Genomic DNA, 57224 nt, shown 5'->3' on the forward strand with positions numbered 1-57224 from the left:
CGACCCGAGCGAGGTGACATGCCCGGCCGATACCAGCCCCTGCATGCCCGAGGCAATTGTGCGCCCGGCAATGTCGGCAATAGCCTTATGCTCGGGGTTATCCGAGAAATCGGCATGAAAATCGATCGGCTTCCCATGCTTTTCCGCCAGCCTGAAAACGAAATCCAAATGCTCGTGCAGGCTGCCGTCCTGATAGGTGATGCCGCCGACGACATCGCCTCCGAGCCGCATGGCTTCCTCCATGAGCTCGGCCGTTCCGGGGCTTTTATAGATCCCCTCCTGCGGGAAAACGACGATCTGCAAGTCCAGCCAGCGCTTCACCTTCTCCTTCAGCTCCAGCATCGCCTCGAAGGCCGACAGGCCCAGTATCGGATCAACCTCGGCATGACAGCGCATATGGGTCACTCCGCTGCGGACCGCTTCTCGAACGACGGCCAGCGAGCGGGCCGCCATATCCTCGCGGGTGAAGGAGCGCTTCATTTCCGCGGTCATCTTTATCGCATCCTGAAGGGAAGCGGCCTCCTGCTCCATTCTGGACAGCAAGTACGCCTTCTCCAGATGGATATGCGGCTCGATCAGCCCCGGCAGCAGCATGCCGCCTTTTGCGTCCAGCGCTTCGGCCGAGTCGGGCGCAGAGCTGCCGGACGAACGGGCGGCCAAATGAACGATTACGCCCTCTCTTACGCCGATATCGAACGGAGCCGCCTCTTCGTCCGGCAAACGGACATCTGTGATGAGCAAATCCAGCATCGCACTCAGCATCCTTTTATGTCATATTTTCTAACATCAATTCCGTTGAAATGAGCATAACTTTTTCACCGTACAAAGTCATTGGTCATTAAGTATAAAATAATAATAGTCGTTTGGATGAATTGTATAATCATGTCTTTACACGCGGTCAATTTGGTGTTAGTTTTTATGTCATATAGAATTAGGGAGAGGATCAAACATGCTGCTGGAGCAATTGCTTTCGAACGCTGTATTTGCCAAAGCCAAAGTAATAGCGGGGCACGGCGGCCTGCAGCGCACCGTACAAACCGTCAATATTATGGATGCGCCCGATATTATCCGTTTCCTGAGGCCCGAGGAGCTGCTGCTTACGAACGGATACTTTATGAAGGAGCAGGCCGGTATGCTGCTGGAGCTGATGCGGAGCATGGATGCCCTGAAATGCTCGGGACTTGCCGTCAAAACGCAGCGCTTCGGCCTGGAAATACCGGAGGAGGTACTGGCGGAAGCGGACCGGCTTCATTTTCCGATTATTGAAATTTCGTCCGTCGAGCTTTCGCTTGGGGAAATGCTTCAGCGGTCGACGAGCGTCATTCTCGATAACAAAAGTGACGAGCTGCAGTATGCGCTGACCATTCACAAGAGGTTTTCGTCGATGATCATGAAGGGGAACGGCATTCGCGAAATTATCGACGTGCTGGCCCAGCTGCTCCGATCCCCGGTCCTTCTGCTTAACGGCAAGCTTCAGGCGGCGGACCGTTCTCAGCATTTTAAGCAGCCGGGCATGCAGCCGCTGATCGCCGCCGCGGAAGCCGTACTCGAAGGCGTTCCGCCGAGAGCCGCAGCGGCCCAGCTCTGCCTGCTTGACCCGGCGCTCAGCGAATACCGCCATTTGGAGCTTTACCCGATCCATACCTACCGGCACGAGGGTTATCTGATCGCTTTCCAATCGGAGCAAACCGCCTCTAACCAGTATGGCCTGACCCTGGAGCAGGCCTCTAACGTCATCGGCATGGAGATGACGAAGCGTCAGGCGGTAAAAGAAAGATCCCAGCGTTACAAAAACGAGTTTTTCTCCGACCTCCTGGGCGGCCATATCGGATCCGAGCAGGAAGCGCTGCACCGCGGGCGCAAATACGGCTTGACGCCTCAAGGAACCTGGCTGCTCATCGCCGCCCGAAAGGACGAGCCCGGCGGAAGCGCGGCGGGCTCCGGCCCGAAGGCCGCCCTGCCGGAAGAAAGGTCGATCTCCGAGAGAGACGTGCAGTACGATTTGATCAAGAGGCATTTCTCCACGCTTAGTGCAGACTTTGTCATGTTCACCAAAAACGATTTATTCGGCATGCTGCTGTTTATAAAGGAGAAGGAATGGGACGAAACGGCGTTTCTGAAACGGCTCGGCGCGGTGGCGGAGCTGCTGCATGAGAAGTCCCGTCTCAGCCTATCGTTCGGGGTCGGAAACCCGGTGACCAACGTTCTGGATATCGGCTTGTCCTATACGGAGGCGGTCAAGGCGCTGCAAATCGGTTATCAGCTGAAGAAAACAAGGTTCGTTCAATCCTATCAGTCTAAAGACATCAATTTTTTGTTCCGGATGATTCCTAACGACGAGCTGAGGCAATTTTACGAGGAAACCTTCCGTTGCTTTGCGGGAATCGAGGAAGGGGAGAGAAAGGAGCTGCTGCGAACGCTGAGCGTGTATTATGAAACGCAGTGCCAGCTCGTGGAAACATCGAAACAGCTGTTCGTACACCGCAATACGGTTATTTACCGGCTCGACAAATGCGAGAAGCTGACGGGACTCAAGCTGAAGGAGCCGGCCGAGAGCCTTCGTTTTCGAGTCGCGTTCGCCGTCGAGCGCCTACTGCAGGCGAAAAACGATCCGGGGTCATTTTAACGCCGGACCGCGCTTAATAACCGAAAGCAAAAAAGACTGCCTCCGGGCAGCCTTTTTGCTTGCAAGGCCCAAAATCTCAGCCCGGCTATTCCAAATTGGCATGGTTGCCGTACATCGTTTGACCGTTCAGCTCCCGCTGCTCCATCAAACGCAAAATGACGGCGTCGCATGCAAGCAGCAGCATCTGCTCAAACAGCGAACCCATCGGCTGCACGGTAGCGCCCTCGCGGTACGTATGGTCCTTGGCGGCACCGGGCAGCCGCACAACGAGATCCGCAAGTCGCCCGATGGAAGAATCCGGCGACAGCGTCAGCGCCGCCACCTTCCCGCCAAGACCGCGGGCTTTCTCCGCGATCGGTACGATCGATCTCGTCTCCCCCGAGCCGGTCCCGACGATCAGCAGATCGCCCCGGTCCAAGCTGCGGGTAACGGTTTCGCCCACAACATAAACGTCCAGGCCCAGATGCATAAGCCTCATGGCAAAAGCCCGCATCATCAGCCCCGAGCGGCCCGCTCCGGCCACGAAGATGCGGCCCGCAGCGGAAATTTCCGCCGCCAGGCGCTCAAGCTCTTCGTTCGACAGCCGGCTCCCTGCGCCATGCAGCTCATCCAAAATCGCGCCTACGTACGAAGCGGTCTTCATCCCCCGCGATTACCTTTGCGCGATAAGCTGCTTCATTTCCGCTGCGGCAGCCTTCTTGTCCTCTTGGGAGGTAATGCCCCCGCCGACGATCACGAGATCCGGCGCGGCCGCGATAACCTCCGGCAGCGTGCTGAGCTTAATGCCGCCCGCTACGGCTGTTTTCGCGCTTTTCACGACACTTTTAATGGTGCGCAAATCGTCGAAGGAATTTTGTCCGGCCGCTTGAAGATCGTAGCCTGTATGCACGCAAATATAGTCCACACCGAGGGAGTCGACCTGCGCGGCGCGTTCCGCCAAATTTTTGACGGCAATCATGTCGACGAGAATTTGCTTGCCCTGCTTTCTTGCTTCCTCTACCGCTCCCTTGATGCTTGCATCCTCGGCCACGCCTAATATCGTTACGATGTCCGCACCGGCCTCGGAAGCTTTCATCACCTCGTAGCCGCCGGCATCCATAATTTTCAAATCCGCAAGCACCGTCATGCCCGGAAAAGCTTCTTTAATCGCTTTAACCGCATGCAGGCCTTCGTTAATGACAATCGGAGTTCCGATTTCCACAACGTCCACAAAAGACTCGACTTCCTTTACGACTTCGATCGCACCTTGAATATCTACCAGGTCCAGCGCTAATTGCAATTTCATGTATCGTTCGCTCCTCATCCGTTTTATTCGACTGACAACCCCCATTCTAGACAGATGCAGTCAAAAAAAACAGTACGCACTTTCATGTAACGTAGTTACCGTTTGGGTACTACGAGGAGCCTTGCCGGCTAATTTTCCGGTTTCTGCGCCGCCGTCGCCGTCCGCCGCTGATGCTGATCTCCCCAGGCGGACATGGCATTTAGCAGCTCCTTGACGGTTAAACCGTACTCCGTTAAGGAATACTCTACCTTAGGCGGAACCTGCGAATAGATTTTGCGGTGGATGATCGCATCCTCCTCCAGCTCTCTTAGCTGCTGCGTAAGCATTTTTTGCGTGATGGACGGCATTTCCCTTTTTAACTCGCCGAAGCGATGCGTCCCCTCGGTCAGATGGCAGAGAATGACGGGCTTCCACTTGCCGCCGATTACCTTTAAGGTCAGCTCTACCGTTTCTTTAAAATGCAGATCTCCCAGACGAAACCGACTCCTTCCAATAGCAGATAGTTAGAAAATGGCTGTTGCTTTCCTATTCATATTAACACGACAAATCCCTCTCCATCCGGGAGAAGGATTTATTTTATTCCCATTCCAGTTTTTGTAGGTTAATGTCACTTTTCCTCACATAAATTTAAGAAAAATGTCAGATTGGTTGAACTCGGCAATTGACTCCGGGCTCCTTTGCATGAAATAATAATTATAAACAGATACAAGCTTTATACCGGGAGGGAAACATTAATGTCCATAGTTCCAGGTTTGTTGGAGTTTAACAAGAAGTTTGTCGAAGAAAAGCAGTATGAAGCCTATTTGACCGATAAATTCCCCGAGAAGAAGATTGTCGTGCTTACTTGCATGGATACCCGTCTTGTCGAGCTGCTTCCTAAAGCCATGAATCTTAGAAACGGAGACGCCAAGTTTATTAAAAATGCCGGCGCCGTTCTGACGCAGCCTTTCGGCAGCGCAATGCGCAGCATTCTCGTTGCGATCTACGAGCTCAAAGCTCAAGAAGTGCTTGTCATCGGCCATCACGGCTGCGGCATGACAAATTTGGATACGCAAGGCCTGGTTGACAAATTCATCAATATCGGTGGCGTAGATCCGCTGGTGATCGAAACGCTGGAAAATTCGGGCATCCACATGGACAAGTTTTTGCGCGGCTTCTCGAACCCCGAAGAGGGCGTCATGCACAGCGTGAAAATGATCCGCAATCATCCGCTGTTCCCGAAAGCCACTCCGGTGCACGGCTTCATCATCTCTCCGGAAACGGGCGAATTGGAGCTGCTTGTTGAGGATTACCGCGAGGAAGAATAATCCCGCAACTAACTGAATCTGATCTCGGCCACGACGCCGCTTTCGATAAAGCCCAGCTTTTTGTAGACTTTATTGGAGGCGGCGTCACTTTTGTCGGCGTATAACATCGGCTCCAGGTTCTCCTCCTGCAGCAGCTGGCTCAGCTGTGCGACGAGCGCGCTCGCATACCCGTTGTTGCGCATCACCGCCGGCGTAAAGACCGCATTGATGCGGCCATGCCGCGGAGAACGGTGGGCGATGTTCGCCATAGCCGCGGGAAGCTCGTCCACAACCCAAAAGTATAATCCGCCTTTCATGATCATCCCCTCGGCGGTAGCAAGCTGACTGGCAGGCACGACCGCCGAGCCGTACGCGCTTTCGGAGAAGCCGGCCAGAAATTCCGCCGCAACCTCCCTATGCCGGGGATCCGCCTTCAGCAACTCCCCTTTCATTTTGACAGGCTTCAGCACCTTCGGGCAGACATACGCTTGCATGTTCATATACGCTTTATGCTTTAGCCTTTTGGAGCCGCAATACAGCTTGGCGAACGGCTCGGCTGCGCGGGACGCTCCGCAAATGCCCGATAAGTCCATATCCTTGCAATGCTCCACCAGCTCCAAAAGCAAAGCTTCCCTGCGCTCTTCGGTCAAATCCTCCGACAGCCACAGCCAGCCGTTATGGCCGGGCGTTGCTGCGAACAGCATTCTCCCGTCCGGCGTTTTCCAGGCTTCGGCCTGCTCCATTCCGGTAATCAGGTGCAGCAGGTTGTACGGCACCTCATCCTTTAGAAAAGGCATCTGGTGCAAGACATCGTCGCCCGCTCCCAGTTTCTCCAGCATAGCTGCCCACCTCCTCCTTTCGACGGACAGCGCACAACACCTCACACCGTCCGGTTCCGTAATAATCCATTACCCCGTTCATCCTCCTGTTTAACCCGCTTACTTGTAAAAATCGTCGTTCGTCAAGTCCGTATTGATCCCGATCGCCGCCTTGCTACCTTCTCCAGCCGCAATCACAAGCTGCGCCGGCGAAATGACCGACGCATCGCCCGCGGCATAGACGCCTCTCGCGGTCGTTCGCCCGAACGCATCCGTCACAATGCCGCCCTGCTGCGTCATGGCGCAGCCCAAGTCTGTGCCGAACGGGACTGCGTGATCCCAGAGCGGGGAGACAAAGCCGCCCGTACGGGCGATCTCCTCGCCATTGTCGAATACGATGCTTTTCAGCCTGCCGTTTGCGCCGGTCAAAGTCCGGATCCGCCGCCGGTTCACCTGAATGCCCTTGCGCGCCAATTGCCCCAGCTGTTCTGCGCTGAGGCTGTCGCGGCCGTTGGTGCAGACAAGCAGGTCACTGCTCCAGTTGGAGACGATTTGGGCCGTTTGGAACGCGTTAGCGCTTTCCGAGATGACGGCGATCGGCCGGTCCCGCAGCTCCCATCCGTCGCAGTAAGGGCAGCTGAACAGGCTGCAGCCGTAATAGGCATGTATGCCCGGTACCGGCGGCAATTGCTCCTTTAATCCCGCTGCGAGCAGAACCGTCCGGGCAAAGTAGCCCACCCCGTTGCTTGTATCGACCTGAAAGCCTCCTCCAGGCCGCGCTTGCACGGACACCGCCTTATCCGGCTTAACCGTCACGCTCGGATACCGCGCGAGATCCCGATGGGCAAGCTGGCGGAACCGTCTCGGATCGATGCCGTCCCTTGTAATAAAACCATGAGAGTGCCTTGTTACGGCGTTCCTCGGGCGGTTATGGTCCAGCAGCAGCACATGCCTTCTTGCCCTGCCGAGCACCAGCGCCGCGTTCAAGCCCGCCGGCCCCCCTCCAATAATGACGCAATCCAGCCACATGTCGATCACCCCCGTCCCTATAGAAAAAAGGGGTAGTGTATACCACATTATATCGTGTAAGCTGAGATCTCATGCTAAGCTGTATACCTTTTGGCGTATTGGACGTCCTATATGATGAGGAGGGCAGAGATGAAGCGCCATCGGTTGCATGCTTTTTTACAAGAAAAAAGAAATCAAATGATCGTTTACTTGCTCAGGCACGGGGCGAGCCGCGAAGATGCCGAGGACATCGTACAGGATTCGATGCTTAAGGGTTTTCTTTATCTTGATTCCATCGATCCGGATAAATTTTCGGCATGGCTGTTCAAGGTCGCGATAAACCGCTACTTCGATATGTGCAGGCGTAAGAACCGGCAGGTCCATCTGTCAATCGACTCGATCACGCTGCCCGCATCCGAATGCGGACCTGAATTGTCGTATATTAGACAGGAAACAAGAGAAGAGATCCAATCCACGCTCGGCGGACTATCCGATCTGTCGAAGCGGCTTCTTATTTTAAAGTACGATTTGCATTTGTCCTACAAAGAAATCGGCGTCATGCTTGAACTGAAGCCGGAAACCGTCAAAACCTACTTATACCGTGCAAGAAAGCAATTCGAAGCCCATTACAGGAGGGAAAATGATCATGATGGATAAAGAGAGGCCTTTTGATGAAAGGGAGACGAAAGCCGATGAAGCCGAAATGGAGTTCACGGGTCTGATCCGCAGCGCCCGTCGTAAAACACTGCTGCGCAATGCCATATTATCCATCTTGGCCGCCGCTGCTCTGCTTATATTCGTAACACTTGGTAATACATATGCGTTGAACAAAAGCTCAACGGGTGCAATGATGGACATACAAGCGATGAGCCGCATCCAAGGGGCAAACCTCAATCTTACGGATTACCATGAAATGCCCGGATTGTGGAGCGGAAGCATCACATACGGAACGTACAAAATTATTGAGGGCATTCCGATCCCTTCGAGCAGCCGGCAATTCAAATACAATGCGCTCGGCCATTTCTCCAACCCGGTCGGGGGAAAGTCCGAAATACTAAATCTTTCAACGCCAGCTGCCGGAAGCAGCGCGTTTCCGGGAGGAAGCAGGCCTTTTAATGACAAAACGGGTCAGCGGGAAATGGTGTTTTACCATCCTGGAATCGAATATAACCGCTATGTGAATGATCTCGAACAGCTTTCAAGTATGCGTCCCGAGCATCTGGTGGAGCTAGGCGTCTCCTTTGACCGTGATGACTATTCCGCGGACGAAATTACGGCTATGCTTCCCGAAGGCGTCCATGCAGCCTGGTACTGGGTGGATACGTTTGAATACGAAAGGATTGATAGCATGCAAACGAGTGAAATTGATAGTCCGATTGCCGCTGTCGATGCATATGGTTTTTCAGCTTATGAAGACCTGAATAACCAATCCCCGAACAATGAATCCGATTTCATAAAACTGGTTGAGCAGGGTCTTACGCTAAACGGGAAATACGAAGAGGAGTTCAACCGTATCTACACACTTCTAAAAGGCGGGAAAACCGTACCGGACGCAGCAAATGTCAAGATCATCGGAGCGGTATTGACGGGGTCTCCGGAAGCTTTGCATCAGCTGGAAGGAATGCCGTACGTGAGAGCGGCCGTGCTAGGTGCGGTGACGGAGCTTTATTAATTCAAACAGCCCGCGGACGCTCTGCCAAGCGTCTGCGGGCTGTTATGCTATGGCCCTATGGTTGAACCGATCAAGTCCCAAAAAACCGCAATACACCGTCCCACCGCCACTGCCCGTAGTAGGAGTCGGCCTGGTCAAGGCCGGTCAGCCAGGTTTTGGCCTTGGCGCCGTTCGGCCGAGCGACGATGACATTGGCGAGCTTAGCATCGCTTCTGACCCAGGACAGCCTGCCCGCCATCGCCAGCGGCTGAGGGTTGTAATCGCCGAACGCCGCCGCGGGCTTCGTGACGGCGGTCTGCATGCCGTCGGCCAGCTTCACGCTCAGCAGATGAGGATTGTGCCGCCCGTTTCCGGCCGCACCCGCACTCAGCTCCTTCGCCCGCGATACGACGATATGCTCCGCCCCCTGCCAGGCGAAGTCATTATCGACAAAGCCGCCCGGCGTGTACGTTCCGGACTTGCCCGTCACGACGTCCAGCACCTTCAGCCGCTTGTTGCTGCCCGCCTCCCGTCCCGGCCCTTCGATATAGGCAAGCATCGCGTCCTTCGGCCCCCATTCAAACCACTGCTCGTTGTTCACCATCTGGTCCAGCGTCCGGAAAACGACGCCGTCAGCCGACAATGCGCACAGCGTATTAGCGTCAGCCGATAACGAAGCCGTCGGCGTCGCCAGAAAGGCGATCCATCGCCCATCCGCCGACCACTTGAAGGAGCTTGTGCCGACGGCAAAAAAATCATCCGACTGTTTCGGAAGCACATGCACCTTCACATATTGAGACGGGTCACTCAGCTTCGTCAGAGGAATGCGGTACAGAATGATTGGCGTCCAGCCGTCCGGCAGCAGCTCGGACCGGGTCGAGACAAGGAAGCCGCTTCCGTCCGGCAGCCAGGCGAAATTACCGATGCCCTCCGCGCTCTCCAGCGGCCTATCCGGCTGCATCGCCTCGGCAACCTGCAGCCGGTCTCCGGTCAGATAGGCCAGCTTGTCCGCTCCCGGCGCCCACTGAAAGCTTCGCCCGCCCGCCGCAGCAACCCTCCTGCTTTGACCGCTGCGGGTATTGAGCACCCACAGCTCAGGCTCGGCCTCCCCCTTCGCATAAGCTAGCCATGCCCCGTCATACGACCATTTCGGGTTGCGGATATGCGGGCCGTCCGCGAGCTTGGTTTCCCGGCCGCCCGCCTTCACCCACAGATTCCCCCCTCGGACGAAGGCCGCCAGAAGCCCGGCGTCTTCTTTGGCGGCGGACACGGAACCGGCCGCACATACAACGGCAACGGCTATCGACAGCAGACATAATCCGATTTTTTTGCGCATCCCAATCTTCCTCCCTTTTCCCATACGTTTCCCTTATCGGAAGGAAAAATACAGAAGAGAATCGAATTCGGAGCGCAAAAAAACCAGCCGCCGTCTATTGAGGAGCAGAGCTGGTCTTCTTATTTCCGCCGCCAAGCACGGAGTCGATAATTTGATTAAGCTTAGCCGACGCAACGGGCTTGACGATAAAATTTTTGGCGCCCAGCCAGATCGATCTCATGACGGAGCCGCGCTCCGTATTTCCGCTGATCATCACGATCTTCGCATCGGTGAAATGGTATAGAATTTTCCGGAGCGCCCTGATGCCGTCCATTCTAGGCATTTCCACGTCCATCGTGACAAGATCCGGCTGAAGCCTCAAATACTGCAAATAAGCCTCCACGCCGTCCTCCGCTTCCCCGACTACCTGATGGCCCGCCTCTTCCAGCATCTTTCTAAGCGCATCTCGCTCGAATTTGGAATCATCCACAACCAGAATCGTTGCCATAACCCTCATCCTCCCGGCAATTCCCTTTTTTCCCATTATACCTCCAGGCTCTGAACCAGTTCTGAACAAAGGATTACGGTATCCGGAGATCGAATTAGTAAGGTACAATCGACATAAGGAGCTTTTGGAACAAAAAATGAGAGCGATACTAGTGGATGATGAAAAACCGGCGCTGCTGCATATGGAAAGATTGCTGAACATGGAAGGCCGCTTGACGGTTCTTGGCAAATTCACGACCGTAAGGGAAGCGCTGGATTATATCGCACGGGAAAAAACGGACGTCGTCTTTCTGGATATCGGAATGCCGGAAATGAACGGACTGGAGGCCGCCCGCTACTTCGAGCAAGCCGACAGCCGGATCCGCATCGTGTACGTCACCGCCTATTCCGAGTATGCCATCGAAGCCTTCGAGCTGAATGCCATCGATTATTTGCTTAAGCCCGTAAGCCCCATCCGGCTTGCCAAGACGATCAGCCGGCTTCTGAAATACGCCCGGCCTGAAGCGCCGGACGCCGCAGAGCCCGCCGCACCGCGCGGCGAGCCGATGATCTCCGTCTTTCAACGGATGGAATTCCGCGGGGGCGGGACGAAGCTCAAATGGCGCACCGCCAAAGCGCAGGAGCTGTTCGCTTATATGCTCCATCAGAAAGGGAAATGGATCGATAAGGATCAAATTCTGGAGCTGCTTTGGCCGGACATGCCTTCCGACAAATCCATGACCTACCTGCATACCTCCGTCTATCAAATCCGTAAGCTGCTGAAGGAGTGGGGCGCCGGCGCGTCCGTCGAATACGCCCAGGACTGCTACCGCCTGACGGCCGAGCATGTGCTGACGGATGCGGAGCTTCTCGAGCAGGAGCTGTCCGCCTGCACCGCAGCCGAAGCGGACAAGCACCGCTGCAGCCGGATTATGAGCCTTTATACCGGCCCTTACATGTACGAAAACGACTATGCCTGGGCCAAGGCCCGACGGGAGCAGCTGCATCAGAAATATATGGACTTTCTGCTGACCTACTCGCAAGCCGCCATGGAGGCGGGACGCCCGGCGGATGCGCTGCAGCCTTTATTGGACGCACAGGAGAAGGATCCTTATTCCGAGGCGCTTTGCCGGATGATTATGGCTGCCTACGCAGGCCTGGGGGAATTCAGGCAGCTGCAGAGCTATTACGCATCGTTCTGCGAGCTCATCGGCCGGGAGCTTGGCGTAGAGCCCGAGCCTCATACCGCAGAAGCATTCGGCCGGCTAATGAACGCGTCCGGAGGATGACGATTTCGGGATCTCAAAGCTGACCGTCGTACCGCCGGGCTGGCTGCTTTCGATTTGCAGCCCTTTGCCGTAGAGGGTAACTAGCCTTCTTTGGATGTTTTTGAGGCCTACCCGGCCGCCGCCCTCGTCGGAGAGCACTTCGGACAGCCTCTGCGGGGACATGCCCGCCCCGTCGTCGGCTACCGACACGCGTACCCCTTCGTTCGTTTCCCGGATCGAGAGGCGGACGGTTCCTCCGGCTTCCTTCTTCGTGACGCCGTGGTTCACCGCATTTTCAACGATCGGCTGGATGCATAGGAGGGGAATGAGCGCATGGCCGTCGCCAGGCGCGTCGATTTCCACCTTCAGCCGCTCATCGAACCGGGCCTGCTCCAGCGCCAGATAGGACTGAACGAGCTCCAGCTCCTTCTCGACGGTCGTCAGCCGGTCACGGTCCCGGAAGTCGAAGCTGCCGCGCAAAAACTGGCTCAGCTCGATCAGCAGCCCCATCGCCTTGTACGGATCGGCGGGGCAAACGGCGATAATCGTATTGAGCGCATTATACAAAAAATGAGGCTTGATCTGCGCCTGCAAAAACGCAAGCTCCGACTGAATGGCCTTCCGTACCGACTGCCGAAGCTCGAGCAGCGTGCGGACGCGGGTGCGCAGCTCTCCGGCATCGACCGGCTTGCCGAGAAAATCGTTGATGCCCGCCTCGAAGCCCGCCCTGATATCTCCCGGCCGGCCCCTGGCCGTCAGCAGCAGCACGGGCAGCTCGGAGAGCATGTACGTTTTGCGGATGATACGCGTCAGCTCAAGTCCTGACATGACCGGCATCATCCAATCGGTCACGACCAGATCAAATTCCTTCTCGCGCAGACGGTTCAGCGCCTCCGCCGCGCCGCTTACCGCCGTCACCGCGCAGCGCTCCAGCGACAGCAGATTGATGAGCACCTGCCGGTTAACCGGGTCGTCATCGACGACGAGAACGCGGAATTCGGAAGCGGGAAGCAGGGGCGCAGCGGACTCCAGCTCCTCCCGGACCGCTCCATCCGCCGTGTCAGCCTTGTCCTGCAGAAGCTGGGCTCCCGCCGCCGCTTCAGCCTCACCGCTGTCCTCCGCAACGGGAATGGTGAACGTGAAAGCAGAGCCGCGGCCCAGCTTCGACTCCACCTTGATGATTCCGCCGTGCAAATCGACAAGCTTTTTGGTGATGCTGAGTCCCAGCCCGTTCCCCTCATATGCCCTCGGGACCGACAGCTCCTCGGGGCCGGCAGGCTCGAACAACCGCTGAAACCGGTCGGAGGATATGCCGAGCCCCGTGTCTACCACTGTAACCTCGACAAAACCGCCCGCTCTGTGCGCGGAAAGCTGAATTTCCCCATGGCTCGTAAACTTGGCCGCATTGCCAAGCAAATTGTACAAAATTTGACGCAGCCGGTCCTCATCCGCGATTAGACGGGGCAGCCGCTCCGGCCAATTTTGCACCAGTCGGACATCCTTCTTGAGCAGCAGATGGGAGATGACCTCCACGACCGACTCGGCAACCGGCTGCAGCTGCACCGCTCTCCGCCGCAGGCGGATTCCCCCGTTCTGCAGCTGGGCGAAATCGACCAGATCGTTAATCAGCACGGACAATTGCTTTCCGGTCGTCACGATCATCGACAAATTCTCCGCCTGCTTCTTGTTCGCGAGCGAGCCTGCCGCACCTTCAAGCATCGATTCCGCGATATTGACCATGCCGTGGAGAGGGGTGCGGAGCTCGTGCGACGTATTGGCCATGAACTCGTCCTTCAGGCCGTCCAGCGTCTGCAGCCTCTTCGAGAGAGCTTCCACCTCGCGCAGGGACATCGAGAATTTTTTGCCTAGCAGCAGAGCTTGCGTAATGACGAATAACACGATTTCGTAAGGGATGATGACCTGCTCGTTCAGAATGCCCTGAACCTGCAGGATGCTCATCACGAACACCATCAGCAAACACTGCGCGCTTATCAAAATATAGGAAAATCCGTAATATCCCCGGCGCAAACCCTCGAGCATCAAATTTACCGCGTAGCATACGGAAATCAGTCCGTTAATGACGATAATGCTTTCGAACCGGACGAATTCATAGCCCGGCAGGAACAGAGCAAGCGCGACGAACACGATCGTCACCCATTTCGCATAGACGATCAACCACCTTGGCACAAGGCCCGGCAGCAGAGCGTCAACGGCCCGGACCAGAAAATAATAAATAAGATTGGAGCCTATGCTCTGCTGCTTCAGCACGATCGAGTACGGAATGGACGGAATAAAAGCGGCCATGAGCTTTTCTCCCTGCACCAGAAAATACACGATGGAAGCCAGGCAATACAGCCCCATGTAGAGCAGGGACTTCTGCTCCTTCCGCATCCGGTACAGCAGCAGGAAAAAAATTGCCGGCACAAGAATGCCCGCCAGGATGACCGCGTCCTTAAATACGGCCAGCTCTCTCGCTTTTAAGATCGAAGCCTGACTTCCGAACAGAACGGGATGAATGATACCGCCTGTGGAGTAGCTGTAATTGGTCACCTGGATAATTAAATCGACCGTACCGCCCTTAACGGACGCGAATCCGACATAGGGGATGTTCCCTTGCGTATTTTTGTCGGGGGACGCTTCCGGAGCGCCGCTTGACCCTATTTCCCTTCCATTCATGAAAATCCGGTTTGCCATGCGGATATTGGTCGTTCGGATGCCGTACACCGACTCCGATTCGTCGCCAAGTTTCATCCGAAGCCGGTAGGTCGCATATCCGACGGCCGTCTTTTTTCCGTCTTCGTCTTTTAATTTCTTGTTCCAATTGCCCGGCACCTGGATGGTTTCCGCCCGAACACCGCCTTCGGCATCCAGCCGCTCCATATCTGACGGAGTCAGCAGCTGTCCCGGATAAAACGTCCACTCCCCGTTCAGCTGAACCGTGCCGCCGTTCCTTGAATTCCAGCGGGACAAATCCAAATAGCCGTGCTCCGCCTGAACCTGGTTGTAGGCGGGAAGGACGACCTGGATCAAAAAATAAACCGGCAGCAAAATGGTGACGGTTAAAGAAGCGAATAACTGGATTCCGCGTTTGCTCATGGGCTCGACTCCTTGATTGTTGACGCTTCGACTGCGCGCCCGGGCGTGCGCCCGTCCGCCTCTCCAAGCCGCTAGTCATGGATCGGATCAGGCGCTCCGCTGCCAGGACTCCGAGTCCTCGACAAAGCTCTTCCTTATTCCTTCGCCGCCCCTGCCGAAAGTCCTGTTTGGCTGGACGGTCGGCAGTAGCTGGATTTGATGCATCTATTTCGATCCGCATGACCTCTGAACGCAAAATAACTGTATTCGTGGTATCTAATGCAGCTCAAATACCCGTATGGGGCTCATTTGCTGCAATTTAGATACACGGAATACAGTTATTTCTTACCAATGAAGCAATATGTCGAATTTATATGCACAAAATCCAATTACTCGGCAAACGTGGGGCAAATTCGAGCCAAAGGCCAACTATTGAGCGAACTAAATTTTATCGGCCGCTTCCAAACCGCCGGCTCAACCCGGCCCTTCAGCCCTCAGCGCGCAGCTCAAACAATCTCGCCGTCTTCGGCTCCGGCAGCCGGACGCGAAGCACGCCGTCCGCCTTCGACCACTCGGCATCCGTTCCGCGCGGATCGGCCGGGTAAGCGCAGCGTACGGCCAGATCCAGCCCCTGCCAGCTTCCAAGCGGAAGCTGCAGCTCATCACTGCCTCCGGCGATGCGCCATACCGCGAGGTACAGCTTGCCGCCATGGCGCAGCCCGAAGCTGACCCAGTCGTCCTGCTGCTTTGGCAGCCCGATCGGCCATACCGGCAGCGCCTGCGGAATATCCGCGCGAATCGACTTGTAATAGTCGAGCGCTTCCTTAACGAGCTCGCGGCGGCGCGGGCTCAGCTCGGCCAGATGGCCGCTCTGGTGGACGCGGAGCAGCAGAGCGTTGACCATGTTGAAGATGACCTCTTCGTCATCGCCCTCGCGGAGCGGATACGACCAGACGGCGGACTGCTCCGGAGTGAGCGCAGCCGGCGAGCCGGCCGCGATCGCCGCATAGTTCACGTAATCCTCCTGGTCGCTCGTCGACTGGATGCTGTGGCGGCTCAGCATCGCATAATCCATCCGCATGCCGCCGCTCGAGCAGTTCTCGATGACGAGCTCGGGGTAGCGGACGAAAATACGGTCCAGCCAAGCGAGATAAGCCCGGTTATGCTGAAGAAGGCCGTCCCCGAAGCTGTCCGCGGCCGTCTCTGTCCCAATTCCGGCATTAATGTTGTAGTCCATCTTGATATAGCCGACGCCGTAATCCTCGACCAGGCGGCGGATGACCTCATCGGCATGCTGAATCACCTTCGGATTGCGGTAATCCAGCTGATACCGGCTGCGGTCCTTGACCCGTTTGCCGTGGCGCATGAAAAACCAGCTGTCGTCCGTCTCCGCAAGCTTCGGACTGTTGATGCCCATCACCTCCAGCTCCAGCCACAGGCCCGGGATCATCCCCTTGCCGCGGATGTAATCCAGCACATACTTGATCCCCTCCGGAAACCGCTCCTCGGAAGGCATCCATTCGCCTACGCCGTCCCACCATTCGCCCGGCGCATACCAGCCCGCGTCGATGCAGAAATATTCGCAGCCCACCTCGGCCGCAGCGTCAATGAGCGGCAGCAGCTTTTCCGTCGTCGGCGCTCCCCACAGGCAGTTCATATAATCGTTAAAAATAACCCTTAGCAGCTCATTATCCTCGTTCGGGCGCCTGATGCCTCTGCGGTACGCCGTCAGCTCGCCAATCGCCTGCTCAAAGCCGCCCTCGGCCGCACCAATAGCAAGCGGCACGGAGACAAATTCCTCCCCCGGCTGCAGCTTCACCCACCAATGGTTATCGTGCTCGGTCGGGCCGCTGATCAGCAGCGTGAGCAGATCCGACTGCTCGATGATCTCCCAGTGCCACGAGCCGTTATGCTCGATCTGCCAGAACAGTACCGTGCCCGCTTCCTCGTTCTCCAGCACCGCCATCGGAATATGCTCGGCGGCCGACCAGGAGCCCGTATTGCTGCAGGATACCCGCTTCGAGCCGCGGTCGATCAGATGCGACATGCCGAGCTCGGGCAGCTTGTACGACCGCCACTGCAGCTCGCTTTGCCACCCGTTGTGGGCGAGGAACAGCCTCATTTTGTCGTCGCGGTCGCGCTCCCCTTCCTTGTCCAGTCCGGTCAATGCGAAGGAGGACACATATTCCACCTCTACCTGGGACGCTCCCCCGTTGTTCAGCACCGTCCAGCAGCGCACGGTCCGCACGCCGTCATAAAATTGCATATGCTGCGTCGCCGTCACACCTGTCACCTCGTCGCGCAGCCGCAGCTCGAGCTTGCGCCCCAGCCCGTTCCGCGTGTCCTCATAGCCGTCGAACACCATCCGCAGCCCCGGATACGACGCCCGATGCGTCCGCCCGTGATACTCCGCCCGGTCCTCGCCCGTCAGCTGCAGCTCCAGCAGCCGGAAGCCCGGCTTTTGCTTCTCCGAAACGGTCAACTCTTCGAAGGGCCGCGCGCCGAAATGCAGCAGCCTCACATCGCCCTCGCCCGTCACTTCAATGACCAAATAAAGACCGTTTTCCTCCACTTTGATCGTCTGCTCCATGCTCATGCCGATCTCCCGCCTTCCTTTAAATATGCCTATAAAAAACTGAACTCAGCACCGCAAAGTGCTGAGTTCAGTGGGTGCTTACCGCACGACAGTCCGTGCCAAGCTTATTATTGAGCCGACCCGAATTGGATCCAGGCTTTCTGAATTTCGTCAATAGTCTGCTCTTTCGTTTTGCTGCCGCCGATATAGGCTTGCATCAGCTCGCCGAATTTTTGGTGGAACGTATCCAGAGAGTAGTTGACCGTCAGATCGCCCGATTTCTCCGTTTTCAAAATTTCTTCCATTTGCTTCGGCATTTCCAGGTCAGGAAGCGGAGCGTCCTTGATCGGAGGAATAACCTTCGCTACGTTAGAGAACCAGCTTTTGCCGTAATCCGATGTGTACAGCCAATTGAAAAATGCAATCGTTTCGTTCACAACAGCCGAATCCTTGTTGATGCGAAGCGCTTGGTCAGCGCCGGTAATCAGCTGCGTTTGCTCAGGCTTGTCGCTGACCGGGTAACCGACGATGCCGATCTCGAGGTCCGGGCTGATTTTTTTGATCGCTTCTTCGTCCCATGCGCCTTTGCCCGTCATGAAAGCGGCTTTGCCGGATGCGAAGTCGCTGACGCCGGCATTGCTGTCGCGCTCCAGAGGCTTATCCGTGCCGTGCTCAACGGTCAAGTCGATGAAGTTAAAGAAGTTGTCCTGCAGCACCGGGTGATCCTTGAACGTCGTTTCGCCGGCGATAAATTTACCGACCAGCTCCTTCGGCGTCGTGCCTGCATCTTCAGCGGCTGCGTTCACAAAGTTTTGGAAAATATGCTTCCATACCCACCACTCTTTATAAGCGTTGGCGAACGGCGTGATGCCTTTCGCTTCCAGCTTGGCGATAGCGTCGTTCATTTGTGCAGTCGTCTTCGGAACTTCGGTAATGCCTGCATCGGCCAGCAGCTTCTTGTTATATACCATGCTCATCAGGTTGCCCTTGACCGGCAGTCCGAGCACTTTGCCGTCCGAGGAGCTCATGTTGATTTTGACGGCGTCGGTCATGGCGGCCGCAAGCGGCTCGTTCGTCAGATCGGCGCTGTATTCGGCGAAGGTGTCGATGTCGCCGCCGGCTGTTGTCTGGAACACGTCAGGCGTGCTGCCTGCCGCAATTTTCGACTTCAATACGGTGTTATAGTCGGCTTGCATAATTTCGAGGTTGATCGTCACGTTCGGCTTTACTTTTTTGTATTCTGCGATGTATTGGTTAAAGGCGTCCGTGTATTCGGGCGAAGCGGTGAACATGTTGATCGTTACCGGCTTGTCTGCATTTCCTCCGTTATTAGCGGCGCCTTCGTTGCCCGCCGGAGCATTGTTGTTGCCTCCGCAAGCGGACAAAATGCCGGCTACGAGCGCGAGGCTGACGGACAAAGATAGCATTTTTTTCTTCATGGTGATGCCCCCATTTCCCTTATTGTTGTTGTCCTTGGTGCCTATTGTAGTGAAAAAGAAACAGGATAAGAATGCACATAAGTGAATAGTTAAGGGTAAAAAAGTGTAGTGACGCGTTTGTTCACTTTTTCTCCCCCGCCGCCGCTCCCGAACGGTATTCGGACGGAGATACGGAATAATAGTTCCGGAACGCCTTGCTGAAATAGTTTTTGTCCTTGTAGCCCAGCATTTCCGAAATATCCTGTATCTTCAGCCCCGGATCGTCCAGCAGCTCCTTGGCCTTGTCCATTCTGACCTTCTGCACATACTCGTGAATCCCGAAGCCGAACTGCTGCTTGAACAGCTTCATTAAGTATTCCCGGCTCAAAAAATACTTCTCTGCGAACATCGATATTTTGATATCCTCAAAATAATGGGTATCGATATACGTCTTAATATCCCCGATGTCGAACGGCTGATTCACCAGCTGCGATTTTCTGATTTCTCCGCCGTAAAAGTCAAGCAGCCCGTTAAGCAGCAGCTCGAACGATGCCAGAGAGTCAAAATCTGCGGACAAGCCGGCCGCCCGCAGCCCGCCCGCGCCGCCCAGCGGCAGCTGCTCGGGCTTTGCTCCAAGCTCGAGCGCGGCTTCGTTCAGCAAAATGACAAACTCGTGGAGAACGCGGTCCGCTTCGCCTAGACTAAAGAAGCCGGAGGCGCGCCAATTTTTCACGATTTCGCCGATGACGGCTTTCACGTTCTGGACGCTGCCGCTCTCAAGGCCCGCCCGGATCATCGCAATCCTTCCGGACAGAGTCATATACTCCTTGGCGGGCGCCGCTTGTGCTCTGTCAGGTACGGTATGTACAGCGCCGGACTTCAGCTTGAGAAGATCGATGCCGCTGAGCGCCGCTTTTGCCGCCTCATAAGAGGTGGCGATGTCCATGGCATCGGCGCTCGACGGTCCGACGCCCGCTACAACCAGGACGCCGAACAACTCTTTGAGCGTGGTTGCCACCTTGACCATCTGATGCAGGGAGCGGTAGGCGATATCCTCCGGATATCCGCCCTTCGTCGTGAGCACCGCGATCATCTCGCGGTCCTGCTTCGGGTTGGCAAAGCTGAACGCGTCGAAATGGCCGCCGGCTATTTCGTTAATCACGTTCGCGACCGCAAAATGCAGCAGCTCTTTATCGTCGTTAAACCTGTTTTTTCTCACCTGCTCCAGATTCAGCACGCGCAGCACCGCCACCGTAAACCGGCTCGCAGGATCATCGGCCCCGATGAGCGGCAGAAACGCCTCGTTCGATTGGCTTTTGAAGCTGCGTTCGATGATCGACTGGTACACCTTCTCCTTCAGCCGCGGCAGCGACATATTGAGCGTAATGTTGCGGTTGATGAACTCGCTTTCCCTCTTGCGCTTGGCATCCAGCAGATCGATCGCTTTGCGCAGCGCCTGGTTCAGATCGGCCCGATTCACCGGCTTCAGCAAATAATCGGCCACCTTCGAGCGGATCGCCTGCCTCGTATATTCAAAGTCGTTGTAGCCGCTGATGACGATCGTCGGCAGCTCGGGATACTCCCGTTCGATAATCTGGAGCAGCTCCAGCCCGTTCATCTCCGGCATTTTCATATCGATCATCGCCAAATCGATCTTGTGCTCGGCCAGCATGTCCAGGCCCATCCTGCCGTTCGTCGCCTCCAGCACTTCCCCGACGCCGAGCCCTTTCCAATCTCCAAGGATGCGGATCGCCTCGCGCAGCGGCTCCTCATCGTCAATTATGAGCACTTTGTACATGTCCCAAGCCTCCCCGCGGTAATAACATTTCCATCTCCGTGCCCGACTTATCCGTCTTAATGTTCAGCTCAGCCGCATCCCCGTACAGCAGCTTCAGCCTCGTATGCAAGTTGACCAGCCCGATGCTGTCGCCTTCATGCTCGCGGTTCTCCCATTCCCCCAGAAACGATTCGCGTACCTGCTCCAGCCTTCCGGGCGAGAAGCCCGGACCGTCATCGCGAACGGAAATCACGGCATGCCGTCCATCCAGCCTCGCCTCGATGTCGATGGTGACCGCGCTCGAAACCTTCTCGACCGCATGCTTGATCGCGTTTTCGACAAGCGTCTGAATCGACAGCTTGGGCATTTCCAGCTCCATCAGCGACTCCTCCCAGTCGTAACGAACCTGGAGCCGGCTTCCGAATCTGGCCTTTTGCAGCGACAAGTAATGTTCGATATGCTTCAGTTCCTCCCTGGCCTTCACGGTGTCCTTGCCGCTAATGCAATAGCGGAGCGTCAGCGCCAGGGAATCGACCATATCCGCTACGTCGTACGTTTCGTGCTTGAGGGCTTTGGTGGATATCGCCTGAAGCGCGTTGTATAGAAAGTGTGGGTTAATTTCCGCCTCCAGCGCTTTTAAGATCGCGTTTTTTTCGACAAGCTTCATTTTGTACCGCTCGTTGATCAGCTCGTTCGTCCTTCGGACCATTTGGTTAAAATGGCGCGATAAATAAGCGATTTCATCGCGTCCCTTTACCTCCGCCTCCGCATCGAAATCGCCGGCGCTGAACCGGTTCATCTGATACGAAAGCTTCTTCAACGGCCTCGTAATGGCGTTCGAAAAATAAATGACGAGAATGACCGCAAGCAGCAGAAACGCAAGCCCGAGCGAAAAGCTGAGGTTGCGCGCCTGAGTCGCCGCCTCGTCGATTTGCGTATACGGAATCGGCTTGACCAGCTTCCAGCCGCTCTGTCCGGCGACGTCGTAGACGACCAAATATTTTTGCTGTCCGTCCTGCCAGGTCAGGCGGCCGCCTCCTTCCTCCGCCAGCTCCTCCGTCAGCTTGCTCTCTTTCATCCGTCCGTAGACGGCCGGATCGTCCGCATAAAACAACGTATTGTCCGGACTGAGATACATCAAATGCTGACCTTCGCTGAACGGCACATCCTTCAGAATGTCGTCGCGTCCCGCCGGAGTGAAATAAAAGGACAGCACCGCCTGCGGCTCGCGCGTCGCGATCGAGCGCAAAACGCGGTGATACGCCATAAAGATTTGTCCCGTGTCAAGCTTGTACCCCGTTTCCTCGCCGCTTCCCTGCACGAACGACTGGTAAGAGCTGTTGGCGCCGCTTTTCATCGCCCGCCCGTACCACGGCAAGCCGCTTATGTCCGTATCCAGGCCAGTCCGAACGGTAATATTGTAATTTTCCTTTGTGACGGCATAATATTTTTTCTCTTTCACCACATACAGATAGATGGCCTTCAAATCTCTGCGGGAATAATACAGCTCCCTCAAATAATCCTCGACGTACATCCTCGACGCATAATCCTCGGATTCGTGATTGATGGCGTAGACGATTTCGTCAAACCGGTTTTGCGGAAGCGACAGCTGCTCCATTCCCGCCAAATACTCCTCCAGGTTGCGGTTGACGAGCAGCAGATTGTTGGAGGTGCTTGCGATGCTGCCTTCGACCGCTTCCTTTTGCAGCATCCTGTACGAAATAAAGGTGAGCGAGCCGACGACGAGTATAATAATGGTCGTGAAAAGCAAAATAAGCTTGTTCACCAGCCTTCTCGACAGACGCTCCTTCATGGATTGAAAGGCTTTAGCCGTGCGGTTCATCCTGACGTTCACCATCCTTTCGACTATTCATTCGGTTCACCTTTTTACCCCTAACTGTTTTGTAAAATCCATTTTTGCTCGTATACCGCTGAATTATAATACAAAACATACACGAACTGCGATGAAAGAGGTGCTACGATGTTTAAATCATTAGGGGGAAAATGGAGCGAGAAGCTTGAATTCGGCATTTTTACGCTGCCGGTATTAATCTGTATCGCCGTAGCTTTCTATATCCCGTTCGCGATGACGATCCGGTATTCCATGACGAAATGGAACGGCATTTCCAAACACCCGACCTTTGTCGGCCTTGATAATTTCAAGCAAATCTTTATGGGTGACACGAACTTTGCGAATTCGGCATGGTTCACGATAAAATACGCGGTATTGTACATCGTGCTGGTCAATGTGCTGGCGATTCTGCTTGCGGTCATTCTCGACATGAAGCTGAGGACGACGTCGTGGCTGCGCGCCGCATTTTTTATCCCGTATATTCTTAGTCTCGTCATCGTCGGCTTTATCTGGAAGTTCATTTTCATGCAAGGCTTCGAATCGCTTGGCGAAAGCACAGGCTGGGGCATTTTCGGACTGAGCTGGCTCGGCGAGCCGGGGCTTGCGTTTATCTCGATTCTGCTCGTCTCCATCTGGCAGTCGATCGGCTTCTATCTGGTTATCTACATTGCGGGCCTGCAGTCGGTGCCGGACGATTTGAAGGAAGCCGCAACCGTGGACGGCGCCGGAGCCGTCAGAAGGTTCTTCAGCATTACGCTGCCGCTGCTTGCTCCATCGATTACGATTTCCGTTTTCATGGCGCTGACCAACTCGATCAAAGTATTCGACGTCATTTTGTCGCTTACCGGCGGCGGACCGGGCGGCACGACTTACAGTATCGCTTATGACATCTATAGAGACACGTTCCAGAACAACCTGTACGGCTACGGAACGGCAAAAGCGCTCATTCTGTTCGTTGCGGTACTAATTGTAACGATCGTTCAGCTGACGCTCTTCAAACGCAGGGAGGTTGAAGCCTAATGAAAAACCACAACAAAACCAAGGCAGGCCGCATCGTACTCGAAATCGTTATGGTGCTGCTCTCTCTCGTGTTCCTGTACCCGCTGTTTCTGGCTATCAACAACTCGTTCAAAAGCTTCGGCGAGGTCATGACCGACGTCGTCGCTTTGCCGAAGCAGCTCGTATTCGAGAACTATTCGTACGTATGGTCGTTCATCAACTATCCGAAGCTGTTCCTGAACAACTTCATCATTACGGGACTCGGACTCCTCGGCATCATTCTCGTCTCTTCCATCGCGGCTTATAAGCTGGCAAGAACGAAAACGCGCTGGAGCGCTTTGCTCTACATGCTGTGCATTATGCCGATGCTTATTCCGTTCCAATCGATCATGCTCACCGTGCTGCAGCTGGCGAAGGATATGAACCTGTCCGAAAGCACATGGGGTCTCGGCCTTCTGTACTGGGGCTTCGGCGCCCCGCTCGCCGTCTTCATCTATCACGGCTTCGTGAAGGGCATTCCGAAGGAAATCGACGAGAGCGCGACGATTGACGGCGCTTCGGGCTTCAAGCTGTTTTTCCTCGTCATCTTCCCGCTGCTGAAGTCGGTAACGACGACGATCGTCATCATCGACGTCATGTGGATCTGGAACGACTTCCTGCTGCCGCTCCTTATGGTGAACGGCTCGCCGGATACGAAGACGCTGACGCTTGCGGCTTACACCTTCGTCGGCCAATACACGTCGGACTGGCAATACGCGATGACCGCCATGGTGATGGCCGTTCTGCCTTCCATCATCGTGTTCATCTTCCTGCAAAAGTACATCGTCAAAGGTGTCGTTGCAGGTGCGGTGAAGGGATAAGCGCATTGGTTCGCGAAAAAAAAAGAGCTGCATCGTTGGTCATGGGATTAGTCCCGCGGACCTCGATGCAGCTCTTTTGCGTAGACGATTAATGGAATCAGTCCCGTGGACTTCGATTCAGCTCAATGAGGAAAGAAGGACGGAGGTTGTTCGCGGTCCATCCTTCTTTCACTTTATACTCCGTCGCCTGCTTAAACTCCTCTAAACGCCACCGGCATATCCGTCAACGCGTTAAGTCACATTTTATCATTACACTTCCGCTCGCCTGGCCACTTTGCGGTTCTTATGTACTTTCTGCAGCAGAGCTCGTCACTAACTCCCCGCTCCGTCCATCCACTGCACTTTTTGCAGCAGATCGGCGCTCCTACGTCCAAAACGTTAAAATGTGTCCCCCTTCTGCTGCATTAGTGCATTCTAGTTCGTCTGATGCCTATTCATTTCAGGTTTCTGCTGCATTTTCTACATCAGAGACAACGGCTGCACAACCGGGAGCTGCACCGCACTTGCTGCACAGCTAATTTTCTTCAATCAGCTCGTCCAGCTTTCGCTGCCGCTTCCTTTCGCGCGCCCGGTAAATGCGGTGCTCTTCCTTCAGCGAACGGAGAAGTGCGGCGCACATGCCGCCAATAATGAGAGCAAACGGCAGCGACGTCACGATTGATGCTGTCTGCAGGCCGTTCAATCCCCCGCTCACGAGAAGCACAATCGCAATCGTGGATTGCAGAATGCCCCAAATGATTTTCACCTTATTCGTCGGATTCGGACTGCCGTTCTGTGACAGCATGCCGAGCACGAAGGTCGCGGAATCGGCTGACGTAATGAAGAAAATAACGATCAGAAGCGTAGCGATGCCGGATGCGAGCATGCCCAGCGGCAGCTCCTTCAACGTCAGAAACAGCACTGATGTCACATCCTCTACAGCTGCCTCGGCCAGCGGAACGTTCTCGAACAGCTGCAGGTGCAGTCCCGTCCCGCCAAATACGGAGAACCAGAAGAAGCCGAGCAGGCTTGGTACGAGCAGCACGCCCAGAACAAATTCCTTGATCGTCCTGCCCTTCGACACGCGCGCGATAAATGTTCCTACGAACGGCGCCCAAGCAATCCACCAGGCCCAATAGAACAGAGTCCAGTTTCCAATCCATTTGCTTTGGGAGAACGGAGTCAAGCGCAAACTCATCTGGATTAAATTTTGAACGTATGAACCGAGCGTAACGGTGAATGTATCCATCAGAAAAGATGTCGGTCCGACCACAAATACAAAAAGCAGCAGGATGAAAGCAATATACAAGTTTGTAGTGCTCAATATTTTTATCCCGCGATCGAGTCCGCTTGTAGCCGACAAGATGAACAGCACCGTCACAATAGCGATAATCCAGATCTGGGAACCGACGCTGCTGCTGAGGCCGAATATCGCGTTCAGCCCGCCGTTAATTTGCAGCGCCCCAAGCCCCAAAGAAGTTGCTACCCCGAAGGCCGTCGCGATAATAGACAGCGTATCGATCCCTTTGCCAATCGGGCCGTTTACGCGGTCTCCAATCAGCGGATAAAAGGTTGCGCTGATCAGCCCTTTACGTCCCTTCCGGAACTGATGATACGCCAGCGTAAGACCGACAATCGTATAAACCGCCCAAGGATGCAGCCCCCAGTGAAAAAAAGAATACCGCATCGCAACTCGAGCAGCCTCTGCCGAGCCGCCCGATACCCCTTCCGGCGGAGTCAGGAAGTGTGACAACGGCTCTGCAATGCCCCAGAACACGAGCCCAATCCCCATTCCTGTACTGAACAGCATCGCAAACCAGGCAAGCAGTGAAAATTCGGGTTCATCATCGTCCTTTCCCAGCTTGTACCCCCCGTATTTGCCAAACGCCAATGCAAACGAAAAAATAAGGAACCCGAACATGGCCAGCAAATAAAACCACCCGAACTTTTCAATCGTAAAAGTAAACACCACTCCAGCTGCATCCGCAAGCCGCTCAGGCATCAACGCCCCCCAAATAACGAAGGCGGCAATGATGGCAATCGCTATGTAGAACACCATTGACAGCTCCTCCTTTCGGCACTTCCGGTAGCTTACCCTTAAGAGGAGGGAATTATAGGCAGGAAACGGATACGAACATAAATAGGACAGCTCACGTTAACTTCGCGGCTGTCCTTTAGCTTATGCGCTTTATCCCGTTAAACCGGACGCTCAATCGAAAACTGCTCCCCAAGCTTCGCGTAATCGCTGCCTGCCAAGCGGCTTACCGGCTGCAAAGCTTTCGCATTAATGCGTCCGCCCTTATACAGCGAATCGTCGATATGAAACTGGACCACGCGGCCGATCAACAAGTCGCAGGCCGGCGCATCGGAGGTGCCTCCCAGCTGCAGCGCCTGCTCCAGTACACATTCCATCCGAATTTTCGCCTCGGCCACTCCAGGCACTTTGACCTTGCCGCTAGCTACTGCCGTCAAGCCGGCCCGCTCGATCTCACTTACCTCCGGGGGCAAAAGCGCAGCCGTTTCATTCATCGCCTCAATATAACCTTCGTCCGCTACATGAACGACGAATTCTCCCGAAGCGATGGCATTACGGGCTGTATCCTTCGGAATGCCGCCCTGCTTGCGCTGCACCGAAACCGCGACCATCGGCGGATTGGCTGACACGATATTGAAAAAGCTGAACGGCGCCCCGTTGAGCACCCCGTCCTCCGATAGCGTCGTAACAAAAGCGATCGGGCGCGGAATAATACTGCCTATAAGCAGCTTGTAATTATCTTGTACGCTTTGACTAGTTGGATCAATCGCGATCACGGCTGCACCTCCCTTTTCTAACAATTCTAGATGACTGCCTTAACAGCAGCATCGGCTACAGATTACTTCTCATTACCAGAAATCCCTGGTCTACGTAACTGTATTTGCTGCAATTATTTTTCGGGAAATAATCTCCTTGAACAAATAACGGGATTGCTGCATCTAGATCAGCCGCCAATCACTGGAACAAGCCAAGCAACAGGATTTAACTGTACATAATCCGGTTGCTTGGCTCAACACCCGCATGTCGCCGAAATTAGCTGGATGCCATCCATTTAAATGCTCGACCGTACGGCCGGCTGCTTTAAGTCTGCAGCCTGACCGCAAGCTCGAGCGCTCGCCCGATTACTTAAACGCTTCCTGGTACCACCCCGCCGCGGCCGCAACCTCGGAGCCCGTCAGCTGATGGCCGAACCTTTCCCAGTGGGTTGTTACGTTTGCCCCAGCCGAGCTTAGCAGCTCCTTAAGCTCCTCCGTTTCCTGCGGCGAGCAGATCGGATCGTTCGAGCCGGCCCCGATGAAGACGGGAACGCCGCCCAGGTCCGGCAGCTGAACTCCGCGGATCGGCACCATCGGATGGTGGAGAATCGCCCCGCGCAGTGAATCCCGGTAGTGGAACAGCAGGCTGCCTGCAATGTTTGCGCCGTTAGAGTAGCCGACAGCCACGATATTTCTGCGGTCAAACCCGTATTCCTCCGCCGCGCTGTCGAGGAACTCATGGAGCTCCTTCGTCCGGAAGACCAAATCCTCCAGATCGAACACTCCTTCAGCCAGCCTGCGAAAAAAACGCGGCATCCCATTTTCCAGCACATTGCCCCTCACGCTTAACACTGAGGATGCCGGCGACAGCCGTTCGGCGAGCGGGAGCAAGTCCCGCTCCGTCCCGCCGGTGCCATGCAGCAGCAGCAGCACCGGAGCACCGGAATCCGTACCTTTTACGAAAATATGCTTCATTGTTGGTCGCCCTCCAATACCCGCACCTCAAACGGAGTTAACAGCTGCTCGATTTGAGCTCTATGCGGTTCGTACCATTCCGGCAGCATCAGTTTGCCGCCAAGGTGAGCCTGCTCCTCGTCCCGGGCAAAGCCTGGAGGATCCGTCGCGATTTCGAACAAAATGCCGCCTTCCTCGCGGAAGTACAGAGCGTTAAAGTACTGCCGGTCGACGATCGGGGTAGGCTGGTAGCCGTTGCTTGCCACATGGCTTCTCCACAGTGCGTGCTCGGCATCGTCTTTTGCTCTCCAGGCAATATGGTGAACCGTGCCGGCCCCGCCATGTCCAGGCTCCATCGCATCCACATTCACATCGATGACATTGCCGATGTCGCTCGTCGCTCTAAACCTTGCGTATCCGCCTTCCTCGCCGATTTTCACAAGTCCCATTACGTTAACGAGGAGATTCGCTGTTTTCTCAGGAGCCCCGCTGTAAAGAATCGCGCCGCCGAATCCTTTGATCGCTTTGTCCGCCGGTACGCCGCCGAACGACCAGGTGCTTGCCGGACCTTCGGCCCGTGCCACGATTTCCGCTTTCAGGCCATCCGGATCGGCAAATTGCAGATACCGCTCCCCGAACCGTTCCGTCTCTTCTGCCGCTACGTTCAGTTTTGCCAGGCGCTCTTTCCAGAAATCGTAAGCGTCCTCAGGCACGACATATGTCGTTACTCCGACCTGCCCGGCGCCGATGCGGCCTTTCCGGGAGTTGGCCCATGGGAAAAACGTAATGATCGTGCCCGGGCTTCCGTACTCATCGCCAAAGTATAAGTGATACACTTCAGGAGCGTCGAAATTGATCGTTTTTTTCACGAGGCGAAGCCCAAGCACCCCTGCGTAAAAGTCAGCCGTTTGCTGCGGATTTCTTACAAAAGCCGTAATATGGTGAATACCTGCCGTTTGGTTTACTTGATTTGTCATAATAAATCACTCCTCATTTTTATTTTAAAGATGATTTTGTTTGCCGTACACTTTAATTTATTAGTTCAAAAAAGCATCTACCGAGTAATCGCCTGCACCGATCAAAGCTACTCCTATAGCAATGGCTATCAGCACCAAATTGTATTCATAGCCGTTCGAAGTCGACCAAATTCCATTTGCGCCATGCACTTTCACGATCGCGACCAGCATCGTCATTACGATAAGCGCCGCGGCCAGCGGAGTCAGCAATCCAAGCGTGAACAGCAGTCCTCCGACAAGCTCCATCAGTCCGGCAACGACGGCCATCGCGACTCCCGGCTTCACACCGATCGATTCGAGCCAGCCCCCGGTTCCCTTGATTCCGTAACCTCCGAACCAGCCGAACAGCTTCTGCGCTCCATGTCCGACAAACAACAAACCTACAACCACACGTACGATCAACAATCCCAATGCAATAGTCATTTTAAATTCCTCCAATTTTTAATTTATTATTTTGAGAATCTTTAATTTAAGATATTAGACAAAAGTTGAACGGACCCTGGTCCGCAACGACATTCCTTACAAAAAACATTACCGCAATCATTCCTGTCTGCTACTTGAAATGCTCCTGGGCATATCTGCCGAGCTTCTTCAACAGCCCGCTTGCCATGCTCTTCTCCTCGGACGTCAAGCCGTTAACCGCAAACTCGATCGCCTTCGTATGAGCCGGAAATACACTCTCGATGAACTGGTTGCCTCTTTCCGTCAGCTCTGCATAAATGAGCCGTCTATCCTCCGTCGAAGCCCTGCGACGCACCATCTCCTTCTTCTCCAGCTTATCGACTACATACGTAATGTTGCCGCTGCTCATCAGCACCTTCTCGCCGATTTGCTGCAAAGGCTGAGGACCTTTATGGTACAGCAGCTCAAGCACGCCGAATTCCGTCCGGTTCAAGCCATTGCTGCGTATATCGCGATCCGCGTGCGCGTTCACCCACTGGCTCGCTCTCGACAGCGCGATGTAAAGATCCAGAGCTTCGTTTTGCTTTCCCTCTGCCATATTCTCACTTCCTCTCTACCGGCGGCGTATGTCTTTAATTCAAATATCTTGATTTAAAGATAATACAATTGCGATCAGTTGTCAACACTTTTTCTAAAGAAATTCCGATCCGACTTTCCTAAAATAATTCCTACTATTATATGCCCATTTTTGAAGGCCCTTTTGGGATGATATTTCGAAAACAATGTACACGTTTATTAGATGTATAATCTAAATATCTAATTTTGCAAAAGCGCTCCGCACCAACCTCGTCTCTATATAAGCTCCCCCATTTTTGCCCCGGCTAGTCGGTTTACGTAAAAACAGCTTGTTCTCCTCCTTAAACGGGCTTTTTGTGACAAATTACGCCCTTTATCGCATCATTGTTTCATGTTATGTCAATATAACTTACGCAATAAATCGAAGGCTGACGTGTTTTGCGGTGAAATCCCGATACGAAGAGCGGATAAAGCCTATTCGATTGTTGCAGGAGGTGAGGGAGGGGATGAAATAATTGTTGACACCAATCGAGTCGATCCGTGAAAAACAGAGCTGCGAGACCGGGCTGAGTACCTGCAGACATTTGCGCCCTCGTCGTCTGCACCCTCAAACTTGAGTATGATTTACCCTTCCATTCCCCTCGGCGCACCGTACAGTGAACGGCAATGAACGGCATTAACGTCACATGGATCAACATAATTCCCCATTTCCTGACGCGCTTGATGTGGTAACATTAACCTATTCCATCACGCTATTCGGCAGCTGGGTTCAGTTCTAAATAAAGGAGTCGATCGGCATGCTGCACATTGTTAACGGAGATTCGGTAGGCAATAAGCTGAAACAGGGCGGAATGGAAGGAGACGTATTCGTCTGGCGGGAGATTTATACGGAGGGTCCGGTTTTTCGTCGTCCGGAGCAGCCGGAGAACAGTCTCGCAAGAGGACAATTTCTGGAGCAAAAGCTCGGCATTCCGCTCAAGGAATGGCTCGATGGTGCCGAAGGGCTAAGACGACAGCTGGAGGAGTTGAGCCATTACGATGAAGTCGTGCTCTGGTTCGAACATGATCTGTTCGATCAGACTATGCTTTGCCGGCTGCTTCACGGGTTAGCCGCGCAAAATCTCGGGAATACAAAGCTGCAGCTCCTCAGCATCGGCGAATATCCCAGCATCGAGCCGTTTCACGGCTTGGGCCAGCTGTCTGCCGAGCAGCTGATCGGCCTCGCCGGCACCTGGCAGCCTGTTACCGCCGAGCAGCTCCTGCTGGGCAAGCGGGCTTGGGAGGCTTATACGGAGGAATCGCCGGGAGCTATTCTGGAGCTGCTTCGGGAAGACACGTCTGCGCTGCCCTTCCTGCGCGATGCGTTTTTCCTGCACCTGGCCCGCTTCCCCTCTGTCCAAAACGGATTAGGCATCGTAGAGCAAACGACGCTTGATCTGCTTCTCTCAGGCGTCGAACAGCCGCTGCCGCTGTTCCGGCAAACTGGAGACAAGCTGAACCTGCTGGGCATGGGCGATCTCCAATACTGGGCTTCTCTCCGGCGTTTAGCACAGGCTGAGCAGCCGCTTATAGAGATAGACGGTCCGTTTCTAGGGTTTCACGACAATCCGGAGCCTTTTATCCGGCGGCAAGTTACACTAACCGAATTAGGCGAGAAGCTCGCGCGCCATCAAGCCGACTGGGTCGCGCTAAACGGGATTGACGACTGGCTGGGCGGCGTAAGGCTCTCGGGCAAAGCGGGCGTTTGGCGATGGGATTCCGAACGCGAGAAGCTTGTAAAGGGATCCGGTCAGGTCTGATCGGCGTAAGCCATTCGTCCGACTTCGCTGCTGGAAAGCCCTTGCCATGCAGTCTGTAACGGCTGCAGCCACGCCAGACAACGCGAACAGAGCTGTCTCTAACGGTCATGCAGTGACCGGGAGACAGCTCTGTTCGTATGGTTTAGAAGACCTATCCTTGAACTGGCTGCCTCCACCACGCCGCTGTCGGATACGCATTTCCGCCGATCGTGACCGTCTCCCCGATTTTCGGTGTCGTTATGATTGCATTAAGGCGTATAGCCGCGGCTACCGCGCGCTCGACCGGGTCGGTCCAATCATGCAAAGAAAGCGAGAATGCGCCCCAATGAATCGGCACCATCACCTTGCCCCTCACGTCCAGATGCGCCTGCACCGTTTCCTCCGGCATCATATGAATCGCAGCCCAGCGCTCATTATATTGTCCGCATTCCATCAAAGTCAGGTCGAAAGGGCCGTATTGAGCGCCGATCTCCTTGAAGTGAGGCCCGTACCCGCTGTCCCCGCTAAAAAACACCTTCGCCTCCCGCCCGTGTATGACCCACGAGCACCAGAGCGTCGCATTCCGGTCCGTCACACTCCTTCCCGAGAAATGCCTCGCCGGCGTGCAAGCAAGCCGAAGCCCTTCGTACTCGGTTTCCTCCCACCAGTCATGTTCTTCAATCCGCGAAGGCTCGATTCCCCAACGCTCCAGATGCGGCCCTACGCCAAGCGGCACAAAAAAGCGCTTCGCCTTATCCTTCAGCTTCAGAATCGAGCCGTAATCCAAATGGTCATAATGGTCATGCGAGATGATCACGGCGTCTATAACCGGCAAACGTTCCAGCTCCAGTGGAAGTTTCTTGCTGTATCTTTTCCCCCCGATAGCCGGAAACGGGGACGGCGCACGGCCGAACATCGGATCCAGCAGCAGCGTTTTTCCGTCCAGCTGCAGCATGGCCGCCGAATGGCCGAACCATGTTACCATAGGACGGCTTGAAGCGCCGCGCTCCAATGCCGCGATGCTGACCTGCTCAGGCACTAATGGAGAAGACGGCCGGCCCTTCGGATTGCCTTTTACCATTTGAACCAGCACCTTCAACATATCGCCCGGCGGCATATCCATCGAGGTAGGAATCATATTGACGAATTTCCGCGTGTCATGCTGCTTGGAGCTGCTTAGGCGCTGCCTCTTCGACTTCGAAGGCGCCGAACCGAACGCGGGATAAAAAGCGATAACCAGATAAACAACCAGCAAAAAGACCAAAATGCCCATTACCGCAAAAACCGCTGTCAATTCACTCTACCCCTTTTCCATGACAAAATAAAAATCGTTAGTAGAAGCATACGCTGATGCTTTACTAACGATTTTATATTATTTGTTAAGGTTGAATCCACTTTGCCGCTTTACGCGGCCGACCGGGGCTCTACGCCCTTTTGACGGAACGCATAATCGCGCTCAGGATAAGGACGACGACCACCGCTCCGATCAGCGCCGGAATGACTGCAAAGCCGCCGACATCAGGACCCCAATCCCCTAGTATGAAACCCCCAAGCCACGCTCCGATAAAGCCTGCAATAATATTGCCGATAATGCCTCCCGGAACGTCGCGGCCCGCAATCAGACCGCCAAGCCAACCGATAATACCACCGACGATTAATGCCCACAAAAATCCCATGCTGTATTTCCCCTTTCTTGTTTGGATTTCTTACTCTTGAATACACCTAATCCTCCGATTTGAAACGTCTATATCCACATCCATTTTCGAATATGTGTACAAGTGGGGCCGAAAATCCGGTGAAATCCGCTTTTTCGACGCCTTTTTACAAGGAAGGATATCCACATGGGGATAAGTCGTTAACGGGGTGGTACTATAAAAAGTGCGTACTAGTGACAAGCCGGACGGGTCATTATAATCAAGACATACCAACACGAAAGGCAAGTGAATGCCATGGTCCGTCTAAACGTCACGAGAGTCGGCTTCCTGATGGGCGTTTCCCTGCTGCTTGCAGCCATCATTTACTTTTTTGCGGCCAACTGGGGCGGTCTCGCCCGCGCCGACAAAATTCTCGTCTCGGCAGGCATTATCGTCCTGTTCTACGGCGTATCCTTCCTCTTCTCCAAAATGAAGCTGATGCTAGGACACCATTCTTTTTTGTCGGCGGTCTTTCTCGTTGCCGGCTGCATCTCGTTCGGGGCCGCCGTTGCGCTGCTGAACCAGATTTACAATTCGCATGCCGACACCTACGAGCTGTTTCTGGTATGGTCGGTGCCTGCGCTGCTCTTCTCGTTCATTACACGTTACAATCCCTTTTATATTCTGACCTATGTGCTCGTCCATCTTACTTTATGGCAGTACTTTTTCCCGACGTCTCTGGCCGTCAATCACAGCGAGGAGCGGCTGCTCGTCATCGGAGGCCTGTTCGCCTCCATCAACCTGATCCTCTTTCTCGTCACTAACGCCAATTGGATCAAATCCATGCCGCTCAAGATCGCCAGCTTTGTGATATTGAACGTCACCTTGCTTTCCATGACGGCCATCTTTCAGAATGAATGGTACGATTTAGCGGCGAATGCCGTGTCCGTGGCCTTCATCGCAGCCTTCTTCTACTACCTGATCCGCATCCGGCTTGATAAAATTTTGCTGACGCTGAATGCGCTTGCGGCCTCCGCTTATGCGGTCATCCGTTATCTGGAGCTCATGAGCGATAATGCCTCCACCAGCTTCTTCGTTATGGGGCTCGTATTCGTTGCCGTGCTCCTGACGGCCAACGTGCTTTTCTTCCGCTATTTGAATAAGCTGGGCGGCGGGGATGAAGGGCAAGACGGCACTGACGGGCAGCAGGAGGAAAAAAGAAGCGCGGTCGTCGGCAAAATCATCTCGACGATCGTCACCGTCATCGGGGTGCTCATCGGCAGCTCCTCCCTGATCGGACTTGTCTTCATGGCCTCAGGCTCCGAGAATCCCGAGAATACGCTGTATGCCCTCGCGCTGCTGTTCGTCATTCCCGCGATTCTGGTGCCCCGTCTGAATCCGGCGATCCGCTATACCGTGCTTACTATCGGCTATGCGGCAGGCATGGTATCGATCGCCTGGATGGACAATGCTCTTTTGTCCATTATCTTCATGGCCGTGTCGGCATTCGGCTGGTTCCGGTTAAACGGAAGGGCGCAGCACTTCTTTATTTACACGCTTATGAATGTGAACGCGGCGATCATCCTGTTCCAGCTGTTCGAGTCGGTCCGCCACGCTCCGTCATTTATCGTCTTTATTCTTACCGCGATCAACACGCTTGTCTATGCGGGGCAGCACCTGCTTAGCGAGGGACCTATGAGACGGCACATCAGCGAGAACGGATTATTTTTCATGCTGCTGTTCCTGCTCTGGCTGACGTTTATGGAGGATATTTTCCCGCATTCGGGCGTCTGGTTCAGCGTCATCAACTTTGCTGCGGTTACGGCGCTCGCCTTCCTGTTCGTCCGCCGCGGCGCGGCGCTGGAATCGGCTGTCAGCCTGACATTCTGGTTCGTCTATATCGCCTTCAAATATTACGATTTGCTGTGGACGCTAATGCACAAGTCGATTACTCTTGCACTGCTCGGCATCTTTTTCATAACGGTGACTTACATTTACGCGTTCCGCACAAGGGCTCGCATTTCCGAGAGCGAAGAAGGCTTCAAGCCGTTCCTCCGCAAAAGCGCGGTATGGATTGCTATCGTCATCGTGCTCCAGCTGGGTTATATCGCCTATCATGCGGCAACAAGCGAGGCGCTGCTGTCCGGAGGTACACAGGTGAAGCTGAAGATCGAGCCGCTTGATCCGAGATCGCTTCTACAGGGCGACTATGTGAGGCTGAATTACAGCATTTCTACTCCTCCGTCGCTGGACGCTGAGATGAAAGAGCATCCTGTAACAGGCCGCATCAAGGTCGTGCTCCGGCAGGGAGATGACGGGCTCTACGTGTTCGACCGCCTCTACACGAAGGGTGAGACGCTCACCGACAAGGAAGTCGTCATCAACGGCACCTTTAACGGCTGGCAGAGCATCTATTACGGTATTGAAACGTATTTCGTACCGGAAGGCACGGGGCTCGAGACGGAGCGAAACGCTCGGTATGCTTACGTCCGCGTAGGCAAAAACGGCGATGCTATTCTGGAGAAGCTGGCAGCGGAGTAAACGGGTACAGGAAAAAAATAGAGGCCGGCTGTCACTCTTTTAGGAGTGACAGCCGGCCTCTTTTGCAATTCCTCTTACGGCAAATCCTGTCAGGATACTCTCGACGGGTTCCGGGTCCCTTTGGCGGATAATGCGCGGCCATAAGGCAGAGACTTGAACCGTCACATGAGCAGGAACATGAACGAATTTAACTTGCACGGACTCTGGTTCCGTTATTTACGCGAATAAAGCTATTGTGCTGGTGCATGTGGATCAACGATCCGTTATTGGCGGCTTTCGAGCCGAAACCGATGAGCTTTGATGCGAATAAAAGATCCGTAGTCCGTGAAAACTCAAAAAGCGCGTTTTTTAGACAAATAACGGATCCCATGTCCGCCGCTCTCCCTGCCCCATCGAATGGATGAGAAACCAGCCAAATCGGCATTCAAAAGAGCCGCCGTACCGCTCTTATGCTCCGTTAGCCAGCCTGCTGAGCTCCGGATAATCCTCCAAATAACCGTTCCGGTCCAGCTCGGAAAGCGCGCGTCGGATGTTTTGCTCGCTCTCGCCCGATTGGTCGGACAGCTGCAGCAGCTCGGCGATCGTAATATCGCGGTGCTCCTTGCAGTATGTCAGCAAGCCCTTTGCCGCCCACGACAGACGGTCATCCTGGAATTCGCCGATCATCTTGCGGAATACCTTGTGCGGAATGAGCTGCTCGTCCACCAGCAGCTGCAGCGCTTTAATTGCCTGCTTAGGCGTCATCCGGCCTTTGGCGGCCACCTCGTTTATCGTTAAGGATGCGGAATCTGCGATGCTTGCGCTAAGCACGATATACATCATCTGCGAATAAATATCCAGACTCGGTTTATAAAAAATTTCAGTCGATACGGTAAAATTGCGAATACTGCTGCTTGAAGCCGTTTCAACACTCATTCGACCGTCTCCCTTCCGTAGTGTTCTCTATCATCATAAATGTTCGTGCGCTGCTCTTCAATTCGGCCTTTATGAGAATTTTATAACCAAATTTCCGGACTCCGCTCCGGCATGTCGTCATAACGGTACCGCGCAAGATCGATCCGCCCGTTCTCGTCCGTCTCGACACCCTCGCCTCGCAAGTACAAAATTTGCATAAACCGGGCCTCCTCTTCCTGAAGCGCGATTTCCCCTTTCGCATTCACGACCCGGTGCCAGGGCAAACTATGGGCGGAGCTTAGCGAATGAAGGATTCTGACGACCTGCCTTGCCCCCCGCGGACTGCCCGCCAGAGCCGCGATTTGGCCGTAGGTCATGACGTAACCTTCAGGGATAGCTTTTATGATTTCAATGACACTTTTTGTAAAAGGCTGCATCCGGATTTCCCGCTTTCAAATTTTTTTGTGAAAAGTAAAAATTTCTTTTTTAATTTTGCTCCAAACGATGTAGAATAGAGGTAATGGGTTTAAATTTGACCGTCATATTCGCTAACGCTTTTATCCCTCAAGACAGTCACAAGTAGTCTGACGACGCAGAATCCGCACTTTTTCGGATAACTATGTGAAAAGTGTAACAATCTTCTGGGGTGTAGCCAAGGCTTTAGCTGCTGACACAATTGAGACCATAATTTACTTTTTAAGGTGAAGGGAGACATTTCTCTTATGTCACAACAAACTGCCGAGCAAGAAGTTGCGGTAAGCAGCATTGCCGAAAAACAATCGCTGGACATTCTCGATCAATTGATGAAGCCTGAGGTGCAGCAGTCCTTAACCGTTCTGGTAGACAATCTGCCTAAACTGGCTGAAATGGTAACGCTCATGACGAAAGCTTACGATTTCGCACAAGGCGTAGCTACCGATAAGGTGCTGATCAACGATTTTGCACAAGGCATCGGTGAATTCGTCAAGCCGGTTCAAGAGAAAGCTAAAGGTATCGCACAGGCGGCGATCGAAGCAGGCGAGCGTTCGCAGGAAGCGGCCGGCTCGACCGTCGGATTGTTCGCTATGCTGAAAATGCTTAAGGATCCTGAGGTTCAGAAGACGCTCCGCTTCGCGCAAGCGTTCTTGAACGTACTGGCTGAGAAGAGAAACCTGAACGCATAAGCGTAAACGGCTTTCGCTATGCACGAACCGTTAGCTGCAGCTTTGCGCAGCTCGGTTCTGTGCCGTCCCTTGGCGGCATATGCTCTTTAACTCGTAGAATACCCGATTACGCATAGATCGAACGGAGGATAACTATGTCTAAGCAAATTTTAATTCTCGGCGGCGGCTACGGCGGCGTTCTGACCGCTCTGACTGCCCGCAAGCATCTAACGCCTGCCGAGGCGTCGATTACGATCGTCAACCGCTTCCCGACTCACCAAATCATTACCGAGCTTCACCGTCTGGCCGGCGGAACGATTTCCGAAGGCGCGGTATCCCTTCCGCTTAACAAGCTGCTGAGCGACAAAGGCGTTAACGTCGTTGTGGATTCGGTTCAGGAAATTAAGCCGAACGAGAATAAAGTCGTTCTGGCAAGCGGCCGGGTTCAATCTTACGACAATCTTATCGTTGCTCTTGGCAGCGAAACGAACTACTTCGGCATTCCAGGTCTGGAGGAGAACAGCCTCGTGCTGAAATCCGTTGCCGACGCCAACAAAATCCGCGCGCATGTTGAAGCGCGTCTGGACGCATACAAAAAATCCGGCGATAAAGCCGATGCCACGATCGTTGTCGGCGGCGGCGGCCTGACAGGCGTCGAGCTTGTCGGCGAATTTGCGGATAAGCTTCCTGAAGTTTGCCGCAGCAAAGGCATCGACTTCAACGACGTTTCGCTTTACTGCGTAGAAGCAGGACCTGCAGTACTGCCGATCTTCCCTAAAAACCTGATCGAGCGCGCCGTTTCGAGCCTTGAGAAACGCGGCGTAACCTTCATTACCGGCGTAGCGATTACGGAAGCGACCAAAAACTCCGTTTCCTTGAAAGACGGACGCAAGCTCGATGCAAACACGATTATCTGGACCGGCGGCGTCAAAGGCAATCCGGTTGTCGGCAGCAGCGGCCTTGCAGAGGACCGCGGCCGTGCAACGGTTACGCCGACGCTTCAATCGACTTCGCATCCTAACGTATTCCTGGCTGGCGACTGCGCTGTCGTATTCCCTGAAGGCGGCGACCGTCCTTACCCTCCAACCGCTCAGCTTGCTTGGCAGATGGGCGAAACGGTCGGCTACAACCTGTCGGTATTGGTTAAAGGCGGCGTGATGGATAAGTTCAATCCGGTATTCTCCGGCACGCTCGGAAGCCTTGGCCGCAAAGACGCGGTAGGCACGATCGGCGGCAACTCCACCCAGCTGAAAGGACTGCCTGCCACCCTGATGAAGGAAGCGAGCAATGTCCGTTACCTGTCGCATATTCACGGTCTATTCGCACTGGCATACTAGAAATGAACAGAAGGAGGGCTTTCGCCCTCCTTCTTTTTTTGCCTCTGTTAAAAACAAACAGCGACTCGGTATTACTAAGTATTACAAATTACCAATCATGAAAACAAATCAAGCTGCGCCAAGGTGATTTTAGTAATACTTTGTAATACAACTCTCGAAAACCGCATAACGACGGGCTAAATCCAAGCCTCGATGTCTTCGTCATCCAGCTCTTCTTCTTCGGCCACAGCCGGCTCGGGCTGCCGCCCGGGCGCCTGTGCCTCGCTCTGTGCCGGCGCACTCGAGATTTCCGACGCGGCAGCCGTCTCTTGCCGGTTATCCAAGGCAGAAACTTGAACGCTCTCGGAAGGCGATTCCGCCGAGCCTCCGTTCAGGACGTTCCGTTCCATCGGAATGAACATCTGCAAATTTCTGACGCCGTTCTCGCAGATCTCCTTTTCCATCAAATACCGGAGGGAGTCCATCAAGTTCGTCTGGGCGTTCAGCCACTGCATGACGAGCGGGTCCTCCGTCTTTTTTGTTTTCAGGCTAATATTTTCGCCTGGCTGCTTGATCTTCTTCATTTTAACTCACCTGCCGCAATCCCGAAATTAGCCGTAGCCAAGGCCGCTGCCGTTATACCGGCTGCGCCGCCTTGTTTTTGAGGGCTTCGTAAATTTTGCCCCGCACAAAAGCGTCCAAGCCCATTGCATTCAGCTTTACCGCATACTCGGCAGGGATGTACAGCAGCTGCATTTCGCGCTCCGCGCACAGCTCCTGAATTTGCGGATACAGAATCGAACGCATCAGAATGCTGCCTCCCCCGTATACGCAGATCAGGTCGATTTCGTTCCGCGCCTTGGTCAGCTGCTTCTTCACATTTTGCACGATTTGCCTTACTTGGGTCTCGAGCGGGCGTCTCAATGTTTTCAAAGCTCTGGCGTGGTATTTGTGCTTCGGATTTTTGAGAACGTCGCTAAAGAACTGGCGCGGGCTGTTTGGCAGGTGAATCATCCGGTTAAAATCGTCCAGCGCTTCTTCGATCGCGTAACCCGCTCCGTGATGGCTGCCATGCACGAACTGGCGTAAAAACTTGTTGCCTTCGGTAATCGGATACTCCGTCGATCCGTCGCCGATGTCTACATGAAGAATTCTTTTGTCCTTGAAAAAGCTTCCGTTGAATTTTCCTTCAATGTTGTATTCCCTCAGAAACTCTTCGAAAATATCTCCCTCGCGCCAATTGCCCTCGGCGTCCTTCTGCAAGGTGAAAATGACCGGCGTCGCTTCCGGAACGACCTTTGCGAAAGGCATCGAGATTTTCACCCCGACGCGCTGAATGCCGAGATGAACCGTGACGTGATGAGTGCCGGAAGTGAACCGTTTCTCGAATTTCGCAGAAGTTTCGTCCGTATGCTGCGTAACCGGAAGAGCCGTCGCCATATCGACCTCGACTTCAAGCTGCTCGGGAATCCGCTTCTCCTCATCGTACGCCTTCTGCACGGCAGCCGCCGCGATTTGCGCCAAAGTGTTGACGATCGGCAGGTCCATATCGCTTTTCAAATCGATGCCGATTTGCATATTATCCAAAATCTCGCCGCTCTCGAGAGCAAACTTGCCCACATAGTACATCCCGGGCCTTGCCGAAGGGGAATCGATGGTAACGACTAGCTGATCCTGCAGATTTCTGATAAAGCTTTCCGGAGATTGCTCCTCGCTCCAAGGGAGCTCGTCCACCGTGCAGTTGACATTAGGCTGCTGAATGAGCCTGCCGTCGATAATCATGTCATGCTCGCTGTTTCCGTTGTCGTTGCCCACAAAAAAATGATAGTTCATTAAGGTTCTCCTCCTAAGTATGAAGACTAAGTATGAAGATGACTATGAAACACATTAATTTCTATGGTAATACCTTACCATACGAAGTGTTAGCATGCATCCTGCTTTTGCCTTAGGCGAGATTAAACTTTTCACATCATTTTTTGTCGTAAAAGAAGCGAAAACGGCTGAAGCCGTCATATGGGCAAACTTGCGAAATAAAAAGCTTCCCCTCCTGCAAAACGGAGAGGAAGCTTTTCAGCCGGCATCGTTAAATTTTGATTTCCAGCAGCTCGTATTTGATGACTCCCACCGGCGCGTTCACTTCCACGATATCGCCGGTTTTCTTGCCGATCAGCTCTTTGCCGAGAGGGCTTTCGTAAGAAATTTTGTTCTCGTTCACGTCCGCTTCTTCCGTACCGACGATTTTGTATTCAATCTTCTCCGCAAATTCGATATCGTTCAGCACGACGACGGAGCCGATATTCACAACGGACAAATCCATGTCCTTCGCATCGACGATACGGGCTTTCTTCAGCATTCTCTCGATCGTCAAAATCCGGGTTTCCATGAAAGCCTGATCTTCCTTGGCGGAGTGGTATTCGCTGTTCTCCTTCAGGTCGCCGTAGCTGATCGCCAGCTTGATCCGTGCCGCCAGCTCCTTGCGCTTCACGTACTTGAGATCGTCAAGCTCGGCTTCCAATTGGGCCAGACCCTCTTTGGTCAAAATAATTTCTTCGTTAGACATATGCATACAGCTCCCATTAGCGTTCTTCGTACCATTTTAACTCAAAACGGTCCAATTTGCTAAATGGGACTGTAAGCCGCTTCAAGAGCAGGGCTATTGCCAAAAACAGGCTCCGCGCCATGAGGCGAAGCGGCCCATTTGACCGCATTGGCGATGACCCGCAATATTTCCTTGTTATAGTAAGTTGGGTGCGATTCATGGCCAGGCTGAAAATAAAAAATTTTGCCGAGGCGCCGGTAGAAGGTGCAGCCGCTGCGGAACACATTGCCGCCTTTGAACCAGCCGATGTATACCAGCTCGTCGGGTGCAGGGATGTCAAAAAACTCGCCATACGTTTCCTCCTCGGGCAGCTCAATATACTCGCCCAGTCCTGCGGTGATCGGATGCGCCGGATCGACGACCCACAGCCGCTCCCGCTCCTTCGCTTCGCGCCATTTCAAGTTGCAGGTCGTCCCCATCAGCTTTTTGAACAGCTTGGAGAAATGGCCGGAGTGCAGCACGATCAGCCCCATTCCGTTCAGCACCCGCTGGTACACCCGTTCGACAACCTCATCGCTTACCTCATCGTGCGCAAGATGCCCCCACCAGATCAGCACGTCGGTTTGGCTGAGCACAAAATCGGTCAAGCCGTGCTGCGGCTGCTCCAGAGTAGCCGTTTGAATCTGAAAACAATAAGGAGCAAGCCCTTCCGCTAGCGCGCAGTGGATTCCCTTCGGATAGACGGCCGCAACCTCCGGATTCGTTTTTTCCGCCACGAATTCATTCCAAATGGTTACCCGGACCGGACTTGCCTCCTGATATTTTGTCGTGCCGATAATCGCTTTTATCATAACCGCCATTCCTCCGCTCGCAGTCTCTTATCCTCCATACTATGTGCCCGCCCAGTTTACGTGATTGGGGTTCGCTCAAAATATGCGCTTCCGCGGATTGAAATTATAAAAGAAAAGGCCGTCCCAGCGGGACGACCCTTTACATGTCTCGTATGAAGCTCATTCGAAAAAGGCTTGAGGATAACGCAGCTCACCTTTGATCCCGGCGTTTGGAACAAGAATGATCACCATAAACACGTCGTCCGGCACCTCGAATTGCAGCAGATCAAAGCCATGCGGCCGTTCGGGCTCAAATCCGAATCTGGGGTAGTATGACGGGTGTCCGATGAGAAACACATGCGAATAACCGAGTTCCGCCGTAAGCCGCAGCTCCTCATGGATGAGCGACCCGCCGATGCCCTGCTTCTGACAGCCCGGTTCGACCGCTATCGGTGCCTCCTGACTGTCCCCAAGTTCGCTATATGCCCGGTCATCAGACGGGATCATCCGCACATACACTTAAAAATAAGCTATCGGACGAAGGATGTGAGCTGTATGGAGAATGATTTCACCGGAAAAGACAAAACTCCCGAGGACATAGCAAAGAGGCACCGTAACGAAAAGGACGAAGCCGAACGGGCGGTGCTTCCGGAGCCCGTCGTGGAGGTGCCGGGAACCGCTACGGCGATTTCGGGCTCGGCGGGAGCGTTCGCGTGTCCTCCTACCGACCCGGCGCCTTATCTCGACGCATGGGTGCCGCTGACACCTCTTGCCGAAATGGCCGCTGAGGAATACGACGTTCTTATTATCGGTTCGGGTATAGGCGGCGGCGCCGCGTTATGGCGGCTTTGCCAGCGGTGGGCCGGCAGCGGCAAACGGATCGGCATCATCGAGAAAGGAGGCCTGCTGCTGCAAACGCACAGCTGGAACGTCCCGACTCTGAGCGAAGAACGGGCGGCCAGGCTGTTCGTGAATCCGGCCGTCTCGGCTCCGATCGGCCAGACGCTGCCGCAGTTCGCAGGAGCCCGTGAGGTTTATTCGCTGGGGGGCAGAACGCAGTTCTGGGGAACCGTCAGCCCTCGCGTTCCCGGCTGGGAGCTGGAGAAGTGGCCCGTAACCCGGCAGGAAATAGACCTCTATTACAACATAGCGGAGGACGTCATGGGGGTTTCGGACGCTTACGTCAGAAATTCCTCTGTGACACGCATTTTGCTGAACCGGCTATGGGCGCACGGCTATACGGAGGCTACGGGCAATCCGATGGCTGTCGATACGACGCCTACCGGGTTCGGAGAAGTCCGTGCAAGCCCAGCCTTCAGCTCCATCGATTTCATTGCGGAGGCGCTCAACACGGCAACCTTCGACTTGGCCGTAGGCGCCTATGCGACTAAGATTTTGCTGGATGGGGGGCGCGCTGCCGGAGCCGAGGTGTACGGACCGGACCGGAAGCCGTATACGCTGCGGGCGAAAACGGTGATCGTAGCGGCCAGCACCTTGCAAGCGGCTCGTCTGCTGCTGTACTCCGGCATTCCGGGCCGGGCGATCGGCCATTATCTCGCCAACCATTCCTTTGTAATAGGCAATGCGATCATGAACACAACGGACTTTCCCGAGGTGAACGGGGTGCTTGCGATCCTTGTCCCCACCACCCCGGCGGCGCCTTATCAGGTGCAGATCCAGGGGCCGAGCCTTTATTACTGGTATCACGACCGCCCCAAGCCGGTTCGGCGCGAATGGTCGCTTAATTTCTTCGGCGGCTTCGGCACGGTCGAGTCCCGCTACGACAACAGGGTTTATCTCGATCCGTCGCGGCGGGACGAGTACGGCGTTCCGCAAATCGCCGTCAGCTTCTCCTACAGCCCGCGCGACCTTGCGATTATCGAGCGTATCAAAGCGGAGATGCCCCGCATCGCTAACGCCGCCGGTATTTCCCTGACGGGAAAGGGAGCACAGCCCGATCTATGTGTGCTCCCGCCAGGCGCGGACTTTCATGAGTTCGGCACCTTGCGCATGGGCGACGATCCGAATACGTCCGCCACTAACCGCTACGGCCAAGTCCACGGGGTTCCGGGGCTGTTTGCCGCCGGCAACAGCGTATTGCCCTCTATCGGAGCGAGCAATCCCACTCTTTCGGCCGCCGCGATGGCCATCCGTACGGCGGATTATATCGTCAACACCTCGGGCGCGTAATAGGGTCGGCTTCAACCGGAGGTGACGCCGCTTTTAGCAGTCTTGATCAATGACTGACATCTACCCGCCCCCCTTATTGCTGCATGCTCCTAAAGCCTGGAGTAATAACTGGGTTCCATGTATCTAAATCTTCAACTCCGAGCTTTTTGCGCGAAATAACTGGATTGGGTGTATCAATCTGATACGAAACGGCTGATTCATGACCAGATGGCTGATTTTATATGCATCGAATTCCCGTTATTCAAGCGAATATTGATATTACTTAAAAAATAAAGACGTCAAATACAGCTAATCACCAACGTTAGTTAAAAGAGCTATACCTTGGAGCTGCTGATCCCTAATTTTGAGTAATGTTTGAGCTCCAGCTGCAGCAACGTCGTTCATCCGAACTTTAGCACACAAAAAAAGCGCACCCGCTAACCGGTGCGCTTCTTCGCGTCCGCAGACGAACGAAAGTTAATTCGCCTGCTTGATTTGCTTGCTCCTGAGCTGCCCGCAGGCCGCATCGATGTCCGTTCCGTGCTCCAGCCGCACGCTGACGCTGACACCCTGCTTCTTCAGCGTGTCATAAAACGAGCTGATCGCTTCCTTGTCGCTTCTCTGATACTGGCTGTGCTCATCCACCGGATTGTACGGAATCAGATTCACATTGACCAGCTGCTTACGGTCCCCTACCAGCTCAGCAAGCTCCAGAGCATGCTCCACCTGGTCGTTAACCTCCCGCAGCAAAATATACTCCAGCGTAATTCTCCTTTTGGTTTTCGCCAAGTAATAATCAATGGACTCCATCAGCTTCTCGATCGGAATCGCGCGGTTGATCTTCATAATGCGCGTGCGCAGCTCATTGTTCGGCGCATGCAGGGAAACGGCGAGATTCGTGTTCAAATCGCTGTCGGCGAATTCCTTGATTTTGCCCGCCAGGCCGCTTGTCGACACCGTAATATGTCTGGCACCGATCGCAAGTCCTTTATGATCCTTGACCACGTTGATGAAATCCGACATATGGTCAAAATTATCGAACGGCTCGCCGATGCCCATCACGACGATATGGCTGACCCGCTCCTCCTGCCCCGCCTGGTCCAGATGAAGCTGAACCTCCATGATCTGCCCGACGATTTCTCCCGCCGACAGGTCGCGGCTTTTGGCCAGCAGCCCGCTGGCGCAGAAGCTGCAGCCGATGTTGCAGCCGACCTGCGTCGTTACGCATACGGAAAGACCGAATTTATGCCGCATCAGCACCGTTTCGATCAGGTTGCCGTCCTCCAGGTTGAACAGAAACTTAATCGTCCCGTCTGCGGATTCCTGCTTCATGTTCTCCGTCAAGGTCCGGATCGAATAATGCTCCTCCAATACAGCCAGGCAGTCTTTGTTCACATCGGCCATATCGGAAAAAGACGTGACCCGCTTCCGGTAAAGCCAATCCCATACTTGGGCGGCTCTGAACTTCTTATGTCCGTGCCCGTTCAGCCAGGCCGTCAATTGCTCTAATGTTAATCCATAAATGGATGGCTTGTTCATCGGTTACCCTCTTTTCAAAAAGCTTCGGCTTCGAAGCTATCGATCTGTTTATTATTGTCCCAGATTTCGGGGCGATAAACAAGGAGGGCCGCCAAGTTTGACGTCTGGATATGCATGGGTTTCCCCATGGATGAACAGCAGCTCGTAAGTGGCCGAGATGCCGCCGGGGACGGCGTAGCGTCGCTCATATTGCTGGAACATGGCCGTAAGCAGCCTGCGGTACCCGAGTCCCCGTGAGGATGCGGCGGAAGCTCCCGCTCCGGCCGCCTTCACGGAGTGGAGGAAAGCGCGGACGCCGGCATGCGTTTCCGTATGCAGGGCCTGCCCGGACCGGATCCGAGAGAAGCCGGCATGCTCCAGCAGCTCTGTCCAGTCGGTTGCCGGCAAAAAAGAAAGGCCGTGCCGCTCCGGCTCCGTGCCGTACATGCGGTGAGCGGCGGCAAACGATTCGTGCAGCTCATGGAATGTAGCCGGCCCGAAGGTGGCGAACGCCAGGAGGCCGCCGGGCCGGAGCAGCCGGCGAAGCTCCACAGCCGTCTTCCGTGGATCCGCCAGCCATTGAAAGCAGGCGCTGGAAACGATCAGGTCGTAGGAAGCCTCCGGCTGATCCCCGGCCCACTCTTCCGCGTTCGCTCGAAGAAACCTGGCGCGGCCGGCATAGCCGGCAGACTCGATTCGAAGGCCGGCCATGTCCACCATTGCCTGGGCAATATCTACAGCCGTAATCCTGAAATCCGGCCGCGCGTGCAGCAGCATTTCCGTCAAGCTGCCCGTTCCGCAGCCGATTTCCAGCACTTCAATGCTCCCGGCCGTATGCGCAGCAGGCTTCCAGTCTGCAAGAGAGGAAGCAAGCTGTCCGGCCATATCGCGCTGCACGAGCGCATGACGGTCATACGATTCTGCTGCGCTTTTATTGAATTGCCGCTCAATAGAATTTCTGTCCGCACTCATTCCGCCAGCTCCTCACTTTCTCCGCGATCTCTTCCTCTCTGCCGAGAAACGGAGCATGGCCGCAGCCGGGCATCGCAGCGAGCTTCGCGCCGGGAAGCCCGGCAGCCATTTCCTCAGCCGCTCCGAAAGGGCAGATCGTATCCGCAGTTCCGTGCACGAGCAGCGCCGGACACCGGATGCCCGGAAGGGTGCCGGTGTAATCCTCGCGCCGCAGCAGCTGCAATCCGGCCAGAAGCGACTCCGTGCTCCAGCCGCCTCCCGGCGGGAGCTGAGAGCCGAGCCCCGCTTCCGATTCCTCCTTTGTCAATACAGCCTTTCGAAATTGCTCTTCAACCGCCTGTCTGTCTCTTCCGAGCTGCGCCGCCATCTGCCGGACATAGCCGTCCGGCCAGCCCAAACCGGACTCTTCTCTGCCGCGGGTAAACTTCGCCGTTCCGGACAGCAGCAGCAGTCCGTCCGCCAGGCCCTCATCGGCCAAACGCAGCGCGAGCAGGCCGCCCAGCGACCAGCCCGCGGCGATGAGCGGGCGCCGCCCGCCCGCCGCTTCAGGCAAAGCCCTTACGCTGCGCGCCGTCTCCAGCACATACGCAATCATCTCATCAGCCGACTCGGCTTTGGCATAATCGCAGACGATATGCCCGTATTCCGGCAGCTGGACCTGCAGCTTATCGAATGCCGATGCCGGCATACTCCAACCGGTCAACCACAGCATCGTGCCCGCTTCCATCATGGCGCGGTCACCGCCAGTCCCAAGGCAGCCGCAGTTCTGCCGATAACCTCCGCCGCGCGCCGCAAATCCGCCTCCGTATGGGAGGCGGACAGCGAGAAGCGGATGCGCGCCGTTCCCTCCGGCACCGTCGGCGGACGGATGGCCGCTGCGGCGATCCCCTCGCCGGCAAGCGCATCGCTAAAGCGCAGCGATGCGGCGCTGTCGCCCGCCATCACCGGAATAATAGGCGAGTCGCCCGCAGCAACCGCAAGACCCGCCTCGCTTAACAAAGCGCGGAACAGCTTGGCGGATGCCAGCAGCCGTTCGCGCCGCTGCGGCTCGTTTTGAATCAGATCCAGCGCCTTAGAGACACCCGAGACGACGGCTGGCGGCAGCCCCGTCGAATAGATGAGCGGTCTTGCCGTGTTCAACAGCCATCTGATCAGCGTTGTGCTGCCGGACACATACGCTCCGTAAACGCCAAACGCTTTGCTGAACGTTCCCATATGGATGTCCACCTCCGAGGATATCCCCAGCCGATGCGCCAAACCTTCTCCGCAGGAGCCGTATATCCCGCCGCTGTGGGCTTCGTCGACCATCAGCATCGCCTCGTGCTCCTTCTTAATCCGGACAAGCTCTTGAAGCGGCGCGCAGTCCCCGTCCATAGAGAAGACCGCGTCCGTCACGATCAGCTTCCGACGATTCCCGGCATATCTGGCAAGCAGCCAGCTCAAATGCTCCATATCGCCGTGGCGGTATCTCGCATGCTCCGCACGGCTGAGCGTAATGCCGTCCACGATGCTCGCATGGTTCAAGCGGTCGCTGAATACAACGTCGCCCCTGCCTGCAACCGCGGAGATAACGCCTATATTCGCCGTATAGCCGCAACCGAACACCAGCGCCGCCCCGCTCCCCTGCCAGGCGGCCAGCTCCTCCTCCAGCTTGCGGTAAGGGGGACGGTTGCCGGTCACGAGCCGGGACGCCCCGGAGCCCGCTCCTTCCACTTCAAGCGAACGGCTCATCGCTTCGATAATGGCGGGATGCGCGGCCAGCCCGAGATAATCGTTGGAGGAGAGGTCGAGCATTTCCCGCCCCTCCCTCAGCAAATACCCGGGTTTGCCGGCAACCCGGGCGCTATCGTTCCATTTGCGCTCCAGCGACTTGCCCGCCCGTTCGGCGAGCTCCTTTTCCATCCACTCTATCATGCCGTCTACCGCCTTATATGGCTTTCATTTCGATTTCGAACCCCAAATCCTCGATGATCTGGTGGTCCGCCGACACATCCTGCCCTTCGGTCGTCAAATAATCGCCGACAAAAATCGAATTCGCAGCGTACAGGGATAACGGCTGAAGCGTCCGCAAATTGACCTCGCGTCCTCCGGCCACCCGGATTTCCTTGGATGGACAGATCAGACGGAACAAAGCGAGCACCTTGAGCGCCTTCATCGCCGGCGTCCGGCCTGCGTTCTCTAGCGGCGTCCCCGGAATCGCGTTCAGGAAGTTCACCGGAATCGAATCGGCGTCAAGCTCTCGGAGGGCAAAAGCCATGTCCACGATTTCGCGGTCCGATTCCCCCATGCCGATAATGACGCCGGAGCACGGGGACATGCCGGACGCTTTTGTCTTCTCCACCGTTTCTACCCGCTGATCGTATGTATGCGTCGTCGTAATCGCCGAATAATTCGTTTTGCTCGTATTCAGATTGTGGTTATAGCGGTGCACCCCGGCTTCGGCCAGCTGCTGCGCTTGACCGTCCTTCAGAATGCCCAGGCAGGCGCAAATTTTGAGCGGCATCGTGGCGCGGATTTCCTTGACCGCCTCGACGACCTGGCCCAGCTCCCGGTCTGTCGGTCCCTTTCCGGCCGCTACGATGCAGTACGTGCCCGCCTTGCGGTTCATCGCTTCGCGGGCGCCGGCAAGCAGCGTCTCCTTGTCGAGCAGCGTGTATTTTTTGACCGGCGCCGTCGACACGATCGATTGCGAGCAGTAGCCGCAGTCCTCCGGGCATAGTCCGCTCTTGGCGTTAATGATCATGTTGAGCTTAACCCGTTTGCCGTAAAAATGCTTCCGTACCGCAAAAGCCGCCTGAAGCAGCGGCAGCACCTCATCGTTGTCCGCCTCCAGCACGGCGAGCCCTTCCTCGGCCGATAAGCATTGCCCGTCAAGCGCTTTGCGCGCGAGCTCCATCCAATCCTTGCTTGCGACAATTTCACTCATTAAAATGCTCCTCTCCAAATGTTCCTGCTATTGCTTGCCTGATCGGCCCCAAATCGACCGTTTCACTCACGGCGCGGACAAGCTCCTCCCTACGGGACGTGTCCCGAAGGTGCGGCAATGTTCCGAGCACCTTCACACCGCCGTAATGTCCGATCAGCTCTGCGTTATGGACCACGCTCGGATCATGCCCGGCAGCCGGCGGTTCCCCGTCGCACAGCACAACGCCGGCCAGCGGGATGCCGCGTCCGCGCAGCATGGACACGGACAACAACGTATGATTCACCGTGCCGAGTCCCGGCCTGGCGACGAGCAGCACGGGCAGACGAAGCCGCCCGATCAAATCGACGACCATCGCGTCGTCCGTTAAAGGCACGGCGAGTCCGCCCGCCCCTTCTACGAGCAGCGCGTCGTACCGGGCCATCAGCGGCCTGCCGGCATCGACGACCGTGTCCAGCGTCAGACGGACGCCTGCCAGCTTGGCGGCAAGCGCCGGCGCCAGCGGATCCGCAAACGTATAGGAAGCGATCTCCTCCGGCCTCTCCCCAATCCCGGTCCCCTGAAGCAGCCGCTCGGCATCCGTCTCCCCGGAGCCGATCAGCACTCCCGATTGAACCGGCTTCCAGACGCCGGCCCGGCAGCCTTCCGCCCGAAGCGCCGCGGCCACGGCTGCCGTCACCACCGTCTTGCCTACGCCGGTGTCGGTACCGGCCACAAACAAGCCCCGATACTCCTGCATGACTGCAGCCCCCGTCACTTCGCACCCCATCCGTTCTCCGTTACGTCGATGACGGCATTGCTCAAAATGCGGATCATATCGGCAAGCTCCTGCTCCGTGCTGGCCAGCGGCGGAATGAGCACGATCACGTTGCCGAGAGGCCTCGTCAGCAGACCCAGCTCCCTCGCTCTCATAGCCGTGCGCACCCCGATGCGCTCGCTCCACTCGTACGGCTCGCGAGCCGCCTTGTCCTTGACCAGCTCGATGCCGATCATCAGCCCTTTCTGCCGGATGTCGCCGACATGCGGCCGGTCAATTAGCGGCGCAAGCTGCTCCTCTGCCTGCGCGGCCTTCGCCCGCACTCCCGCGACGATGCCGCGCTCCTCCATCAGCAGCAGGCTCCGGAGCGCAACGGCGCAGCCAAGCGGGTTGCCCGTAAAGGAATGGCCGTGGAAAAAGGTTTTCCGTTCCTCGTAATCGGCGTAAAAGGCGTCATAGATCCGGTCTGTAGCCAGCGTCGCCGCCACCGGCAGGTACCCGCCGGTCAGCCCTTTTCCGACAATCATCAAGTCGGGCGACACCGCTTCGTGATCGCAGGCGAACATTTCGCCCGTCCTCCCGAAGCCGGTCGCCACCTCGTCGGCGATGAACAGCACGCCGTACCGCCGGCAAAGCGCCGCCATCTCGCTCAGGCAGCCCTGCGGCATAACCATAATTCCGCTGGCCCCCTGCACGATCGGCTCCACGATTAAAGCCGCAATGCTGTCCGCTTTTTCCTCCAGCAGCCTTTTAAGACGATCAATCGTCGCTGCGGCAGCCGCCTCCGCGCCTCCCTGGCGGTACGCATCCGGATACGGGATGGCGTACGACGGAAACAGCATCGGACGAAACAACTCGTGGTACATCGGGATCGCGCCGACGCTGACCGCGCCGATCGTATCTCCGTGATAAGCCTGATTCATCGTAATAAAAGAAGTTTTGCCGCGAACGCCGATATTGTGCCAATACTGAAAAGCCATCTTCAATGCGATCTCGACTCCGGTCGCTCCGGCATCGGAATAAAACACCTTCGTAAGCCCCTTTGGCGCGATCCGAACGAGCTTCGCGGCCAGCTCGATCGACGGCACATTGGCCATGCCGAGCAGCGTCGAGTGCGCGACCTTCTCCAGCTGCTCCGTCAGCGCCCGGTCCAGCTCCGGTACCCGGTGCCCGTGCACATTCAGCCAGACGGAGGAAAACCCGTCATAATAGGCGCGGCCCTCCAGATCGTACAGCTTGACCCCTTCACCCCTTTCGATAATCAGCGGGTCCCCGCCGTTGTAATCCTTCATCTGCGTAAAAGGATGCCATACGTGCGCCTTGTCCAAGGCGGCCAGCTTATCCTGCGTCAATGTCATAAAGCGCGATCTCCTTCCGGCAACAATATGTTAACCTGTTTAAATTATTTTTGGTTAACAATTAACTTTAGCCATTCTAGCAGACGCAGACCGCCATGTAAATATAGGAATCGCAGCAAACGGATCGAAATATTAATCTTGCTATTTCTACATTTTTCCACTATTATTGCTATTGAAATGATAGAATTAGGCACTTTTACCTAGTCATGTAGTCTATAAGTTCATAAAGGCAAACTCATTGAAAAGTGAGGACGCAAAACTAGAGGGGCTAAAATGTATGGTCTGTACATCATGCCAGCCAGTTGCTGATCCATACAATCGTAAATCAAGCAACTCTCCTTTCGGGCGGGGTTGCTTTTTTTTCAATATAAGAATGTATAGACCAAAGGACGGCGACAGCCGTTTACACTTGTTCCAACGATACGGAGAGGGAATCATGTTATTATTTCAATTTTTCCGCTCGCTCAGAAGCAGGCAGCCGGAGCATCCCGCCGCAGCCGGACCGCATAGCGGAGAGACTGAGCATGCTATGGACGTCCTGATCGACGCGGTACCCGATTTTATCCAGTTGAAGGACGGGGAAGGCCGCTGGCAAAGGGCAAATACGTTCGTCTTGTCTTTATTCGGGCTGCATGACGACTGGTATATCGGCCGGAAGGACGATGAGATCGCCGGCTATTACGGAATCTGCGGCGAAACGCTGCTCAAGTGCTCCAGCCGTGACGAAGAAGCATGGAATACGGGGGAAGTCATCCGCTACGAGGAACGGCTGACGCCAACCGGCGGACAAACGGGCATATACGAAATGATCAAAATTCCCGTCTTCAACCCTGACGGCAGCCGTAACGGCCTCGTCACCGTCGGACGCGACATCACCGAAAGAAAACGCGCCGAGCAGCTGAACCACTATTTGGCTTACCACGATTCGCTGACCAAGCTGCCCAACCGGAGCTCCTTCAAGGAGCATCTGAAAGGGGCCATTCTCGAAGCGCGAAGCAGACAAAGCAAGCTTGCCGTCATTTATATGGATATGGACCGCTTCAAATATATTAACGACTCGTTAGGGCACTCCGTCGGAGACCTGCTGCTGGGGCAGATCGCGGAGCGGCTGAACCGGTGCCTGGACGGCAAAGGCACGCTCTACCGGCTGGGCGGGGACGAGTTTGCGATGCTGCTTCCCCGGATTGAAGGACCGGGCGACGCGGTTGAAATCGCCAAAAGAGCGATTACCGCCATTGACCGCATGTTTATCGTCGACGAATACGAGCTTTACATTACGACTAGCGCCGGCATCAGCTTTTACCCGAACGACGGCGAGGACGCCATGTCGCTGATGAGGTATGCGGACACCGCCCTTTACCGCGCCAAGGAGCAGGGCAAAAACAACTATCAAATTTACCACTCCTCCATGAATATTCAGACGTACAAAACTTTTATGCTGGAAAAGGATTTAAGAAGGGCGCTGTCGAGGGAAGAGCTGGAGCTTTATTACCAGCCGCGCCTGGATACGGGGACCGGTCAAATTATCGGCATGGAGGCTTTGATCCGCTGGAATCATCCCGAGTGGGGGCTCGTCTCCCCTGTTGAATTCATCCCGCTTGCCGAAGAAACGGGCCTGATCGCCGCGATCGGGGAGTGGGTCATCGATTCGGCCTGCACTCAGAATAAAACGTGGCAGGAGCAGGGGCTGCCGAACGTCCCCGTGTCAGTCAATATTTCGGCGCATCAATTTATGTGCAAGGAATTCCACGCGAGCATCGAGCGAATGCTGGCCGTCGCAGGCCTGAGCCCGCAATGGCTCGAGCTCGAAATTACGGAAAACATCGTCATGGATAACGACCAGCCGGTCATTCAAACCGTGCAAAGCCTGCAAAAGCTGGGCGTCTCCATCGCCTTGGACGACTTCGGCACGGGCTACTCCTCCCTTTCGTATCTGAAATCGTTCAAAGTAAACACAATCAAAATCGACAAAACGTTTATCCGGGATTTGACCCTGGATTCCGAGGAATATTTTATTATCAAGAGCATCGTTCAGATGGTCAAAAGCCTGCATATCCGCGTCGTCGCGGAAGGCGTCGAGGAGGAAGCTCAGCTGCGCATTCTCCGCTCCCTGGGCTGCGACCAGGTACAGGGTTATTTGTTCAGCAAACCGGTACCGGCAGCCAGGATGGGGGAGCTGCTGCGCCGCGGCACGATCTCCCGCCAGCCCGCGCAAGACGGCACCGGCCGGCCGGCGGGCAATCATCGCCAATATTTCCGGGTTCCCTTCCCCTACGGCCTCAGCTCCGGCATGACGATCGTCCAGATCGGCAGCAAGCGGCTGGAGCTTGGCAGAACGGAAGTGCTGATTGAAGACATCGGGCTCGGAGGCTTAAGGTTCCTGTCGGTCGTCAAGCTGCCGGTCAATCCCGAAATCCTTATCGAATTCGAAACGACGCTGCTCGGCAGAACCGTTGCCTTCAAAGGCATTGTCGTCTGGAAGCAGGAGCTGCCGGGGGACCACTTGTTTCAGTACGGCTTCAAATTTATGATTGACGAAGCCGGGCAAGCCGCTTTGTCCCGCCTGCTGAACGCGTTAACGTTCGCGTTCAAAAAAAGTCCGCTGCCGGACGGCTGCAGCTGGATTCAAACGGACAAGCTCCATTATTTGAAATCGTATATGGACAAATCGGGGGACGGCGTGCAAGCGTAAACCGCTAACGCCCTTCTTATCTGGCCGCCCAAAGCATTCCCCTTTGCATAAGGGTCAGCACTTCGGGCAGCTTTACGATATCCGCGGTATGACCAAGCGCATTATAATAGACGCGCCCTCTCCCATAGCCTTTGACCCAGATGACCGGCATGAAGGTCGGACGCCACACCTGCGGCTGATGAACGCCGTAATAAGATGTTGCGAGTACGTGGATGGAAGGATCGATGAGCATATAATAGTGCTCGGTCTCGATCGTGAAATCCGGCAACCCCCGCGTAATGTAGTGATTTTTATCGGTGAAGATCACCGTAAAACGATTTCCCGGATGAGCGGTAAAGACGCCGCCGACCATTAACTGATAGCGCTGCTCGCCCGGGAGTGCATCGCCCATTCCGCCGTGGAGGCCGGCAACGCCAGTGCCGCCTTCGACCGCCGCCAGAAAGTTGTCCAGCTGGCTTGCGGTAATCGTACCGCCCGTATAATTCGGTACGATGAGATCAAGCCCGGCGATTTTTTCCTTATCGTCGAATACGTCCCAGCTGCCGTATTGCTCCACCTCGAAGCCTTCGCGCCCCAGCAGCCAGGCTAACAGCGCCCCGATCTCCTGCGGCTGATGAAATTCTGGACCTCCCGTTACGATCAGCGCTCTTTTAGCCATTGCCGTATCCTCCCTTCACGCTGCTTCCTTTCTACAATGAATATGCCGGGAACCGGTGAGATAGCCTATGCAGCAATATATTAGAAAAAAAGAAACCCGGCGCCGTTAAACGCACGTCGGGTTTCCTGCAATTGAAGAAGCCGCCCCTGCAAGGACGGCTCCCGTATTAATCCCGGCTGATCAGCTTGGAAAGCAAGCGCAGCATTTCGATATACAACCAGACCAGCGTCACCATCAGCCCGAACGCCCCGTACCATTCCATGTATTTTGGCGCGCCGTGACGGGCTCCTTCCTCGATGAAATCGAAATCCAGCACAAGGTTGAGCGCCGCGACGATGACGATGACGACGGAGATTCCGATTCCGAGCAAGCTGTTGTCGTGCAGATAAGGCACCGACAAGCCGAAAAACCCTAAAATGAAGCTGACCAGATAAACAAGCGCAATGCCCGCCGTTGCGGCGAATACGCCCAGCCTGAAGTTTCTGGTCGCCTTAATGATCCTTGTCTTGTAGGCGAACAGCAGCGCAAGGAACACGCACATCGTCAGCAGAGCCGCTTGAAGCGTAATCCCGTTGTATAACGCTTCGTAGTTCGCCGAGAGGGCGCCGAGGAACAATCCCTCGCAGGCTGCATATACCGGCACCAAAAACGGCGCGGTCGTCGGCTTAAAGCTGATAATCAGCGCGAGGATAAAGCCGGCGATGGCCCCCCCGATGGCAAAAGGAAAAACGTTTTGCCCGTCGGCGTGCATCGACCAGGCCGCAAAAGCGCCCCCGAGCAGAATCGCGAGCGTAATAAACGTCTTGTTCACGGTTCCTTCGATCGTCATAGCTCCCTGCGAGGAATAACCCTTGCCTTGAAACGTGCCTTCTTTCAATGTCGGATTACCGCTTCGTCCCAACATCCTTTCATCTCCCCTATTAATCATGTTTAATTCCAACACAATTTTACAACAGATTCCTACAACTCGTCCCCGATTTTTGTTATCCGGACCGCCGCAATTTACGCAAAACCCGACTTTTCCGGCCCCTCCATACGCGTAAAAAGGCCGGAGCATCAAGCTTTCCGCCATCCCGACAAGGGGGTAACATAATTTGTCTAAACTTTTTTTTGATCGCCATGCACAAAGCGACACACCTTCCAAATTCGCGTTGATATAATCTAGCTATCTTCTTCATAACTATGTCGGGAGGAATGAAAATATGAAAGGTATTTTCTTATTCATCTACAAGTTTATGATGGCGATTAGCAAAATGTATATTAAACAACAAACGGAGCAAGCCCCGGAAAGACCTCCTTATCTAGGCGTCATTTGCTCCTTTGAGGCGTTTGTCGCAGAGAAGAAAATGACAACTAGCAGCCCTCCTATAAATGAATACCGTGCAGCACCGCAGCCGGCGTCCATCCCGAAACGTACGGCGGCAGCGAACTCCCGGACCGAAACCCGGACCGAATGGCAAATCTGGTGCGAGAACAACCGAATGCTG

General features: G+C 55.1%; 51 protein-coding genes and 1 riboswitch (2 of these 52 cut by a window edge). Of the genes, 14 read left to right on the plus strand and 37 right to left on the minus strand.

Annotated features, from left to right (window positions below):
• Nucleotides 1-750: the 5' portion of an amidohydrolase family protein gene (locus tag KP806_RS14445; RefSeq protein ID WP_224724406.1), read on the minus strand. Its footprint begins 516 nt before the window's first position; the window shows 750 of its 1266 coding nt (coding positions 1-750); its start codon is at nt 748-750; its stop codon lies beyond the left edge, outside the window.
• A gap of 199 nt (nt 751-949) precedes the next feature.
• Here KP806_RS14445 and KP806_RS14450 point away from each other — a divergent pair, with 199 nt between their 5' ends.
• Complete coding sequence (locus KP806_RS14450; RefSeq protein ID WP_224724407.1) at nt 950-2626, plus strand: PucR family transcriptional regulator; 1677 nt, start codon at nt 950-952, stop codon at nt 2624-2626.
• Between the two features lie 85 nt (nt 2627-2711).
• Here KP806_RS14450 and hxlB read toward each other — a convergent pair whose 3' ends face one another.
• The 3 genes from hxlB to KP806_RS14465 all read right to left on the minus strand — a co-directional run bounded on the left by hxlB (nt 2712) and on the right by KP806_RS14465 (nt 4384).
• Nucleotides 2712-3269, minus strand: a complete 558-nt coding sequence (gene hxlB / locus KP806_RS14455) for a 6-phospho-3-hexuloisomerase (protein ID WP_224724408.1) — start codon at nt 3267-3269, stop codon at nt 2712-2714.
• Between the two features lie 9 nt (nt 3270-3278).
• Entirely contained in the window at nt 3279-3911 is a 633-nt protein-coding gene (gene hxlA, locus KP806_RS14460; protein ID WP_224724409.1) for a 3-hexulose-6-phosphate synthase, read from the minus strand.
• 128 nt (nt 3912-4039) lie between these two features.
• The gene (locus tag KP806_RS14465; RefSeq protein WP_224724564.1) at nt 4040-4384 is read right to left on the minus strand and encodes a winged helix-turn-helix transcriptional regulator; all 345 of its coding nucleotides are present in this window, start codon (nt 4382-4384) and stop codon (nt 4040-4042) included.
• A gap of 261 nt (nt 4385-4645) precedes the next feature.
• On the opposite strand from KP806_RS14465, the gene KP806_RS14470 reads away from it, so the two are divergent.
• Entirely contained in the window at nt 4646-5218 is a 573-nt protein-coding gene (locus KP806_RS14470) for a beta-class carbonic anhydrase (protein ID WP_224724410.1), read from the plus strand.
• Nucleotides 5219-5226: 8 nt separating this feature from the next.
• On the opposite strand, the gene KP806_RS14475 is transcribed toward KP806_RS14470, so the two are convergent.
• Together KP806_RS14475 and KP806_RS14480 are read right to left on the minus strand one after the other, a co-directional pair.
• On the minus strand, nt 5227-6036 hold the full coding sequence (locus tag KP806_RS14475; RefSeq protein WP_224724411.1) for a GNAT family N-acetyltransferase: 810 nt from the start codon (nt 6034-6036) through the stop codon (nt 5227-5229).
• 99 nt (nt 6037-6135) lie between these two features.
• Nucleotides 6136-7044 (minus strand): NAD(P)/FAD-dependent oxidoreductase, encoded by a 909-nt coding sequence (locus KP806_RS14480; protein ID WP_224724412.1) that lies wholly within the window; start codon nt 7042-7044, stop codon nt 6136-6138.
• Nucleotides 7045-7173: 129 nt separating this feature from the next.
• On the opposite strand from KP806_RS14480, the gene KP806_RS14485 reads away from it, so the two are divergent.
• On the plus strand, nt 7174-7680 hold the full coding sequence (locus KP806_RS14485) for an RNA polymerase sigma factor (protein ID WP_224724413.1): 507 nt from the start codon (nt 7174-7176) through the stop codon (nt 7678-7680).
• Nucleotides 7670-8695 (plus strand): anti sigma factor C-terminal domain-containing protein, encoded by a 1026-nt coding sequence (locus tag KP806_RS14490; protein ID WP_224724414.1) that lies wholly within the window; start codon nt 7670-7672, stop codon nt 8693-8695. Before KP806_RS14485 ends, KP806_RS14490 begins: the two co-directional genes overlap by 11 nt.
• A 70-nt stretch (nt 8696-8765) precedes the next feature.
• Here the strand turns inward: KP806_RS14490 and KP806_RS14495 are convergent, their stop codons facing one another.
• Together KP806_RS14495 and KP806_RS14500 are read right to left on the minus strand one after the other, a co-directional pair.
• On the minus strand, nt 8766-10010 hold the full coding sequence (locus tag KP806_RS14495) for a hypothetical protein (RefSeq protein ID WP_224724415.1): 1245 nt from the start codon (nt 10008-10010) through the stop codon (nt 8766-8768).
• 94 nt (nt 10011-10104) lie between these two features.
• The gene (locus KP806_RS14500; protein ID WP_224724416.1) at nt 10105-10497 is read right to left on the minus strand and encodes a response regulator; all 393 of its coding nucleotides are present in this window, start codon (nt 10495-10497) and stop codon (nt 10105-10107) included.
• 136 nt (nt 10498-10633) lie between these two features.
• Here KP806_RS14500 and KP806_RS14505 point away from each other — a divergent pair, with 136 nt between their 5' ends.
• Nucleotides 10634-11764 carry a response regulator gene (locus KP806_RS14505; RefSeq protein ID WP_224724417.1) on the plus strand — a complete coding sequence of 377 codons (1131 nt, stop codon included), beginning with the start codon at nt 10634-10636 and terminating at the stop codon, nt 11762-11764.
• Here KP806_RS14505 and KP806_RS14510 read toward each other — a convergent pair.
• The 5 genes from KP806_RS14510 to KP806_RS14530 form a co-directional block, all read right to left on the minus strand.
• On the minus strand, nt 11741-14839 hold the full coding sequence (locus KP806_RS14510) for a hybrid sensor histidine kinase/response regulator (protein ID WP_224724418.1): 3099 nt from the start codon (nt 14837-14839) through the stop codon (nt 11741-11743). The two genes, KP806_RS14505 and KP806_RS14510, sit on opposite strands and share 24 nt — an antisense overlap.
• Nucleotides 14840-15305: 466 nt before the next feature.
• Entirely contained in the window at nt 15306-17414 is a 2109-nt protein-coding gene (locus KP806_RS14515; RefSeq protein WP_397376402.1) for a glycoside hydrolase family 36 protein, read from the minus strand.
• A 107-nt stretch (nt 17415-17521) separates the two neighbouring features.
• Nucleotides 17522-18832 (minus strand): ABC transporter substrate-binding protein, encoded by a 1311-nt coding sequence (locus KP806_RS14520; RefSeq protein ID WP_224724419.1) that lies wholly within the window; start codon nt 18830-18832, stop codon nt 17522-17524.
• Nucleotides 18833-18953: 121 nt separating this feature from the next.
• Nucleotides 18954-20609, minus strand: a complete 1656-nt coding sequence (locus tag KP806_RS14525) for a response regulator (protein ID WP_224724420.1) — start codon at nt 20607-20609, stop codon at nt 18954-18956.
• The gene (locus KP806_RS14530; protein ID WP_224724421.1) at nt 20587-22431 is read right to left on the minus strand and encodes a sensor histidine kinase; all 1845 of its coding nucleotides are present in this window, start codon (nt 22429-22431) and stop codon (nt 20587-20589) included. The genes KP806_RS14525 and KP806_RS14530 overlap by 23 nt, the downstream gene beginning before the upstream one ends.
• Nucleotides 22432-22569: 138 nt before the next feature.
• Between KP806_RS14530 and KP806_RS14535 the strand changes: the two genes are divergently transcribed.
• A complete protein-coding gene (locus tag KP806_RS14535) occupies nt 22570-23460 on the plus strand; it encodes a carbohydrate ABC transporter permease (RefSeq protein ID WP_224724422.1) in 891 nt (296 codons plus the stop codon).
• Complete coding sequence (locus KP806_RS14540) at nt 23460-24299, plus strand: carbohydrate ABC transporter permease (protein WP_224724423.1); 840 nt, start codon at nt 23460-23462, stop codon at nt 24297-24299. Before KP806_RS14535 ends, KP806_RS14540 begins: the two co-directional genes overlap by 1 nt.
• A gap of 514 nt (nt 24300-24813) precedes the next feature.
• On the opposite strand, the gene KP806_RS14545 is transcribed toward KP806_RS14540, so the two are convergent.
• The 6 genes from KP806_RS14545 to KP806_RS14570 form a co-directional block, all read right to left on the minus strand.
• Nucleotides 24814-26337, minus strand: coding sequence for a glycine betaine uptake BCCT transporter (locus tag KP806_RS14545; RefSeq protein WP_224724424.1), 1524 nt, complete (start codon nt 26335-26337; stop codon nt 24814-24816).
• 137 nt (nt 26338-26474) lie between these two features.
• Nucleotides 26475-27089 (minus strand): flavin reductase family protein, encoded by a 615-nt coding sequence (locus KP806_RS14550; RefSeq protein WP_224724425.1) that lies wholly within the window; start codon nt 27087-27089, stop codon nt 26475-26477.
• A 345-nt stretch (nt 27090-27434) separates the two neighbouring features.
• Nucleotides 27435-28043, minus strand: a complete 609-nt coding sequence (locus tag KP806_RS14555; protein WP_224724426.1) for an alpha/beta hydrolase — start codon at nt 28041-28043, stop codon at nt 27435-27437.
• The gene (locus KP806_RS14560; protein WP_224724427.1) at nt 28040-28999 is read right to left on the minus strand and encodes a ring-cleaving dioxygenase; all 960 of its coding nucleotides are present in this window, start codon (nt 28997-28999) and stop codon (nt 28040-28042) included. Before KP806_RS14560 ends, KP806_RS14555 begins: the two co-directional genes overlap by 4 nt.
• Before the next feature lie 60 nt (nt 29000-29059).
• Nucleotides 29060-29461 (minus strand): DoxX family protein, encoded by a 402-nt coding sequence (locus KP806_RS14565; RefSeq protein ID WP_224724428.1) that lies wholly within the window; start codon nt 29459-29461, stop codon nt 29060-29062.
• A 130-nt stretch (nt 29462-29591) separates the two neighbouring features.
• Complete coding sequence (locus KP806_RS14570) at nt 29592-30038, minus strand: MarR family winged helix-turn-helix transcriptional regulator (protein WP_224724429.1); 447 nt, start codon at nt 30036-30038, stop codon at nt 29592-29594.
• 775 nt (nt 30039-30813) lie between these two features.
• Here KP806_RS14570 and KP806_RS14575 point away from each other — a divergent pair.
• Nucleotides 30814-31815, plus strand: coding sequence for a DUF1835 domain-containing protein (locus tag KP806_RS14575; RefSeq protein WP_224724430.1), 1002 nt, complete (start codon nt 30814-30816; stop codon nt 31813-31815).
• A 151-nt stretch (nt 31816-31966) separates the two neighbouring features.
• Here KP806_RS14575 and KP806_RS14580 read toward each other — a convergent pair whose 3' ends face one another.
• Nucleotides 31967-32932, minus strand: a complete 966-nt coding sequence (locus KP806_RS14580) for an MBL fold metallo-hydrolase (protein WP_397376406.1) — start codon at nt 32930-32932, stop codon at nt 31967-31969.
• Nucleotides 32933-33218: 286 nt separating this feature from the next.
• Entirely contained in the window at nt 33219-33470 is a 252-nt protein-coding gene (locus tag KP806_RS14585) for a GlsB/YeaQ/YmgE family stress response membrane protein (protein WP_224724432.1), read from the minus strand.
• A 237-nt stretch (nt 33471-33707) separates the two neighbouring features.
• Between KP806_RS14585 and KP806_RS27820 the strand changes: the two genes are divergently transcribed.
• Nucleotides 33708-35969: a GDYXXLXY domain-containing protein gene (locus KP806_RS27820; protein WP_224724566.1), complete on the plus strand. Its 2262-nt coding sequence runs from the start codon at nt 33708-33710 to the stop codon at nt 35967-35969.
• Between the two features lie 447 nt (nt 35970-36416).
• Here the strand turns inward: KP806_RS27820 and KP806_RS14595 are convergent, their stop codons facing one another.
• Both KP806_RS14595 and KP806_RS14600 read right to left on the minus strand, forming a co-directional pair.
• Entirely contained in the window at nt 36417-36884 is a 468-nt protein-coding gene (locus KP806_RS14595) for a hypothetical protein (protein WP_224724433.1), read from the minus strand.
• Nucleotides 36885-36964: 80 nt separating this feature from the next.
• Nucleotides 36965-37300, minus strand: coding sequence for an MGMT family protein (locus KP806_RS14600; RefSeq protein ID WP_224724434.1), 336 nt, complete (start codon nt 37298-37300; stop codon nt 36965-36967).
• Between the two features lie 285 nt (nt 37301-37585).
• On the opposite strand from KP806_RS14600, the gene KP806_RS14605 reads away from it, so the two are divergent.
• Together KP806_RS14605 and KP806_RS14610 are read left to right on the plus strand one after the other, a co-directional pair.
• Nucleotides 37586-38026 carry a DUF1641 domain-containing protein gene (locus KP806_RS14605; protein WP_224724435.1) on the plus strand — a complete coding sequence of 147 codons (441 nt, stop codon included), beginning with the start codon at nt 37586-37588 and terminating at the stop codon, nt 38024-38026.
• 134 nt (nt 38027-38160) lie between these two features.
• A complete protein-coding gene (locus KP806_RS14610) occupies nt 38161-39342 on the plus strand; it encodes an NAD(P)/FAD-dependent oxidoreductase (protein WP_224724436.1) in 1182 nt (393 codons plus the stop codon).
• Nucleotides 39343-39518: 176 nt separating this feature from the next.
• On the opposite strand, the gene KP806_RS14615 is transcribed toward KP806_RS14610, so the two are convergent.
• The 5 genes from KP806_RS14615 to KP806_RS14635 form a co-directional block, all read right to left on the minus strand.
• The gene (locus KP806_RS14615) at nt 39519-39905 is read right to left on the minus strand and encodes a hypothetical protein (protein WP_224724437.1); all 387 of its coding nucleotides are present in this window, start codon (nt 39903-39905) and stop codon (nt 39519-39521) included.
• 52 nt (nt 39906-39957) lie between these two features.
• Complete coding sequence (locus KP806_RS14620; protein ID WP_224724438.1) at nt 39958-41154, minus strand: ParM/StbA family protein; 1197 nt, start codon at nt 41152-41154, stop codon at nt 39958-39960.
• Between the two features lie 250 nt (nt 41155-41404).
• Nucleotides 41405-41881 carry a transcription elongation factor GreA gene (gene greA / locus KP806_RS14625; protein WP_224724439.1) on the minus strand — a complete coding sequence of 159 codons (477 nt, stop codon included), beginning with the start codon at nt 41879-41881 and terminating at the stop codon, nt 41405-41407.
• Nucleotides 41882-41940: 59 nt separating this feature from the next.
• Nucleotides 41941-42711, minus strand: coding sequence for a ThuA domain-containing protein (locus KP806_RS14630; RefSeq protein ID WP_224724440.1), 771 nt, complete (start codon nt 42709-42711; stop codon nt 41941-41943).
• Nucleotides 42712-42870: 159 nt separating this feature from the next.
• Nucleotides 42871-43197 carry a GNAT family N-acetyltransferase gene (locus tag KP806_RS14635; RefSeq protein WP_224724441.1) on the minus strand — a complete coding sequence of 109 codons (327 nt, stop codon included), beginning with the start codon at nt 43195-43197 and terminating at the stop codon, nt 42871-42873.
• A gap of 48 nt (nt 43198-43245) precedes the next feature.
• Between KP806_RS14635 and KP806_RS14640 the strand changes: the two genes are divergently transcribed.
• A complete protein-coding gene (locus KP806_RS14640) occupies nt 43246-44880 on the plus strand; it encodes a GMC oxidoreductase (protein WP_224724442.1) in 1635 nt (544 codons plus the stop codon).
• Between the two features lie 456 nt (nt 44881-45336).
• On the opposite strand, the gene rlmN is transcribed toward KP806_RS14640, so the two are convergent.
• From rlmN to bioA, 7 genes are read right to left on the minus strand one after another with little or no spacing between them, the layout of a single operon-like run.
• Entirely contained in the window at nt 45337-46398 is a 1062-nt protein-coding gene (gene rlmN / locus KP806_RS14645) for a 23S rRNA (adenine(2503)-C(2))-methyltransferase RlmN (protein WP_224724443.1), read from the minus strand.
• A gap of 51 nt (nt 46399-46449) precedes the next feature.
• Nucleotides 46450-47349 (minus strand): malonyl-ACP O-methyltransferase BioC, encoded by a 900-nt coding sequence (gene bioC / locus KP806_RS14650; protein ID WP_224724444.1) that lies wholly within the window; start codon nt 47347-47349, stop codon nt 46450-46452.
• On the minus strand, nt 47324-48079 hold the full coding sequence (locus KP806_RS14655; protein WP_224724445.1) for an alpha/beta hydrolase: 756 nt from the start codon (nt 48077-48079) through the stop codon (nt 47324-47326). The genes bioC and KP806_RS14655 overlap by 26 nt, the downstream gene beginning before the upstream one ends.
• Nucleotides 48076-49263, minus strand: coding sequence for an 8-amino-7-oxononanoate synthase (gene bioF / locus KP806_RS14660; RefSeq protein WP_224724446.1), 1188 nt, complete (start codon nt 49261-49263; stop codon nt 48076-48078). Before bioF ends, KP806_RS14655 begins: the two co-directional genes overlap by 4 nt.
• A gap of 13 nt (nt 49264-49276) precedes the next feature.
• Nucleotides 49277-50275, minus strand: coding sequence for a biotin synthase BioB (gene bioB / locus KP806_RS14665; RefSeq protein WP_224724447.1), 999 nt, complete (start codon nt 50273-50275; stop codon nt 49277-49279).
• Entirely contained in the window at nt 50268-51011 is a 744-nt protein-coding gene (gene bioD / locus KP806_RS14670) for a dethiobiotin synthase (RefSeq protein WP_224724448.1), read from the minus strand. Before bioD ends, bioB begins: the two co-directional genes overlap by 8 nt.
• 14 nt (nt 51012-51025) lie before the next feature.
• On the minus strand, nt 51026-52387 hold the full coding sequence (gene bioA / locus KP806_RS14675; protein WP_224724449.1) for an adenosylmethionine--8-amino-7-oxononanoate transaminase: 1362 nt from the start codon (nt 52385-52387) through the stop codon (nt 51026-51028).
• 218 nt (nt 52388-52605) lie between these two features.
• Nucleotides 52606-52697, plus strand: a riboswitch (cyclic di-GMP riboswitch).
• A gap of 126 nt (nt 52698-52823) precedes the next feature.
• On the opposite strand from bioA, the gene KP806_RS14680 reads away from it, so the two are divergent.
• Entirely contained in the window at nt 52824-55079 is a 2256-nt protein-coding gene (locus KP806_RS14680; RefSeq protein WP_224724450.1) for an EAL domain-containing protein, read from the plus strand.
• A 16-nt stretch (nt 55080-55095) separates the two neighbouring features.
• On the opposite strand, the gene KP806_RS14685 is transcribed toward KP806_RS14680, so the two are convergent.
• Complete coding sequence (locus tag KP806_RS14685) at nt 55096-55737, minus strand: ThuA domain-containing protein (protein WP_224724451.1); 642 nt, start codon at nt 55735-55737, stop codon at nt 55096-55098.
• 166 nt (nt 55738-55903) lie between these two features.
• Nucleotides 55904-56641: a Bax inhibitor-1/YccA family protein gene (locus KP806_RS14690; protein WP_224724452.1), complete on the minus strand. Its 738-nt coding sequence runs from the start codon at nt 56639-56641 to the stop codon at nt 55904-55906.
• 298 nt (nt 56642-56939) lie between these two features.
• On the opposite strand from KP806_RS14690, the gene KP806_RS14695 reads away from it, so the two are divergent.
• A protein-coding gene (locus tag KP806_RS14695) for a hypothetical protein (RefSeq protein WP_224724453.1) crosses the window boundary here: on the plus strand, nt 56940-57224 show its 5' portion. Its footprint extends 18 nt past the window's final position; only the first 285 of its 303 coding nucleotides appear in the window; the start codon lies at nt 56940-56942; its stop codon lies off the right edge, out of view.

Origin of the sequence: Paenibacillus vietnamensis (assembly GCF_020169515.1) — a bacterium.
GTDB classification, from domain to species: Bacteria; Bacillota; Bacilli; order Paenibacillales; family Paenibacillaceae; genus Pristimantibacillus; species Pristimantibacillus vietnamensis.

What these genes read in the sequence shown, in the direction of transcription:
- KP806_RS14450 (WP_224724407.1), top strand. Translation starts at nt 950, where the DNA reads ATGCTGCTGGAGCAATTGCTTTCGAACGCTGTATTTGCCAAAGCCAAA.
- hxlB (WP_224724408.1), bottom strand. Translation starts at nt 3,269, where the DNA reads ATGAAGACCGCTTCGTACGTAGGCGCGATTTTGGATGAGCTGCATGGC.
- hxlA (WP_224724409.1), bottom strand. Translation starts at nt 3,911, where the DNA reads ATGAAATTGCAATTAGCGCTGGACCTGGTAGATATTCAAGGTGCGATC.
- KP806_RS14470 (WP_224724410.1), top strand. Translation starts at nt 4,646, where the DNA reads ATGTCCATAGTTCCAGGTTTGTTGGAGTTTAACAAGAAGTTTGTCGAA.
- KP806_RS14475 (WP_224724411.1), bottom strand. Translation starts at nt 6,036, where the DNA reads ATGCTGGAGAAACTGGGAGCGGGCGACGATGTCTTGCACCAGATGCCT.
- KP806_RS14480 (WP_224724412.1), bottom strand. Translation starts at nt 7,044, where the DNA reads ATGTGGCTGGATTGCGTCATTATTGGAGGGGGGCCGGCGGGCTTGAAC.
- KP806_RS14485 (WP_224724413.1), top strand. Translation starts at nt 7,174, where the DNA reads ATGAAGCGCCATCGGTTGCATGCTTTTTTACAAGAAAAAAGAAATCAA.
- KP806_RS14490 (WP_224724414.1), top strand. Translation starts at nt 7,670, where the DNA reads ATGATGGATAAAGAGAGGCCTTTTGATGAAAGGGAGACGAAAGCCGAT.
- KP806_RS14495 (WP_224724415.1), bottom strand. Translation starts at nt 10,010, where the DNA reads ATGCGCAAAAAAATCGGATTATGTCTGCTGTCGATAGCCGTTGCCGTT.
- KP806_RS14500 (WP_224724416.1), bottom strand. Translation starts at nt 10,497, where the DNA reads ATGGCAACGATTCTGGTTGTGGATGATTCCAAATTCGAGCGAGATGCG.
- KP806_RS14505 (WP_224724417.1), top strand. Translation starts at nt 10,634, where the DNA reads ATGAGAGCGATACTAGTGGATGATGAAAAACCGGCGCTGCTGCATATG.
- KP806_RS14510 (WP_224724418.1), bottom strand. Translation starts at nt 14,839, where the DNA reads ATGAGCAAACGCGGAATCCAGTTATTCGCTTCTTTAACCGTCACCATT.
- KP806_RS14515 (WP_397376402.1), bottom strand. Translation starts at nt 17,414, where the DNA reads ATGAGCATGGAGCAGACGATCAAAGTGGAGGAAAACGGTCTTTATTTG.
- KP806_RS14520 (WP_224724419.1), bottom strand. Translation starts at nt 18,832, where the DNA reads ATGAAGAAAAAAATGCTATCTTTGTCCGTCAGCCTCGCGCTCGTAGCC.
- KP806_RS14525 (WP_224724420.1), bottom strand. Translation starts at nt 20,609, where the DNA reads ATGTACAAAGTGCTCATAATTGACGATGAGGAGCCGCTGCGCGAGGCG.
- KP806_RS14530 (WP_224724421.1), bottom strand. Translation starts at nt 22,431, where the DNA reads ATGAACCGCACGGCTAAAGCCTTTCAATCCATGAAGGAGCGTCTGTCG.
- KP806_RS14535 (WP_224724422.1), top strand. Translation starts at nt 22,570, where the DNA reads ATGTTTAAATCATTAGGGGGAAAATGGAGCGAGAAGCTTGAATTCGGC.
- KP806_RS14540 (WP_224724423.1), top strand. Translation starts at nt 23,460, where the DNA reads ATGAAAAACCACAACAAAACCAAGGCAGGCCGCATCGTACTCGAAATC.
- KP806_RS14545 (WP_224724424.1), bottom strand. Translation starts at nt 26,337, where the DNA reads ATGGTGTTCTACATAGCGATTGCCATCATTGCCGCCTTCGTTATTTGG.
- KP806_RS14555 (WP_224724426.1), bottom strand. Translation starts at nt 28,043, where the DNA reads ATGAAGCATATTTTCGTAAAAGGTACGGATTCCGGTGCTCCGGTGCTG.
- KP806_RS14560 (WP_224724427.1), bottom strand. Translation starts at nt 28,999, where the DNA reads ATGACAAATCAAGTAAACCAAACGGCAGGTATTCACCATATTACGGCT.
- KP806_RS14565 (WP_224724428.1), bottom strand. Translation starts at nt 29,461, where the DNA reads ATGACTATTGCATTGGGATTGTTGATCGTACGTGTGGTTGTAGGTTTG.
- KP806_RS14570 (WP_224724429.1), bottom strand. Translation starts at nt 30,038, where the DNA reads ATGGCAGAGGGAAAGCAAAACGAAGCTCTGGATCTTTACATCGCGCTG.
- KP806_RS14575 (WP_224724430.1), top strand. Translation starts at nt 30,814, where the DNA reads ATGCTGCACATTGTTAACGGAGATTCGGTAGGCAATAAGCTGAAACAG.
- KP806_RS14580 (WP_397376406.1), bottom strand. Translation starts at nt 32,932, where the DNA reads ATGATTCCTACCTCGATGGATATGCCGCCGGGCGATATGTTGAAGGTG.
- KP806_RS14585 (WP_224724432.1), bottom strand. Translation starts at nt 33,470, where the DNA reads ATGGGATTTTTGTGGGCATTAATCGTCGGTGGTATTATCGGTTGGCTT.
- KP806_RS14595 (WP_224724433.1), bottom strand. Translation starts at nt 36,884, where the DNA reads ATGAGTGTTGAAACGGCTTCAAGCAGCAGTATTCGCAATTTTACCGTA.
- KP806_RS14600 (WP_224724434.1), bottom strand. Translation starts at nt 37,300, where the DNA reads ATGCAGCCTTTTACAAAAAGTGTCATTGAAATCATAAAAGCTATCCCT.
- KP806_RS14605 (WP_224724435.1), top strand. Translation starts at nt 37,586, where the DNA reads ATGTCACAACAAACTGCCGAGCAAGAAGTTGCGGTAAGCAGCATTGCC.
- KP806_RS14610 (WP_224724436.1), top strand. Translation starts at nt 38,161, where the DNA reads ATGTCTAAGCAAATTTTAATTCTCGGCGGCGGCTACGGCGGCGTTCTG.
- KP806_RS14615 (WP_224724437.1), bottom strand. Translation starts at nt 39,905, where the DNA reads ATGAAGAAGATCAAGCAGCCAGGCGAAAATATTAGCCTGAAAACAAAA.
- KP806_RS14620 (WP_224724438.1), bottom strand. Translation starts at nt 41,154, where the DNA reads ATGAACTATCATTTTTTTGTGGGCAACGACAACGGAAACAGCGAGCAT.
- greA (WP_224724439.1), bottom strand. Translation starts at nt 41,881, where the DNA reads ATGTCTAACGAAGAAATTATTTTGACCAAAGAGGGTCTGGCCCAATTG.
- KP806_RS14630 (WP_224724440.1), bottom strand. Translation starts at nt 42,711, where the DNA reads ATGATAAAAGCGATTATCGGCACGACAAAATATCAGGAGGCAAGTCCG.
- KP806_RS14635 (WP_224724441.1), bottom strand. Translation starts at nt 43,197, where the DNA reads ATGATCCCGTCTGATGACCGGGCATATAGCGAACTTGGGGACAGTCAG.
- KP806_RS14640 (WP_224724442.1), top strand. Translation starts at nt 43,246, where the DNA reads ATGGAGAATGATTTCACCGGAAAAGACAAAACTCCCGAGGACATAGCA.
- rlmN (WP_224724443.1), bottom strand. Translation starts at nt 46,398, where the DNA reads ATGAACAAGCCATCCATTTATGGATTAACATTAGAGCAATTGACGGCC.
- bioC (WP_224724444.1), bottom strand. Translation starts at nt 47,349, where the DNA reads ATGAGTGCGGACAGAAATTCTATTGAGCGGCAATTCAATAAAAGCGCA.
- KP806_RS14655 (WP_224724445.1), bottom strand. Translation starts at nt 48,079, where the DNA reads ATGATGGAAGCGGGCACGATGCTGTGGTTGACCGGTTGGAGTATGCCG.
- bioF (WP_224724446.1), bottom strand. Translation starts at nt 49,263, where the DNA reads ATGATAGAGTGGATGGAAAAGGAGCTCGCCGAACGGGCGGGCAAGTCG.
- bioB (WP_224724447.1), bottom strand. Translation starts at nt 50,275, where the DNA reads ATGAGTGAAATTGTCGCAAGCAAGGATTGGATGGAGCTCGCGCGCAAA.
- bioD (WP_224724448.1), bottom strand. Translation starts at nt 51,011, where the DNA reads ATGCAGGAGTATCGGGGCTTGTTTGTGGCCGGTACCGACACCGGCGTA.
- bioA (WP_224724449.1), bottom strand. Translation starts at nt 52,387, where the DNA reads ATGACATTGACGCAGGATAAGCTGGCCGCCTTGGACAAGGCGCACGTA.
- KP806_RS14680 (WP_224724450.1), top strand. Translation starts at nt 52,824, where the DNA reads ATGTTATTATTTCAATTTTTCCGCTCGCTCAGAAGCAGGCAGCCGGAG.
- KP806_RS14685 (WP_224724451.1), bottom strand. Translation starts at nt 55,737, where the DNA reads ATGGCTAAAAGAGCGCTGATCGTAACGGGAGGTCCAGAATTTCATCAG.
- KP806_RS14690 (WP_224724452.1), bottom strand. Translation starts at nt 56,641, where the DNA reads ATGTTGGGACGAAGCGGTAATCCGACATTGAAAGAAGGCACGTTTCAA.